This is a genomic window from Alishewanella sp. WH16-1 (assembly GCF_001441695.1).
GTDB lineage: Bacteria > Pseudomonadota > Gammaproteobacteria > Enterobacterales > Alteromonadaceae > Alishewanella > Alishewanella agri.
On the sequence record NZ_LCWL01000135.1, the window covers coordinates 1 to 57,671 of the forward strand.

The following is a 57,671-nucleotide window of genomic DNA, read 5'->3' on the forward strand; positions in this document are numbered from 1 at the left end:
ATTTGTGTATAAGAGACAGGCTTCGGCCGGGTATTTTTTGCTCCACCCTGCAACTTTCCTGCCGCATCTCGCTCAAAATTTATACTGAACCTTTTATCGAAACAAAGCGTAACTGCCAATACCAGGGTTATTTTTTGTACTTCGCTGGGCAAAACTGCCGTTTAGTGTCTACCTTTAACATAACAGCTAAGCAGTTATGCCGGACGACGGGCTGGAGGTGTATATGGGGATCTTTGAGCATTTCAGGACACGTTACGAAACTACCAAAGAGGAGGAAATGAGCCTGCAGGAATTCCTGCAACTATGTAAAAAAGACAAAAGCTGCTACAGCACCGCCGCTGAGCGGCTGTTACAAGCGATTGGCGAGCCCGAGTTAATTGATACTTCGCATGATCCTAAACTAAGCCGACTGTTTTCCAACCGGGTGATCGCCCGCTACCCCGCCTTCCATGAGTTTTACGGCATGGAGGATGCTATCGAACAAATTGTCTCTTACCTGAAGCACTCGGCGCAGGGGCTGGAAGAACGCAAACAAATTCTGTATTTGCTGGGCCCGGTCGGCGGCGGTAAATCCTCATTAGCGGAAAAACTCAAAGCCCTGATGCAACAGGTACCGATTTACTACCTGAAAGGCTCGCCGGTACAGGACCATCCGCTATGTCTGTTCGATGCCGCCGAGGATGGCGCTATTCTGGAGCAGGAATACGGCATTCCGAAACGTTATCTGCGCGCCATTATGTCGCCCTGGGCCAGTAAACGGCTGCACGAATTTAACGGCGATATCAGCCAGTTCCGGGTAGTCAAGCGCACGCCGTCGATTCTGGATCAGCTGGCGATTGCCAAAACTGAGCCGGGTGATGAGAACAATCAGGATATCGCCGCGCTGGTAGGTAAAGTGGATATCCGTAAGTTAGAGCATTATGCGCAAAATGATCCTGATGCCTACAGCTACTCCGGCGCCCTGTGTCGCGCCAATCAGGGGCTGATGGAGTTTGTTGAGATGTTTAAAGCGCCGATTAAAGTGCTGCATCCGCTGCTGACCGCTACACAGGAAGGGAATTACAACGGTACCGAAGGGCTGGCTGCCCTGCCGTTTGACGGCATTATTCTGGCGCACAGTAACGAGTCAGAATGGCAAACTTTCCGCAATAACAAAAACAACGAAGCCTTTTTAGATCGGGTCTACATCGTCAAAGTCCCTTACTGTTTACGTGTCAGTGAGGAAATGAAGATTTATCAAAAACTGTTGGAACATAGTGAACTCAGCCAGGCACCCTGTGCCCCCGGTACCTTGAGCGCACTGGCGCAATTTGCAGTGCTGTCACGGCTAAAAACCCCGGAAAACTCCAGTATCTACTCGAAAATGCGGGTTTATGATGGTGAAAGCCTGAAAGATACCGATCCTAAGGCCAAGTCGTATCAGGAGTATCGTGACTTTGCCGGTGTCGATGAAGGCATGACGGGCCTGTCAACCCGCTTTGCCTTTAAGATCCTGTCACGGGTCTTTAATTTCGACAGCACCGAAGTGGCCGCTAACCCAGTACATTTATTCTATGTGCTGGAGCAACAGATAGAGCGCGAGCAGTTCCCGGCAGACACCGCAGAGCGCTATCTGGAACATCTGAAAGGTTTCCTGATCCCTAAATATGTCGAATTTATCGGCAAAGAGATTCAAACTGCTTATCTGGAGTCCTACTCTGAATATGGACAAAACATCTTTGATCGCTATGTGATCTATGCCGACTTCTGGATCCAGGATCAGGAATACCGCGATCCGGAGACCGGCCAGTTGTTTGACCGCTCAGCCCTGAATTCTGAGCTGGAGAAAATTGAAAAGCCAGCTGGCATCAGTAACCCAAAAGATTTCCGCAATGAAATCGTTAACTTTGTGCTGCGCGCCCGTGCCAAAAATCATGGCAAGAATCCTACCTGGACCAGCTATGAAAAACTCAGAACAGTGATAGAGAAGAAAATGTTCTCCGGCACTGAAGAGCTGCTGCCAGTGATTTCGTTTAATGCCAAAACCAGCACTGAGGATCAGAAAAAGCATGACGACTTCGTCAACCGGATGATGGAGAAAGGTTATACCCGTAAGCAAGTCCGTTTGCTGTCTGAATGGTATTTGCGGGTACGGAAATCGCAGTAACGGCGGAGGTGGTATGGTGCATTTTATTGATCGCCGGCTCAACGGAAAAAACAAAAGCGCGGTTAATCGCCAGCGTTTTATCCGCCGTTATAAGCAACAAATTAAGCAGGCGGTATCCGATGCGATCAGTAAACGCAGTGTGACCGATTTACACAAGGGTGAGAGTGTCAGCATACCGGCGCGGGATATCACTGAGCCGTTTTTCCACCAGGGTCAAGGCGGTATCCGGCAGCGGGTGCATCCGGGCAACGACCAGTTCAGCCCGGGTGACCGCATTCCACGGCCACAAGGTGGTGGTGCTGGCAGCGGCCAGGGCGATGCCAGTGCCGATGGTGAAGGCAACGACGACTTTGTCTTTGCCATCTCCAAGGATGAATATCTGGACCTGTTGTTTGAGGATTTGGCGCTGCCGGATCTGAAACATAATCAGTTGGATAAGCTGGTACAATACAAAACGGTGCGAGCTGGCTATCGTGCCGAAGGCGTACCAGCCAATATTGATATCGTACGCTCGCTACGCGGCTCTCTGGCACGGCGCATTGCGATGTCCGCTGATAAAAAGCAACAGCTAAAGCAAGCTGAGGCCGAGCTTGCAGAGCTGGAGCAGGCCGCAGTACCGGATGAATTGGCACGGCGCGCGCTATTGGAGCACATCGCAGAGCTGAAGCAAAAACTGGCTGCCGTCCCCTTTATCGACAGCTTTGATTTACGCTTTCGTAATTATCAAAAGAAGCCAGAGCCGACCAGTAAGGCGGTGATGTTTTGCCTGATGGATGTCTCAGGCTCGATGGACCAGGCCACCAAAGAGATGGCTAAACGCTTCTATATATTGCTGTATCTGTTCTTAAGCCGCAGCTATAAAAATGTCGAAGTGGTGTATATCCGCCACCATACCCAGGCCAAAGAAGTCGACGAACAGGAGTTTTTCTATTCCCAGGAAACCGGCGGAACTATCGTGTCCTCGGCGCTGAAGCTAATGCAGGAAATTATTGCCAAACGGTTTGACCCACAGGAATGGAATATCTATGCCGCTCAAGCGTCGGACGGCGACAACTGGGCAGAAGATAGCCCACTCTGTGCCGAACTATTGGCCAGACAGATCCTGCCGGCCGTACGTTATTACGCTTATATTGAAATCAGTCCACGCGCGCATCAGTCGCTGTGGGAACAATACCAACAATTACAGGCCAGTCAGCCTAAGCTGGCGTTGCAGCAAATCCGTGAAGTCAGTGATATTTACCCGGTGTTTCGCGAACTCTTTAAAAAACAAGCTGCCTGACGGAGGTCTTCAGTATGTCTAACTCCGCTTTAACCAGCCGCGCCTGCTTACCCGATGGTCCCGACTGGACGTTCGAGCTACTGGCGAGCTACCAACAGGAAATTGCCCGGGTTGCCGCGCACTATCAGCTGGATACCTATCCCAATCAGATTGAGGTGATTACCGCTGAGCAAATGCTGGATGCCTATTCCAGTATTGGTATGCCGATTGGCTATCACCACTGGTCTTATGGCAAAAAATTTATTCAAAGCGAGCAGCACTACAAAAGAGGCTATATGGGGTTGGCCTATGAAATCGTCATCAATTCCGATCCCTGCATTGCCTATCTGATGGAAGAAAATACCCTGCCAATGCAGGCACTGGTGATGGCGCACGCCTGCTATGGCCATAATTCGTTTTTTAAAAATAATTACTTGTTCCGCACCTGGACCGACGCCTCATCAATTATCGATTATCTGGTGTTTGCCAAAAACTATGTCAGCAAGTGTGAGGAGAAATACGGTATCGCCGAAGTCGAAAATTTTCTCGACTCCTGTCATGCCTTGATGAATTATGGCGTTGATCGTTATAAGAGACCCCAGAAGATCTCAATGGCGGAGGAGCAAAAACGCCAGCAACAGCGGGAAGCCTTTTTACAATCGCAGGTTAACGAGCTATGGCGCACCTTGCCGGCTAAAGCCAGCACCAATCCGACTGAAGCACGCTTCCCGGCCGAGCCACAGGAAAACATTCTGTATTTTATTGAAAAAAATGCGCCCTTGCTGCAACCCTGGCAACGTGAGCTAGTCAGGATAGTGCGCAAAATCTCGCAGTATTTCTATCCACAAAAACAAACCCAGGTGATGAACGAGGGCTGGGCAACGTTCTGGCACTATACGCTGCTGCAACATCTGTACGCTGAAGGCAAACTGAGCGACCGTTTTATGCTGGAAGTGTTACATAGCCACACTAATGTGGTGTTGCAACCGCCTTATAACAGCAAGTATTACAGCGGTATTAACCCCTATGCGCTGGGCTTTGCTATTTTTAGTGATATCCGCCGGATTTGTGAAAACCCGACCGCTGAAGATAAAGCCTGGTTTCCGGAGCTCGCCGGTAGCGACTGGCTACAGAGCCTGCATTTTGCGATGCAGAACTTTAAAGATGAGAGCTTTATCAGTCAGTATCTGTCGCCGAAAGTGATGCGGGATTTTCATTTATTCGCCGTTACCGACAATAGTAAGGAAAGCAGCCTTGAAGTCAGTGCTATCCATAATGCCGAGGGCTATCAGCAGATCCGGCAGTTATTGTCAGCTCAGTATAATCTAAGCCAGCTGGAGCCAAATATTCAGGTGCAACAGGTCAATCTGAATACGGATCGGGCGCTGACATTGCGTTACATTCCACACCAGGAGATCCCGCTGGGTGGCGCGATTGAGCAGGTGATGCGCCACTTACACCGCTTGTGGGGTTTTGAGGTCCGGCTGGAGCAACTGCAAAGCGATGGCAGCGTGCAGCTACTGGCACGCTGCCCAGAGCCGGCTTAATCCTGATGCCGGGTTACCCGGTTGCGGCCATCGGCTTTAGAGGTATAAAGCGCTTTATCCGCAGCATCCAGCCACTGCAGATAATCCTGCATCGCCGCACTGCGTTCCGCCAGGCCAAAACTCATGGTTAGCCGGATCGTCTGGCCCTGGTAAGTCAACTCGGTCTGTTCAATTTTACGGCGAATGCGCTCGGCCAGATAATTGGCCTGATCGGCGCTGGTATCCAGCAGTAAGATAGCAAACTCCTCACCACCATAACGACCCGGTAAGTCGGTACTGCGCAAGCTTTTGCGGATTATCTCTGCCACAGTTTTAATGACCAGATCGCCCGCCGCATGGCCATAACCATCGTTGATGCGCTTAAAGTAATCGATATCACACATGATCAGCGTGCTGCTATGCTGCGGATAACGCTGCAGCCGGTTAAACTCCAGCTTCAGATTTTCTTCCCAATTGCCGCGATTGCGCATTTGCGTCAGATAATCGGTTGTCGATAACTGCCGTAACTGCCCATTCATTGACTGTAATTCCAGCTTACTGACCGCTGCATCTGTCACGTCATAAATAATAAAACACAGGTGACTGACCTGACCGCGACTGTCGGTGATCGGGAAAATGGTACTATTCTGATACATATAATCAGCATGACCGGTGATAGAACGGTAGTTTTTAAAACGGAAAATATAGGGCCGCTGCTCCCAAATCGTAAAAGCGCGGTTTTTTAATAGAAAGACGGGATCACATTTACGACGTAGCCAGTCTTCGTCAATTTCCGGGAACAAGTCAAACAGGCTGCGTTCTCTGACCTGGCGCGGCAACAAACCACTGTGGTTTTCCATAAAACCGTTCCATAACTGGATCTGATACTGGGTGTCCACCACCACTAAACCCACATCAACGGTTTGCAGCATATCCATTAGCCAATGCAGCTCTGAAGCACCAAAATCTTTCAGGGTCATTCAGCATCATCCATCAAAAAAGCCAGCTTATAGCGGAAAGTTTTCAGACTATCTTCGGTAAACAACAGCAATAAATCACAGTGTATATTAAAACCTTCGATACCATAACTGAGCTCAATCGTCAGCGTTTTACGCCAACGTTTGGCATTGGCTTTAATCAGCTCACTGACCGGCGCGTGCTGCCCCAGCACCACCGGATGGCCCTGACTAAAACTAATATCCAGCTGTTCAGCAATACCTTTTAATACTGCCCCAATCAGGATATTTGCCACATCCATCAGTAGTTCCAATTCGGCGGCACTGGTCAGCTCGCCCTGATAATTCAGCAAACGCGCAATATCAGCAAAACTGGAGTCAGTTAAGATCAATAAGGCTTCACCGGCAATACCACTGCCAATAAAACCCTGACAGACACCTGAAGTCTGGCTGTCCGGGGCAATGGAGGCCAACGCCATAGTCAGTTCACTGACCTCAATCAAATTGACATTCGGGATCGGTAACTTAACAAACACCTTAAGCAAGCGCGCCAGTAAATCACCGGCCTGGCCCATGGCAACGTTTGCCACTTCCTGAAACACATCGCGTAGCTCAAGATCTAACTCCGTAACCTGAACCAGATGCGCTTGCCCCTGCTGCGTTCTTGGTGCAGTTGCTACCGCCGTTTGTAGCAGCGCAGCCAGCGCCTGCGGCTCGACCGGTTTCTTCAGAAAGGCTTTCGCCCCCAGCGCCATCACTCTTTGGTGTGCTTCCGGTTGAATATCGCCAGAAACGACAACAATCTGTACTGGCAGTTGCAGCTTCTTTAACTCTGCCAATACCTGATAGCCATCCATTACCGGCATGTTCAAATCGAGGAACAGCCAGTCAAAGGGTTGTTTTTTCAGACTGGTCAGGGCATCAGCCCCATGGCCGGCGAACTGCACCGTTTTCTGCCAGTCCTGTGGTAATATTTTGGCCAGTTGTTTTCGGGCCAGATTGGAATCGTCGCAAATTAATACAGCGGGCGTCATAACTTTCTCGCTTGAATGCGGTCTGACCTTATCATAACGTTGATTGACTGTTGGAGCAGCAAATGTTTTTAAAAAAATTTAATAATACTAAGCTACTAGTTGCACTGTTACTGGCAGTTGCCAGTGGCGGCCTGACCGCCGCCGATATTACGGCGAAGCTACCCTCCCGCATCAGCACAGTAACGGCGGGCGGTGAGCCGGTGGTGTTACTGGGCGACGAACTAAAAACCGGTCAAGCGGCACCGGCTTTTAAAGTGGTTGACAATAATTTTAAACCGGTTGCGTTGGCTGATTTCAAAGGGCAGACCGTTTTACTTAGTGTCGTACCCAGTATCGATACCGGCATCTGCTCGCTGCAAACTAAACGTTTTAACGAAGAAGTCAGTAAGTTACCCGACTCTGTAACCCTGCTCACCATCAGCACCGATCTGCCGTTCGCCCAGAAACGTTTTTGCGAACAAGAACAGGTTGCCAACATGGCGGTACTATCAGATGCTGTCTGGCGCGATTTTGGCAGCAGCTACGGCTTATTGATTAAAGATATGGGTTTATTAACCCGGGCAATTATTATTATCGATAAGCAAGGTAAGGTAGTGTACCAACAACTGGTACCTGAACTGGCGCAGGAACCCGATTACAATGCGGCTTTGCAAGCGCTGCAAAAAGTCCTCGGCAGTTAAGCAAAAAACCCGGTGCAAACCGGGTTTTTTAAGTACGGATTAGCGGTTAACCTAACAGGCTGACTAAGTGCTTGCTGACCTGCTCTACCGGCAGCGTACCATCGATATGATGATACTGAGTCTCGCCACGCTCTGCTGCTTTACGGTAGTAGCCTACCAGTAATTCGGTTTGCTCATGATAAATGGCTAACCGCTTACGCACCGTTTCTTCCACATCATCAGCGCGGATCACCAAGTCTTCACCGGTTTCATCGTCTTTACCGGCAACTTTAGGTGGATTATATACCAGGTGGTAGACCCGACCTGACGCCGGATGTACCCGACGGCCGCTCATCCGCTCGACGATAACATCATCCGGTACATCAAATTCAATCACATGATCAACCTTGATGCCGGCTTCCTGCATCGCATCAGCTTGCGGAATGGTGCGTGGAAAACCATCCAGTAAAAAGCCTTTAGCACAGTCTGCTTTCGCCACCCGCTCTTTTACCAGCCCAATAATCAGATCATCAGACACTAACTGACCGGCATCCATAATCTTTTTCGCCGCTAATCCCAGCTCTGAACCTTCTTTAATGGCGGCACGTAACATATCACCGGTCGAAATTTGTGGGATACCGTATTTGTTCATCAAAAACTGTGCCTGAGTTCCCTTACCGGCACCCGGGGCGCCCAACAAAATTATGCGCATAGCCTCTACCCTCTTATCCTGGGATTAATCTGTAAATTTTACCGGGTCTAATCTTTGCATAATGCGCGGGGTGAAACAAGAAATTTGTCAACTGGTGCTACCTGACACTGCGCCAATCCTCGCCTTTAGTCGATAGCCTTGGCGCAGCAGCCAACTCGGGCCTGAAACGGCGGCAAAGGGGAAAAAGCAGCTATTTTCCTCCGGAAACCGCCGTCTTACTGCGACTAAAGTCTGAACCGGCGTACCAGCTCCTGCAGTTGTTCCGCCAGGGTAGACAGTGAATCACTGGCTTGAGCGGATTGACTGACATTATCATTGGTTTGATAAGCCACATCACTGATTCGATGGAAGTTTTGATTAATATCTCTTGATACTACCGTTTGTTGTTCGGTTGCGGTGGCGATCTGGTGAGTGGTACTACTGATGAGCTCCACCGCTTCATAAATGGCTGCCAAAGCCTGATCAGCTGCCGCGGCACGCTCGGCGGTTGATTTTGCCGCTTGTTCGCTATTATCAGTGGCTTTTACTGCATTATCAGTACCGTGCTGCAACTTATCGATCATCTGCTTAATTTCAGTGGTTGAATCTTTAGTGCGACTGGCCAGCGTCCTTACTTCATCTGCTACCACCGCAAAACCACGGCCACTCTCACCGGCACGCGCTGCTTCAATAGCCGCATTGAGCGCCAGCAAGTTGGTTTGCTCAGCGATACCCTCAATCACTTGTAAAATATTGCCAATCTGATCGCTGTCTTTTTTCAGCAGCCGGATAATCGTGGCGGCGGAGCTGACTTCTTTCGACAAATTGGCTAGTTCACGAATTGTTGTGCTGACAATTTGCCGGCCATTTTTGCTTTCCTGCTCGGCCTGGGCAGCTGCTTCTGCGGCCTGCTGGGTATTGCGCGACACTTCCTCCAGAGTGCTGGTCATCTCATTCATCGCTACAGCGGCACTGCTGATTTCGGTATTTTGTTGCTGCATCCCGGCACTGGTTTGCTGGTTAATCTGCGATAACTCAGTCGATGCTGCAGCGACCTGATCAGAATAATTACTGACCTCCCCCAGCATCTGCCGCAAGCGCTGCTGCATCTGAGCAATGGCGGCTAATAAACTACTGCTGTCGTCTGGACGCAGATTAATACTGCCACTCAGATCACCCTCGGCAACGCGTTGTACTACCGCAGCGGCATATTCCGGCTCGCCGCCCAGGGTACGGGTAACCTTTTTCACCAACAGCAAACAGACGACTGTCGCCAGCACTAGCACCACCACCGCTGCGATCAGTAAGGTCCAGAACATTTCCCGTACTTCGGCCAACGCCTCCTGTTGCCGGCTTTCCAGCACCAGGCTCCAGCCTAACATCGGCATAAACTGATAACTGCCAATCACCGGCGTCGCTGCAGCGTTTTGATAGAGCCCAACGCCGCTTTGTTGTTGTTTAGTGGCTTCTGCCGCCTGAGTCGTCAGCTTAGCATCCTTAGCGACAGACGGCGCTGTGGTAATGGCTTTACCTTCGGTGTCCAGCAAATAAATTTCGGTATAGTCATTACGGCTTAATTCATTCACTTTGCGAAAAATCGTCTCCAGCTGCACGGCACCACGCATCACCGCCACTATCTGATTATTTTGCCGGATCGGGATCGCTACTGTACTGACGGTTTGGCCGGTAGCGCGGGAAACCACCGGCTGCGAAAAGGTATCCTGACCAGCGATTGCCTGCTTAAACCAGGCGCGGTCGGCCACATTAAAGGCGTTGGCTTCCGCTTCACTCAGCACTTTGGCCTGGCCACTAACGAAGCTGACACCGGCCATGCCTAAGCCGTCGGGGCCGACGACAAAGATGGTGTCATAAAAACCACTATTCTGCGCCAACTGCTGCATCAATTCGGTCGCCAGCGGTAAATTCAGTTGCTGTACTGAGGGCAAGGTTGCCAGAAGCCGCATTTCATCCTGCCGCACCAGTAACCAATCGGTGAACGCATCGGCATTCAGCTCGGCGGCACTGCGTAACGAACTGACCACGCCATCAGTTTGCGAGTCCTGATAGCGAGCAAAGAGTAGGCTGGTCAGCAGTAGAATCGCTGCCAGAAACAAAGAAATCATACTAAGGGTTAAACGACCGCCAAAACCAAGGCGTTGCCAGAACTGCTGCATAGCTCACCTGTCTGTTATTGTTATCGCCGTCATAACAAGTATAGTGAGAATTTGCAGTAATTGGATGATACAGAATAATTTTTCGAATATAACAGCGACAAAAAAGGGGCTGGTAATACCAGCCCCTCTATCAATAGCCAGTTTATGGTTATTTTGCCAGTGACAGTAACAGGCTATTTAAGCGGGTCACAAAGCTGGCCGGATTTTTCAGGCTGCCACGCTCGGCCAGTAATGCCTGTTCAAACAGCACTTCAGCCCATTGCTGGAAGCGACTTTCGTCCGGCTCGTCGGCGATATGTTTCACCAGTTGATGCTCCGGATTCAGCTCAAAAATCGGTTTCACCTCTGGCACCTTCTGCCCTACCGATTCCATCAGCTTGATCATCTGGGTGCTCATATCAAACTCATCGGTCACCACACAGGCCGGGCTGTCGGTTAGACGATGGCTAACCTTAACATCTTTAACTTGCTCACCCAGCGCCTTTTTAAAGCGCTCCAGCACCGATGCAAAAGCCTCTTCGGTTTTCTTCTGCTCTTCTTTGGTCTGCTCGTCATCCAGTTTCGACAGATCCAGACCGCCTTTGGCGACAGAACGGAATTTCTTACCGTCAAACTCTGGCAGATGCTGCATCAGCCACTCATCGATGCGATCGGATAACAGTAATACTTCCAGACCTTTCTTGCGGAATACTTCTAAATGTGGACTGTGCTTAGCGGCTTCGTAGCTGTCAGCCACCAGGAAGTAAATTTCGTCCTGCCCCTCTTTCATCCGACTAACATAATCGGCCAACGCCACATTTTGCACACTGCTGTCATTATGCGTAGACGCAAAACGCAGCAAGGCGGCAATTTGTTCTTTGTTCGCGAAATCTTCTGCCGGGCCCTCTTTTAACACCTGGCCAAATTCATTCCAGAACAGCTGATACTGTTCCTGATCTTTCGCCAGCTTTTCCAGCATTTTCAGCGCGCGGCTGCTACAGCCTTTGCGCAGGCTCTGGCTGACCTTGGTATCCTGCAAAATTTCGCGCGATACGTTCAGTGGTAAGTCGCTGGAATCCAGTACCCCTTTGATAAAGCGCAGATAGCTTGGCATAAACTGTTCAGCATCATCCATAATAAACACGCGCTGCACATAAAGCTTCAAACCATGTTTGGCTTCACGGTTCCACATATCGAAGGGCGCTTTTTTCGGCACATATAACAAGCTGGTGTAATTGTTATTACCTTCCACTTTGTTATGGCTCCAGCTTAGCGGCTCGCTCCAGTCGTGGGAAATATGCTTGTAGAACTCCTGATATTCTTCATCAGTAATTTCTGACTTGTCGCGTGTCCACAGCGCCGTTGCTTTGTTAACCGCCTGCCAGTGACCTTCAGTCGCCGGGATCTTCTCACCGTCTTCTTCGCGCTCGGGCGTACCCTCCTGCCACATTTCTACCGGAATTGAGATATGGTCAGAGTATTTGGTAACAATGCTTTCAACTTTCCAGCGACTTAAGAACTCGTCTTCACCGTCACGCAGGTGCAGCTCGATCTCGGTACCACGGCTAGCTTTGTTAATCTTGCTAATGGTGTAATCACCTTCACCGGCCGACTCCCACTCTACCGCACTATCAGCTGCCTGACCGGCCTTACGAGTGCGAACGATAACCTTGTCTGCGACGATAAAGGCTGAATAGAAACCGACACCAAACTGACCGATTAATTTGGAGTCTTTGCTTTGATCGCCAGACAATTGTGAAAAGAATTCTTTAGTACCGGACTTGGCAATCGTACCCAGATGCGCAATCACATCGGCTTCGTCCATACCAATGCCGTTATCGCTGATGGTCAGGGTACGCGCCTTTTCATCCAGGCTGATCCGTACTCGCAGTTCACCATCATCACCATATAAACTGCTATCCGACAACGCTAAAAAGCGCAGTTTATCAGCGGCATCTGAGGCATTAGATACCAGTTCCCGCAGGAAAATTTCTTTATTGGAATACAGCGAATGGATCATCAACTGCAAAAGTTGTTTTACTTCTGCCTGAAAGCCATGAGTTTGCTTCTGGCCAGCAGCGTTGGCAGTGGTCTCACTCATCTTGGGGTCCTCTATAGGTATAACGAGACAAAAAGACGGCGCGGCGCGCCGATAACAGCACCAGATATGGGGGTATTCAGGATGATTTCAAGAGTGGATTAACAGCACTAACTAAAAACGTTTACGCCCAGACAGCGCGTGCGCCAGGGTAGTACCGTCGATATATTCCAGTTCACCGCCCACCGGCAGGCCTTGCGCGAGGCGGGTGACAGTGCACTGATATTGCTGACACAGCTCAGCAATATAAAACGCAGTGGCTTCCCCTTCGACCGTCGGATTGGTAGCCAGAATCACTTCACTGATACCGCCACTGGCCAGTTGCTTCGCCAGTAGGTCAAGGCCGAGTTGCTCCGGGCCTATGCCATCGAGCGGCGATAGATAACCCATCAACACAAAGTAACGGCCCTGAAATTGTCCGGTTTGCTCGATCGCCAGTTGGTCAGCTGCTGACCCAACGATGCACAGGGTTTCCGCCTCAGCACGGCGCGGATCGCTGCAAATAGCACACAGCGCCTGTTCACTAAAGGTGCGGCATTGCTGACATTGACCAATGCCGTTCATCGCAGCAGTTAAAGCCGCCCCAAGCCTGGCGCCGCCACTGCGATTACGCTCCAGCAGTTGTAATGCCATGCGCTGGGCCGATTTCGGGCCCACCCCCGGCAACACGCGTAGTGCATCAATCAACTGCTGTAACAGCGGCGGGAGCTTAGCCATAATGCTTAGAAAGGTAACTTCATACCTGGCGGCAATTGTAACCCGCCGGTGATTTTCGCCATTTGTTCTTTATTGTTTTCTTCAACCCGACGCACCGCATCATTTAATGCCGCGGCAATCAGATCTTCCAGCATTTCTTTGTCATCACTCATCAGACTGTCATCAATGCTGACACGGCGCACATTGTGGTTACCGGTCATGGTGACTTTAACCAGGCCCGCGCCGGCTTCACCCGTGACTTCCATATTGGCAATTTCGGCCTGCATCTTCTGCATCTTATCCTGCATGGCCTGTGCTTGTTTGAGCATATTGCCCATACCGCCTTTAAACATAATTCTCTCTCTCTGTTAGGAACTGACAAAGCTGGCGACAAGATAATGACTCGGCGCCAAAATTACAAGGTTAATTCACCTGCAGGGTGTCCAACTGCAGCTCGGCGGCAAAGCGCAGCTGGATCTCTTGCAGCTTAGGATCCTGCTGCAATAACCGGCTGACGTAGTCCTTACGCTCCTGCTCGATCTGCTGTTGGATCGCCAGTGGCGTGTTTAGCACCTGCTCCTGATACTCAATCGCCAGCTCGAAACCCGCCGGAAATACCGGCGCAATCGCCTGGTACAATTTAGTACGAAAAGCCGGGTTATCCAGATGTTGCTGATGCCGTGCGACGGTGAGCAATACCTGCTGCCCTTGCTGGCTGAGCGCACTATTTAACAGATACAGACGTAATAAACCACCGAGCTCTAATTGCTCAATCAATCTAGCCCAGGCATCCACCTGCGCCGCAAACCGAATCGAAAAGCGTTGCTCATCCGGCAACTCGGTATCCGCCGCTGGCAAAGGTTCGAAGCTTTGCTGTTGCCACCAGGCTTCTGACAGCTGCGCTTGCTCACTCAGCTCGTCGTTGCTGAGCTCAGCGAGCTGCTCGTTAAACGCCTCGCTAACATCAACTTCGGCTTGGCTGGCGGTATAACCAGCATATTCCGCTGCGGCGACAGCGTCTGTTGCGATCGCGACGGAAGGCGAAGCAAGCTCTGCCGATTCAGGTTTTACCGCGGCGGCTGTCGGCACCGCAACAGTCGTGGCTTCCAATCTCACCGGCGCAGAGGAGGCTGCAACTGAGGCTGAGAGTGATGGGTCTGTCTGCTGCGGCGCCGGTTGGCGCTCAAACTTTTTTGTTGCCGCTTCCTGCGCTGCATTGGTTGTTGGCAGTGCCAAACCACGTCGGGCCATAATCCGCGCCGTTACGGCATCAATCTGCGTGGCCGGCTCTGCTGTACTGTTGGCCTGAACATTGCCAGTATACCCGGCAGGCGGCGTCTCGGGCTTTATTGCTGTTACTGCTGCAGATGTTGCTGTGGTCCCGGCTGCAGGCTGTGGCAGCGCCCCGGCAGTCTGTGCCAAAGTCGGGCCTTCCTGAGGCATGACAGCTGTTACAGCAACGGCTGGCGCTACTGCTGCCGGACCCGGCGTTGATACTTCCGGTTGATTTGCTGGCAGTACCGCGCCTGACTTGGAAGCTGGCATCTTTTGCGGTGGCGTGGTCTGTGTCGCCGGCACAAAGGCTAAAGCACGAAGCAGCGCCATCTCCAGGCCAATAGCGGGCTCTGGTGCATAGGGTAAATCTCTTTTCCCACTCACCAATAGCTGATAATACAACTGCAGCGCTTCCGGGGTCTGACTGGCCGCAAACTGACGAATGGCGTCGGCATAGTCACTATGTTCAGCAGCGGCAGGTTCAAATTGGGTTAACGCTGTCAGATGCAGCAGCGCCAACAAATCATCCAGCACCTGCAGATAGTCAGCTTGCTGACTCAGTAATTGTTGCAGGCTATGCTGTATCGCAGCCAGATCGGCGGCGAATAAACTCTGTAGTAACTGCAGTGCCCAACTGGTATCCAGTAAACCGAGCATCTCCCGCACCGGCTGTAACTTCACCGCACCATTGCCAAGGGCAATCGCCTGATCGGTCAGGCTGAGGGAGTCCCGCAAACTGCCTTTGGCCGCTTTGGCCAGCAGGGCTAAAGCCGCATCATCGAATGGCAGTTGCTCGGCCTGCAGTACTGTGGCCAGATGCTGCTGAATTTGTGCTACCGTTAAGGCCTTTAAACTAAACTGCAAGCAACGCGACAGTACAGTAACCGGCAGCTTTTGTGGATCGGTGGTGGCGAGTAAGAACTTCACATGCGGTGGCGGCTCTTCCAGCGTCTTTAACAAGGCGTTAAAGCTGTGCCGCGACAGCATATGCACTTCGTCTATCAGGTATACCTTGTAACGGCCCCGGCTTGGTGCATATTGCACATTGTCCAGCAAGTCGCGGGTATCTTCGACCTTAGTCCGCGATGCGGCGTCGATTTCCATTAAATCAACATAGTTACCGCCATCTATCTCTAAGCAGGTGCTACATTGACCACAGGGCGTTGCGGTAATACCGGTCTCACAGTTCAGACTTTTGGCGAAAATGCGGGCGATGGTGGTTTTACCGACACCCCGGGTGCCGGTAAATAAATAGGCATGATGTAAACGGGCGCTATTGAGCGCATTGGCCAGCGCTGTTTTCACATGCTGCTGTCCCACCAGTTCACTAAATTGGCGTGGCCGCCATTTTCTGGCCAGAACCTGATAACTCATGCCGGCATCCTGTCTTGTTGCGAAGTAACGCTAGCCTAACCCTATTCGCCGTGATACTCAACCAGACTACACAGGGTTAAACCGAGCTTTTCTAAGCGTGCAACACCGCCCAGTTCTGGTAAGGCGATTACAAAGGCGGCATCAGCTACAGTGCCACCTAAGCGACGTACCAGTTTTACCGTGGCGTCAATGGTGCCGCCGGTGGCCAGTAAATCGTCAACCAACAGCACTTTATCGCCGGCTACGATAGCGTCAGCGTGTAATTCCAGCGCATCTTCGCCGTATTCCAATGAATAGGCCTGTGAAATACGCTCGCGTGGTAACTTGCCCGGTTTACGTACCGGTACAAAGGCCACTCCCAGCGCATAAGCTAAAGGGGCACCAAAAATAAAGCCGCGCGATTCAGTACCAATAATTTTGGTAATGCCGGCATCCTGATAACGGGCGACAAAGGCATCAATCACTTTTTTAAAGCTGGGGCCATCCTGCATCAGACTGGTCACATCGCGAAAAGTAATGCCCGGTTTCGGATAATTCTCAACCGTTTTAATTACCTGCTGCAATTCGATAGCAAGCTGTTGGTAGTCCATCTCTATACCCTTAAATCAATACAGACAAAAAAGCCGCCCCGGTGGCGGCTCATACCCGATGTAACCTTACTTTCAGGAAAGTAACTGGATCCAGCGGAGGATCGGGGCCAGACACAACAGGCCAGCGAAACAAATAACGAATAATATTAACTGCTTCAGGTCGAAGCTGTCTTTAAAGTTTTCATCAGCCATACTGCTTTACCGCCTACATGTTGATCTAAATCAAAACCGGCGCCTATGGTAATGAATTTCGTCGCCTTTGAAAAGCGCAACCGCGAAAAGAAAAGCCCCGGCTGTGCGTAGCCGGGGCTTTAAGGTACTTAGTAACCTAAGGGAGTTAGATTAGAAGTCGTAAGACACGGTTACGAATAACCGACGACCTAAATAATCCAGTTGTGATGCAAACAGCGGTACGTTACCAACAACGTTCAGCGCAGCTGGGCTGGCAACTGGTGGTTGCTTATCGAACGCATTCGCAATACCGGCAGTCACATTCATGCTATCCCAGAACGTAGTAGAAGCTGAGAACGCATGCAGAATGTAGGTTGGTGTTTCCGCCAGGAAAGTTACATTCTCACCACGGTAAGTAGTGCGGTTACCATTAGCATACAGATGGTAGTTTGAAGTACTACCATAGTAGTTCATGGTCCAGTTAAACTGCCAGTCATCACGACGCAGTGTAGTACGCAGGGTACCCACTTCACGTGGGTTACCAACCCGGGTGATGTACTTCAGCGGCTCAACATCAGCAGCGAACTGCTTGTAGTTACGCTCGATTTGCTGGGTATGCTCTAAGCGCACGCTTAAATCACCGAAAGAGAAAGTATCACGGTAAGTTAAGGTATAGTCGATACCACGTACAGTTTGCTCAGCGGTGTTCAGATAACCACCACGTACTTCAGCCACACCCCAGTCGCCATCCATACCGGTACGACGGGTGATTTGACGACAGAATGGTTCATTAGCAAAACCGCGCTCAGACAGGTAACAGTTGCTTAATACCGCAGCGCCACCGACGTTAGTGATCTGATCGTTAATTACCACATCATAGTAATCTACCGATAAACCAAACTTATTCTCAGGGCTGGTATAAACGATACCTAAACCTTTCGATACTGAGGTTTCCGCTTCCAGTACACCTTTACCACCACCGGTAATTGAGGTCATTGAGGAACCGACACCCGCGATATAGCTCTCTGGTACACCAGCAGCCTGACAGTTAGCGCGCAGGAACTGGTTATCACTTTCAACCCAGTTGATACAAGGGTCGCTAACCTGACCTAAGAAGCCAGTCTGGCTATCCAGGAATAGTTCAAACAGTGCTGGGGCACGGAATGAACTACCACGGTAAGCCCGGATACGCCACTCGTCAGTTAAGGCCCAGTTTAAGCCCACTTTATAAGTTGTACCGGTACCGTAGGTGTTCACATCATTCCAACGGCCTGATACGGTCATATCCAGCGCTTGTACTAAAGGCATTTCACGCAGTAATGGTACGTTAAACTCCGCATAAGCCGCTTTAGTGGTAGAACGACCTTTAGTGATATTAGCACCGCTCAGGCCCCAGGAGTTGCCACGACGGGTTTCAATACCCGGGGTATCCTTGATTAGATCAGTCTGATAGCTGACACCATAAGCAGTACTGACCATACCGGCTGGTAATTCAAATAAATCACCAGTCAGATAGAAGTCAACGGTATCCTGCTTATAGTAGGTCATACCGATATCTTCACCCATCAGGAAGTCACGGGCGCCTTGGCTCATATTACCATTGATAAATTGTGGATCGAACCACTCAACGGCATAGCAAGGACGATTTGACAGTGGCGTTACGTCGTTACAGGCTTCACCGCGCAGTACGCGCTGTGATTTTAGCATCGCATCACGCAGGAAAATATCTTGTTTATATTCACCTTTGTTAAATGAACGCTGATAAGAGAAGTTCCAGTACCAGTCACCAAACTCACCCTCAAAGCCCGCTACAGCACGGGTATAATCGATAGTCGTCTGGTTTTTATAGTGATCAGTAATCGCTACCGCTAACAAAGTGGTGTCACCACCCCAGCCCGGCACTAAATTGGCAGGTATATACCCATAATCCTGGGTAAAGATCTGGCGTACGCTGGCAATATCAGTGGTCCGGCTGCTGTGCAGTAATTCACCGAACATTGATACTTTATCACTGATATCGTAGTTACCCTGCAGGAACACCGAACCCACTTTAGATTCCGGGATCATGGTAGAGTTACGCTGGAACGGATGCTGACCATCTAACCAACCATCGGTTTCTTTGTTGTGACCAGCCCAGAAATAACCATTCGGGTGAGTTAGTGGTACTGGGAAAGTAGAACTTGCCGCTGGGAAGCCATAACCTTGATAGTCATACAGGAAACGACCACCACGGTTACTCCAGATACCATAGCCAGTACCGTTACAATGATACTCACCGGTACGTGGGTCGATAGGGTCAGCCCGCTCGCCAGTGGTGGCATTAAATAGCATCCGCTCGTTACAGTTAAAGTAATCGCGATCGTCACGGATTAAACCGGTATTGACGTTATAGTCAGCCACAATTTGCCATGAACCACGGTCAAAGGTTTCACCGTAAGTACCGTTAATACGGTAAGTTTCACCGCCTGATTCGAATGGCTTGCTACCTGAAACGGTAATATTAGCGGTGTCGTCACGCTTGGTAATAATGTTGATTACACCGGCAACAGCGTCTGAACCGTAAAGTGATGAGGCGCCGTCTTTCAGAATTTCAACCCGATCAATGGCTGATACAGGTAAGGCGTTCATATCAAAAGCAGAAACCTGACCACGGGTACCGGCAGGGCCTGCACGACGGCCGTTTAATAATACCAGCGTACGGTTTGAACCCAGACCACGCATTGAGATAGATTCAGCACCGGCACCACCAGAGGTGACGAAGCCCACAGAGTACGCAGAAATCAGCTGGTCAGAACCGGCTGCCACGGTAGAAGTACGCAGTAATTCACCCAGCGTATTTAAACCTGAATCTTTCGCAATCTCAGCAGTGATGATAGTAACCGGGTTAGCCTGATCCAGGCCGTCGGTGCGGATCCGAGAGCCTACGATCTGAATACGTTCTGGCTTCTCGTCTTTTTTGGCGGTTTCTTCGTTATCAGTTTCTTGGGCTGCAACTGAGCCAGCGAAGGCCAGTGTTGAAGCAGCACCAAAGGCCATAGCCAGGCGAACAGCCTTGCTTAGCTTGTTATTGGTGAACATAGTAAACTCCCTGGATAACTCTTATTAGATGAGTATCTCGTTATTTATTTTTGTCAGACGCATCCCTGAGAAAGGCCTGAAGCGCATCATTCGATTTGCAACCGAACAATATCGGTTAATAATATGCAGCAAAAAAAAATAGGGTCAAGCCTTTAAGCAGGTATTTAGTCGCAAAGCTGCAACTTTTTTTTCTATTTCAGGTCACGCGCTTAACCTAAGCGGGAGCAAGGGCAGCGGCGGGTCGGCAGCAACCGACCAACCGCTGATTTTTCACGATAAACAGCAAAATGTTAATTAGGTTTAGCCTTAGCTGCTGCACCAATATGCTGGTTAAAAAATTGCAGCATCTTATCGTACAACTCGACCCGGTGCGCCACCTGATAAAAACCATGGCCGTCTTCTTTAACCAACCATTGATAATCTTTACCCGCCTGATCTAAGGCCTTACGTAAATTATTGGCATGGATTATTGGCACCCGCACATCTTTGGAGCCGTGTACAATAAATAACGGCACCTGAATTTTATCGACATGATGTACCGGTGAGATCGCTTGCAGGGATTCCTGGTCGGCGCCAACATGAGAGCGGATAAATTGCCCGATATTGCGGCTGCGGCTAGCATCTGAACCATCACCTTTAAAGAATAACGGCATATCATAGACACCGACATAGCCTACAGCGCAGCGATATAATTCCGGATCTTTGATTACGCCCCAAATTGCAGCATAACCGCCATAACTACCGCCGTAGATACAAATGCGGTTTGGATCCGCAATGCCTTGTGCTACTGCCCACTTTACCGCATCGGCAACATCATCTTGCATCGCCCGTCCCCACTGTAAACGGCCAGCACGTTCGAAATCGTCGCCATAGCCACCAGAACCACGGAAGTTAACCTGTAAACTGGCATAACCATGGTGGGCAAAGAATTGCGCTTCAGCATTAAAGCCCCAATTATCATAAACGCCAAAGGGGCCACCATGGACGTTGATAATCAGCGGCAACTGACTGGTTTTACCCGCGGGTAAGGTTAGATAGCCATGTAATGCCAGGCCATCCCGAGCGGCCAGTGTAACCGGCTGCATCGGCACCAACTGCTCAGCTTTTAAATTTGGCTTTACCGAAGCAAGATAACGGGCTTGTTTCTTCACCAAATCGTACAAATAAAATTCGCCGGGATTACGATCAGAGCTGACGCGGAATAAGGCTAGCTGACCTTTTTCGTCAAAAGAGGAAATGGTGACCAATTGCTCCGCAAACGCCTGTTTCAAACCGGCGAGCAATAAGGTATCCGGATGGCTGGTATTAATAAATTCGAACTCAGCCTTACCTGCCATATAGTCAATCGCCAGCAACTCGCCGTCATGGCCTCTGGACCGGCCGTCGATATCTGAATAATCGTGTCTGGCTACCAGATTGAGTGATTTATCCTCGAAGTTGTACGCAAATAAACCGTCCCGATCACCGGTCGCCATATCGAAGTTAGACAGAAAGTAAGCGGTTTTATTATCAGCGGTAAATCCCCAGGGCGTCACTTTAGGATTCGCGCGTTGATTGGGCAACGCTAATTTTTGCCACTGCCCATCCTGCTTAATATGCAAGATGGTTTTGTTGTCATCAAACTCTTTGCCCTCAATAAACTCAATCCCCATCCTTAGCGTGCCGCTATTATCTGCCATCAGACTGGTGACGACGCCCGGAGGCTGGTCATCCAGATACAGCTCTGTGCCCCGATTGATATCCAGTGTAAAAGCGCGCATGCCACTCTTCTCGGCCCAGTGGTACTTACCAATTAAGATCCGATCTGGCTGTTCTGGTAATAGGTGCAGAATGGTGTAGGCGGACATCTCATTTTTAAATAACAGATGGCGTTTAGTGCCATCAGCGTTAGCGGCATATAAATCTACAGCGGTACCGCGCATACTTATCAGATTGCCGGTAACTTCAGCCACTTCCATTAGCACTCTATTGTTGTTCGCCCAATGGAAATTAAGCACATGCTTATTTTCACCGAAGGTAAAACTGCTCTTAACCTTCAGATCTTTTAGCTGCATCACCGCCAGGCGGACTTCAGAACCTTCCTCATAATTAAAGGCGACTTGCTTGCCATCTGGCGATAGCTTCATATTGCGCACCTTGGCGTGTTCGAAAAAGTGCTGGGTGGGAATGGTGGCATAAACCAGGCTGGCTTGAAGTAATAGTAAGCTCAGCAATATTTTTAGATAACGCAATTTGGTTACTCCTTTAACTGAATAAGATTGCAAACGCCGCCATATTATTATCAAAATACTTACAAATAAACGCTTTAGTTAAACTTTTTCGGCCATTAATGCCAGGCCAAATAACTGCCCTTCGATATAGAGCGGTGCTAATTGCCCGCGCCCCCGCAGTTTTTGCAGTTGTTGTTGGATGCCGTCGGCTTTGTCAGGTGTAATACAAGCCGCTTGTTGATCGCTAAGTCGCTGTAGGTAATAGGCTAAACTTTGCTGCAGCCGCTTGGCCTGGTGCGGGCTATCCACTGCCGGTTGAAATAATAAGCTGGCAAAGGGGGCAAATAAATAATGAAACCACTCAGCTGCCGCCGGCGCCAATGACTGCTGATAAACTTTAACCTGTTGCAATAACTGCTGATTAGCCTGCATAAACTGCGGACTTTGTGTGGAACGCAGTGCCAGCGGCAACAACGCCAGGACCCGTTCAATAATGCCATCTGCAGCCAGCAAGTTTTGCATCACAAGGATCCCGACGGCACTATCTTGCGCCAAAGCCGTATCTGCACTATGCATCACCGCAATCAGGCGACCACCGGGTTTTAGCACCCGCCAGGCTTCCTGCAGACTCGCCGACAGCTCGCTGTATTCAAAAGCAAACTGACTGACCAGCAAGTCGATACTGGCATTGGCGCAAGGGAGTTGCTCTATTCGGGTATGACCAAGAAAACGGATCTGTTTAAATGGCTTTGCCAGTGCAGGCTGCTTCGCAATTAAACGTTGCGGTTGAATATCAGCAGCATCAACCGCCAGGATCCGCCAGTTGGTTGCCTGCTGTTGCTGTTGCTTTTGCTCTGCCAACAATAGGGCCAGCGCCCCATTGCCGGTACCAAGATCCATCAGTGTTGCCGAGGCAGCTAACCCCGCTAGCTGTTGTCGCCAGAAGGCTGCCAATTCACCGTGATAACCGCTGGCCGCCTGCCCCTCTGCAAAGCTATTCAGCGTATCTGCTTGCTGCCAATAAGCTGTCCAGTGTTGCATATGTCCTCCAATAAAAAAGGCGGGCTAAGCCCGCCTTTTTATTCAAGTAGTTACAACCTTAGAAAGTTTGGCTGTAACGAACGTAGGTTTGACGACCCCAACCATCATACAGGTCGAAGTTGTAGTCACGACCGTCGTATGGGCGCAGAGAAGGCAGCTTCTCGAACAGGTTCAGAGCACCAACAGTGATCTTACCATCCCATGGCAGGTTGTAGCTGACTTGCAGATCGTGCGTTACGTAGGTACCCCAGTTACCGTTACGTGGTGCATCTTTTAAGTTAACACAACCATCACGGTTAGCCGCGCCACCTTCAGTCTGGCCGATACCACAGCGATAGCTGCTACCTATCAGATTCAGGTTGTAGGCGACATCAACATCACCGATAACATACACGTTTTGTAACGTCATACGCATTTTCGGGAAGCCTGGGTCTTCTACGAAGTTACGACCGCCTTCGTCATAGTTACGAGTGTAAGCAACTTGCAGGTTCTGGTTCAGACGACCCAAAGTACCAAAGTCGAAAGTGGTACGAACGTTAGCATCAAAACCATCAGTGTTAACCACACCTTCGTTACCGTAACCAGCTAGCACCTGGTCAATTGCACCGTTTGCTCTACGAATAATTTCAATACCAGGTGGCAATGAATCGCCAGCAGCCTGACGGCTTAGAATAGTAGATGGACCGAAATAGGTAATCTTGTTAGTAATTTCGGTATTCCAATAATCGATAGAGAAGTTCAACCAATCTGTTGGTTGATAAGCCCATCCGATTGTATATTGATCTGACTGTTCAGATTCTAAGTCAGGGTTTGCACGAATAAAGGTATCTACCTGTACCGGGCAAGAACCAAACACGTCACAAGTACGTTGGTCGTTAACTGAAACTGCAGAGAAAGTGGTTTTCTGCGTCAGGATGTCCAGTGACGGTGCACGGAAGCCCTGGCCCCAAGACGCACGTAATACCATGCCATCCATTGGTTCAAAACGGAAAGACACTTTAGGTGCGAAGTCATTACCGTAGTCTGAGTACTTGTCATAACGACCGGCTACTGACATTTCCAGGTTGTCTAGGATTGGGACCAGCGCTTCGAAGAAAGCAGATTTAACAGTACGGTCACCACCGGCTGAGTTACCCGCAGAACCACCAATCTGACCGGCTTCTGACAGTGAATCGTACTGATCGTTGTAGTCTTCTTTGCGGTATTCAGCACCCAGTACACCTTGTACCATACCAGCACCCAGTTCGAACATGTCGAATGAGCCGCTGACATAGGCTTCGTCCTGGTTAAAGAAAGAGATACGAGAAATCGTCGCTTTCATCGCATTCAGAACTTCTTCCGGGTTCTGGCTAGGACGTTGTAAGTCATAGATACCGCGTTCGATATAATCCCAGGCGGTAGAACGAACGATGTAGTTATAACCGATATCGTAAGTTTTGCTGCGATTACGGCGTACACCGAAGTCCAAATCTACGCCACCCAACATACCCTGAGCACCGGCCAAGAAGTCTGTACCTTCGTTGTTAACATAACCGTCACGGTTACCTAACGCAGCATAGCGATGATAAATATAGATATCTTGAGGAGCTCCGACAGACGGATCGAACGGCACTGCATTTGGATTGGCTGGGTTGTAGAACCAGGCATTCGGGTTAGTTGGGTTGTTGACACTGTTCGCAGAAACTGGGGCCCAGTCCGGTGCGGGTGCGTAACGACCGAATGAGCCAGATTTTGATACTGACGCATTCATATAAACTTGCCAGTCATCTGTAACCTGGTGACGGGCTTTGATAAACAGAGATTCGTTACGGGTAGAAGCTTCGTTCGCGTTAGTTGCGTTGAAGTTATACTGACAGCGAGGGAAACCAACAATAGTGGTCGGAATAAAGTTTTCTTCAGTGCAACCACCAGGTATTGCTCTCAGATCTTCTTCAACATCTTCCCAGTTATTACCGTATAAAGAACTACCTGGCACTACCCATGGGTAATCGCGTTCAAATACGATGTCACGGCTGTTCCACGATACACCACCGATCAGGCTGGTTTTAGCAGTAGAAGAACCGAATACGACTGAACCGCTTTCAGTGTCACCACCTTCTTTTGGAACAGAGGCTTCACCCATGCTGACGTTAAACTCAACACCGTTAAAGTCTTTACGGGTAATGATGTTAACTACACCACCCATAGCGTCTGAACCGTACATCGCAGAAGCACCGTCAGACAGAATTTCAACCCGCTCAACCGCACCGATAGGGATAGAGTTTAAGTCTTGGGTTGCGCCAGTTGATGGTGATTTTGGCAGACGACGACCGTCAACCAATACCAACGTACGGTCAGCACCTAAACCACGCAGGTTGATTGATGCAGTACCTTGCGCTGAGCTACCAGATTGTGGACGGAATGAACCGGTTGAGTTGAAAGTGGTACCACGCAGTAAGTCTGATACAGACAGCTGGCCAGACATATCAATCATTTCACGGTCAATTACCGTAACCGGTAAAGCACCTTCCAGGTCAGTACGTTTGATACGTGAACCTGTTACTTCAATCCGCTCAACTTTAGCGGCTTCTTCTTCCTGCTGTGCTTCTTGAGCGACAGCAGTGCCGGCGAACGCTGAAGCGGCACCGAAAGCGATGGCTAAGCGCACAGCCTTGCTTAATTTATTATTTGAGTACATGTATTTCTCCCTGGACCACGTTTAGTGATTCTGTTTTTCAGTTACTAAGTTTTTTGCCGGGCGCCGCCTTTTTACTGGCAACTACCCCGAGTAACGCGCCCTGATAATAAACGCAATTTTTCAGCAGGGTCAACCGCTTTTACGGAACATTTTTTAGTAAGGCTGGTCTGAGTGCGTCGGATATCAGTGCGGGGTCGAGGCCAGTCATACATTATGCTTACAAAAAACGATCAAGCCATGCTGATAAAGGTTTATAAAACGTAAATTTCGTAAACAAGCACGATCTATAGCGTCTAGTAAAGCAGCAACCACGAATTTCAGTCGATTTTTACTGTAAACAAAAAATTACCGGAAAATACTGCTCTTACCAGTTATCACACAACCGATTTTGAGCATTTATCGCGACCAGCAGCAAAATAATAACGATAAATTACCTTCGCAGCGTCTTTTTCAAGGTAGTTTTGTCGTTCTAAGCCAGACTACGGCGCTTTACCGCCAACCATGCCAACCCCGGGCTAGGCAGCGCCAGAAAAGACAGCTAGAATGCCAAACTGTAAAAATATACAGATATGCAACTTGAATAATCAATAGCCCCCATGCTCTCAGAACCGTTAAAACAACAGATCCGGCAGTGCCATCAGCAACTCAAGCAACAGTTGCCCGGCTACCGCGCGCGACCGGCACAGAACAAACTGATTGCTGAGATCAGTAAAATTGTCGCCGGCGAATATCATCGCCAGCAGCGGTTGGGACTCATTGAGGCCGGCACTGGCACTGGTAAGTCACTGGCCTATCTGTTAGGCACTCTGCCCTACGCGTTGGCACAAAAGAAAAAGCTGGTTATCGCCACCGCCACCGTGGCGTTGCAGGAGCAATTGGTTAATAAAGAGCTGCCGTTCTTCCTCAAGCATAGCGGACTGCACTTTGATTACACCTTAGTAAAGGGGCGCCAGCGCTATGCCTGCATCGGGCGCTTGCAGCAACTGATCGGGCAACCCGTATTATTTACCAGCCCGGAGTTATCTCAGGATCAGGCAACGCAAAGCCTGCTGAAGCGCTTGCTAAGCGCCTGGCAACAGCGACATTGGCTTGGCGACCGCGATACGTTGGCTGAAGGATTACCTGATACCGTCTGGCAACAAATTCAGGCCGATGCGCATATCTGCCATAAACAACATCGTCAGCATCTGGGTTGCCCGTTTCATCTGGCCCGGGCGGAAATTGCCGACTCGCAGGTACTGGTGGTTAACCACAGCTTATTGTTATCCGACTTACTGGCCGGTAATTCGGTATTGCCGGCGCCAGATGAGTGCATCTATGTGATTGACGAAGCGCATCATCTGGCAGACTGCGGCCGGGAGCTGCTCAGCGCCAGCGCGCAGTTAACTGAGCAAAACGTCTGGCTGGAAAAGGCGCGCAAGCAATTACAACTGTTACAGGGCTTGCTGCCGGAGCGTAGCCTGAAAGATTTACTTAAACTTGACGACCTACTCAGCGACTTTGCGGCCACGCTAAAACCGCTGGAACGCAGCTTACGTGATTATTTACCACAATGGTTTCCACAGGCATCGCAAACCGAATACCGCTTTGTGCATGCTGCGTTACCCAAATTATGGCAACAGCAGGCAGAGCCACTGGCAGAGAGCAGTAGCAAAGCCCTGAACTGTTGCGATCGGCTGCTAACTGAGTTGCAGCAACAACTCAACGAACAACCGAAACGGCTGCGTAGCCAGCCGCAGTTAATTGGCGATTTAGCCCTACTGCGCCAACGTCTGGAGCACCAACAACAGCTGTGGCAACTTTACGCGCAACCACAAAAAGACATCGCGAATCAGGCGCGTTGGCTGAGCCGCGAGACGGCGCAAAGCCCGCTTTATCTGCACGCCAGCCCATTAAGTGTTAGCCATAAACTAAGCCAGTTGCTATTTCAACCCGCCTTTGCCGTAGTACTCTGTTCAGCAACACTGCGACTACTGAATAGTTTTGAGCATGCGAAACGTGAACTCGGATTGCTGGATTTTGCTGCGCTACAATGTCTGCAGGTCGACTCCCCCTTTGCTTACGCCGAGCAGGCAGAGATGATTTTACCGACCACCCGCTGCGAGCCGACAGCGGCAGACTTTAGCCAGGAATTAATTAGATTACTGCCCCGCTATCTGGATGCCAAAAAAGGCAGCCTGGTGCTGTTTGCCTCTTACTGGCAAATGCAGGAGGTGGCAGCCGCCCTAAGACAACAGGGTTTTTCATTATTGGTACAGGGCGAAGCGTCACGTCAGGCACTACTGGACCTGCATAAAAGCCGGGTGCAGGGCGGCGGCGCCAGCATTTTATTTGGCACCCAGAGTTTCTCAGAAGGCCTGGACTTACCCGGTGACTTATTAACTAATCTGATTATCACTAAGTTACCCTTTGCGGTGCCTACCTCGCCACTGGAAGCGGCGCAAAGCGAGGCTATCAGTGCCAGAGGGGGCAATGCTTTTGTGCAATTGAGTTTACCTGCTACCGCCAAGAAACTGGTGCAAGCTTGTGGTAGACTGCTGCGACAAGAGCAGGACCGGGGCCGGATCGTGATCCTTGATCGGCGGCTGGTCAGTAAAAGCTATGGTAAAGCCATGCTGGATACCCTGCCGCCATTTCGCCGAATTATTGAATATTGACAGGACCTGCCCTTGATCCCGGATCTGAACCTGACACTTGAGCTGTTACTACTGTTATGCAGCGTGGCTTTTATCGCCGGCTACATTGATGCCATTGCTGGTGGTGGCGGCTTATTAACCGTACCGGCGTTACTGACCGCCGGTTTGCCGCCGCATGTGGTACTGGGTACCAATAAACTGGCGGCGACCTTTGGTTCACTCACGGCCTCGGTTACCTATTACCGGAAGAAGTTATTTAACCCGGTATACTGGCGTAATAGTTTGTTATTTACCGCCATTGGCGCGCTGTTGGGTACGCTGGTAGTGGATCAGCTCAGCACCGAGCTACTGGATAAACTATTACCACTGCTGATTCTCTTCGCGGCCATTTACACCTTGTTTAACCGGATGCAACCGGACGATCGACTGACGTTGCCAACGCCAGGTCGTAAAGTCTACTGGCAACAACGTGTGCAAGGCTTAACGCTGGGCTTTTATGACGGTGTTGCCGGGCCAGGTACCGGCGCTTTCTGGATGGTCTCCACTATGGCGCTCTATAAGATCAATTTATTGCTGACCAGTGGTGTCGCCCGCACCATGAATTTTGTTAGCAATGGTTTTTCACTGGCGGCGTTTATTGTCTTAGGCCATGTCCATTTTACGCTAGGCATCGCCATGGGGCTGTGTTTAATGTTAGGTGCTTATCTGGGCGCACATTCGGCAATCCGTTTTGGCAGTAAATTTATCCGGCCGGTATTTATTTGTGTGGTCATTGCCATTGCCGCCCGCTTAGCCTGGCAAGCCTGGAGCAACGGCGGATGAGTCAACTCTCTGCTGCACAGCTGCAGCGTTTAGAGCAGCAGCTACAACAACTCTGGCACCAAGCCAGTGAGTTAGACCGGCAGTTGCAGCCCGGCAAACCACAACATTGGTTTGATTCGTCACTCTTTAGTGTCCACTCCCCTTATCTGGCTGATTATGTCGCGCAAAGTCAGCGCCATCTGGCACATCTGCGTGCACAGGGATCGCAATTATCTGCCGCAGCTCAACAGCGCTTGACCGAGCGCCTGCAGCAACAAATTGACGCCCTGCTGCGTGCCTTCGTCAATAGTAGCACCCGGCAAAAACACAGTGGCCGACCACAGCAACGTACTAAGGCCGTGGTGCAGCAATTGAGCGCATCCAGTCAGCAGCTTTATCAGCAACTTTCGGAATATCAGCAGTTTGAAAGCCGGCTCAAGGATATGCTGCAGCTGGCCGAGCGCGACCAAACTGCTGAAGGCACCGCCCGGCGTCTGGCTTTGCATGCCCGTCTTGGTCGCTGTCGTCGTGCCATTGATGAAGTGGAGCAGCAAATTCAACGTCTGGAAAGCGGGAGAGCCTGATGGCCCGGTCCTTAACGCCGCTGATTTACCATCCCTGTTACAGTGAACTGGCCTTACCGGCAAATCATCGCTATCCGATTGGTAAATATCGCAGCTTGTATCAGCAGCTGCTCGCTTTGGGCGTACCGGAATCCGGTTTCTTACAACCTGCGCCAGTAACCGCTGCGGCATTGTCCACCCTACACGACCCTGCCTATGTCGAGGCGCTATCTCAGGGCACCTTAGATAGTAAAGCGATGCGACGTATTGGTTTTCCCTGGTCAGAGCAACTTATCAAGCGTTCGTTAACCTCGCTCGGTGGCACCCTGCTCTGTGCAGAGCAAGCCTTGCAACATGGACTGGCACTGCACTTAAGTGGTGGTTATCACCATGCCTTTTATGCAGAGGGCAGCGGTTTTTGCCTATTTAATGATTTGGCCTTCGCCGCGCTCAGTATGCAGCAACGGGGGGTTGGCCCGGTGTTAATCTTTGATTTGGACGTGCATCAGGGGGATGGGACTGCGGCGCTGTTTACAGCTAATAGCGGTATTATTACTGCATCAATCCACTGTGAAAAAAACTTTCCCGCACGCAAGCAACGTTCCGACTGGGATATCGGCCTGGACAAGGATTGTACTGATGCCAGCTATCTGGAAGCCGTGAGCCAGAGCCTGGATAATCTGTTGCGTTGGTATCAGCCAGAACTGGTGATCTATGATGCCGGCGTGGATATCCACCAACAGGATGATTTAGGCTTGCTGCAAATCAGCACCGCAGGGGTATTAGCCAGAGACACACTGGTGCTGCAGCGCTGTCGCGACGCCGGCATTCCGGTCGCCGCGGTGATTGGCGGCGGTTATCAGCGCGATCTCAATGCCCTTACCGCCGTCCATCTGCAGCTGTTTAAAGCTGCTTTCGCCCAACAGGGTTTAGGGCTGTGGCGCGAAATAGAAACCTAATTGCTGTTTCACCGTTGGCGGTAGCTCCGGTAAGGCAGCCTTGGGCAATAAAAATGTCGCCATGGTAAAGAGATCGGTAAAGATACGGTTTTTTTCGGTAGTACGCTTTAAATAGTCATGACCAGAAGAGCCACCGGTACCAATCTTACTGCCCAGCATCCGCTGTACCATCATCGCATGTTTATAACGCCAGATCGTCAACTGCTCATCAATTTCCGTTAAACAGGTTAACAGCTGAAACGGCAGGTTAAATACCGGCTCTTCCTGGTACAAATTAATAAACAGCGCCGACAGCATTGCCTTTTGACTCAACCGAAAACTACCTTGCTGCTGTAAGGTCTGATATTTTTCTTTATCCAGCAAGGCGGCAAATTTATCGCGGGTCCGGCCGATCTCAGCCAGTTGCAAGGCCCGCTCCTGCTCGGCAATTTGCTCAATCTGCTCGACAATGGCCTGATCCTGTTGCAGCATTTGTTCGGTCGCCTGCTGATACATTTGCCAGAAACTAAAGCCGGCAAACTCCAGAAACGGCATGCGCTCCAGCCATTTTTCGATCCGCTCAAATAAGCTGGGCGCCTGTTCCAGTTGCTGCAAAAACTCCCTGTCAGCCTGTTTTAGACGGCTATAGAAGGAGTTTTTATCAAAGTCGATCCGAAATTCGCTTTTCAAACCCAAGCCAATTTCCAACATTTTGAATTGAATACTCTGAAAACCAGAGGCCGGGACCAGATAATCGCGAAACGCCATAAAGTCTTGTGGCGTCATGGTTTCCAGCACTGCAATTTGCTGGTTTAACAGTTGTTGAATACTGATAATCCGTTTCAGCTTATGCACTATGCCCGTTAGCTGCTGATCTTTAACTTCCGCCTCGGCAAACACCGCCATTACCGCTTTCAGTTCGTGCAAAATTTGTTTAAACCACAGCTCATAGACCTGATGCACAATAATAAACAGCGTTTCATCATGCGCCTCTTTGGCATAGCGGGCACTTTCCGGCGCCTGAGCGGTTAAAATTTTGTCCAGTTGCAAATAATCGCCGTAATAGCAGGGTGTAGTATTCTTTTGCATTTTTATGATGACCTGATGACCTTGACCGCGGCATTGTAGCAAGGCGCTGACCTAACACAATCTTTCTGTGGCGTTTTAGCAGTAAGCTGATTATGCTTAAGCTAGGGCGTGTTGACGTTTGCTGCTTAGATTTTGTTCGCACTGGCGGCGCTTTGATCGCGAAACGAGGAGCGCAGTTTAGTTATTCTAAATAAGTGACGAGTGCCAAAGAGCAAAGCGCCGCCAGCGCGAACCCTTCGGGCAGCGTTTGGCTGGCGTTTCTACTGCGTTATCGCTTGTTCATGTAGAATAACTACACATCACAAGCTCTGCCTTGTATAAACACCAGCCAAACGGCTGCAAAAACAAGCAGCAAACGTCAACACGCCCTAGATCCCGGCAGGAGAGAATGAATGAAACTTGATGATGATATTCATAATTATTATGAAAAACTGGTACTGGACCATATTGTTGAGCTGGAGCTGGATAAAAACAACGATGCGGAATACCTGGCCGATCTGTGCTGTATTTCACTGAATTTACTACCGCCACGTTATATCCGGTTTGAAGTTGACATGGCGTTCTACATGCCGCAAAGCGAGCGCTTTGAAATGACGATGCGGGTTAAAGAAGCAGTAAAGCGGGCCAGAGAGTTTCTGGATCATCAGCCGTAAATCAGATTAACTTTCTGTAATCGGGGGAGGCTACCAGATTTGGGTGGCAGCCCCACCAGCCACATCCCGGCACATACATCATAAACTATGGCTGCTTCCTTCCGGACCTGACCAGGTTCGCCTACTAGTATTGCGAGAGGACCAATGGAGCTACCATTGACTGTATTAACAAAGGCTTTGCCAACACAGGCGCGCATTATCCGCAAATGCTCCTGGCAATGCAAGCGCTGTTAACTGTTACCTGAAAGCCTTGCTCAGAAAAGCAGCGACGGCCAGGCCGGATTAATTACCTAACGCCTGCCGATAAGTTGTTAGCAATGCTTTGAAGCGTTGCTGCTGCTCGGCCGATAAACGCAACACCTGCTTCTGGGCTTCAGGTAATTGCTCCAGCTTAGGATCGGCATAGGTATACATCACCGATGGCCGGCTAAGTTCTGCTCCGGCCGGCACCTGCGGTGTGCTGAGTAACACGGCAATCGCCTGGCGCAAGCGTTGATCAAAGGTCAAATCCGGGTATCCCAGCTCAGCAAAGGCTTGATCCAGCAATGGTTGATAGCGCCGTTTTAACGCCAGCACTTGCCGCGGCGGCACACTCTCCAGTAGCTGTAAATAAGGCTCATAGCGACTGCTGTTATCTGCTGCTGTCAGGTAACGTCCTTCAGCCACGGGCTGCACGCGATAACCATCAGCTGGTTTTGCCAGCACCGGATGACCGGCCACTAATTGTCCCTGCGCAATATTATCGACAGTGACCACCAGATTACGAATCATCTCTTCGCGGTTAAACAAAGCGGCCAAACCCGCCTTCCAGTTTAATGCCAGTAGCGCCTCTGCTAATTCAGTGTCTGATTCATCCAAAGCCGGTAACGGCACCACCACTTCCGGTTCAGCCGGCGTAGCAGCGGCCTCTACAGGTTCAGCAACCGGAGCCGGCTCAGTCACTGCTGGCTCAGGCAAGGGCTCCGCTTCTAACGGCTGCTGCGGTGTAGCAGGTTCAACTACCGGTGGTAAGGGCGCAGGCTCAGTAACCTGTTCGGTATCCCGGAATAACAACCAACCGGCGGCAATAATCACCAGTACCACCGCGGCTAAGCCGGCATAATAATAAGATTGTGCACTCGCTTGTTGAGACATAAGGCCTACCTGAGATGATCAATTATGGTTTGAACACTGCTAAGACAATTGCAATCTGTTGCCAAATCAGCGATATATTACCCCTATATTAATCGAAGAGCATCTGACAGGGAAAAAGTTCAGCGGATTATTGCATTTCGGGGTCTTATGCCAAATTTACCCGCTAAACCGGGCAGCAAAATCGCCCTGCTATTAACCGGGGGCGGGGCCCGTGCGGCTTATCAGGTGGGGGTGTTAAAAGCGATAGCCAGTGCCTATCCGCGCAGCAGCCCGTTACCGTTTCAGATTATTTGTGGCACCTCAGCCGGCGCCCTGAACGGCGCGGGTCTGGCTTGCTATGCGTCCTGTTTTCATCTCGGCGTAAAAAAAATTGAGTCGGTCTGGCGTAATTTTCGTACCCAACAGGTCTATCACGCCGATTATCTGCACCTGATACAGCACCAGTTTCGCAATTTTTACAGCGCCTTTCAGGCTGACTATGCCAACAAAAGGCCGGTCAGTCTGCTGGACAACCGGCCGCTAAAACAGTTACTGACCCGCATTCTGGATTTACAACGCATCGACCGCAATATTATGCGTGGCTACCTATCAAGCTTTGCCGTTACCGCCTCTTGTTATAACAACGGTGACTCGGTGACGTTTTTTCAATCCGACAATGCCAGTGAGTGGCGCCGGGCTAAACGCTGTGGTCAGCGTACTTTGCTGGGCATTCATCATCTGATGGCGTCAGCGGCCATCCCGTTGATTTTTCCATCAGTACGGATTCATCAGCAATATTTTGGTGATGGCTCGGTAAATCAGCTGGCCCCGCTGAGCGCCCCTATCCACCTTGGCGCAGATAAAATTCTGATTATTGGCGTTGACGATCCGCGGCCAAATGAGCCAAGCCAACGGCTGTTACATCACCCTGATCTGGCAACCATCGCTGGCCACCTGATGGATACGGTGTTCACTGATACCTTAAATTCCGATATTGAACGGATGCAGCGGATTAATAAAACCGTCGAACTACTACAGCAACATAAAATAAAAACTGAACTCAAGCCGGTGCAAAGTTTACTGCTTAATCCCAGCCAGAATTTTAACCAGTTAGCCAGCGAGTATTTTTTATGTCTGCCGCTGGCGGTGCGGACCTTATTACGCAGTTTTGGCATCCGTCAACACTCGGACTCAAGTATGGTCAGTTACTTGTTATTCGAACAACTCTATACCCGTCGCTTAATTGAATTGGGTTATCAGGATGGTATGCGACAGCAGCAACAGATCATGCAATTTCTTGCCGCCGAGACGGCTGAGCCGGTGTCATAATCTTGGCTCCGGTATTTAATCGCAGTAATATTTGTTATATAACAATAAGATAAATTTCAGGCATAGTATTTGCTTAATAACAACCAGCAGATTTTTTGGAGTGTTATTGGCATGTGGCAAGAAACCGCAAAAAACAACTTTAGCGCCGAGTTAAGCACCGATTCCAGCTGGCAAGAGCTGACTGATGGTCAGGAGATCAGCCTGATCAGTCAGTTACAAACGACGCTAGATTTACAACAGCAGCTGGATATCTTCGCCATGCATGTCAGCCGGGTGCTGCCGATGACTGCAGTGCAACTACAAACCGCTCAGGGTAACTTTCAGGCGGCAGGGTCAAAGCCTGGCCGTCATGACTATCAAAGCGAGTTAGTCTTAGAGCACCAGTTACTGGGACAACTAAAATATCAAAGTAGCTATAATTTTAGTGCCCTGATCCAACGTCAATTATTACTGCTGGAGTCGGAATGGCTCTATGCGCTGCGTAATGCCCTGTTGGTGAACCGCTTACAACAAATGGCGTTAAAGGATCCTTTAACTACGCTGGGAAACCGTCGATTTTTTGACGATAGCTTTGCTAAAGCAATCCAACTGGCCAAGCGTCATCAGCAACCCTTTGCCTTGCTGCTGCTGGATTTAGACAACTTTAAACAGGTTAATGATTTGGCAGGCCATAGCACCGGTGATCAAGTGTTACTGGCGGTGGCCGATTGTATGCGGGAAACGCTCAGAGCAACTGACAGTTTGTTCCGTTTTGGTGGTGATGAATTTGCGGTCTTGCTGCAAGATCAGGACGCTGACCATGCTGAGCTGATTGCGGCGCGCTTACAGCAGCATATTAGTAAACATCCGTTGTTAAAGTTACATCAGGTAGGTTGCAGTATTGGTTTAGCCTGGTTAGGGTCGGAGCAGCAAGCCCGGGATCTGTTCCACCTGGCCGATGAGGCATTGTATCAAGCTAAAACCAGCGGCAAAGGTAAGGTTGGCGGCGGCACTATTAGTTTTGCTGGCATTCCTCGTCCAGCTCGCCCGCTGAAGGCTCCGCTTGCCAGTCTGGCTGCTGCCAATTAAGCCAGCCCGTGGCTGCCGTTGCCGCCACGGCACTGGCATAACCTGCTACCAGCTGTACCTTACCACCAGTCAGCAATAACGGGATCCGTCCGCGTTGCCACGGCGGTACCCGCCATAATTTAAACCATTGCTTCAATGGTTTAGTGCGTTGCCCCAGCGGCTTAAACGGTAAACTCAACTGCCCAAATACCAGCTGCCAGGCTTTGCCAGTTACCGGTAAAGCATCGTTACCGGATTCTTGCTGCCAGACTAACTGACCACAACCAACAGGCAATGCCAGCGGCTGCGCTAACTGCAGCTGCGTCTGCCAGTGTAGTAATTCCGGCGCCGATGTCACTCTGGTTAGGTATAAACGCTGTAAAAAGCGCCGTACCTGCCACTGCCCTAAAATTAACAGCGGCTGCGCGTCATCTTTGGCGGCAATGACCTGCTGTTTCAGCGTAGCCAGCCACTGGCTCGATGGATTAAGGCCAACGCCAGCCAACCATTTGCGTAACACCAAATCTTGCTGTAATTCAGGCAGCAAAGCCAGTTGCTGCAAATCCAGATAATCAGCCTGCAGACAACTGGCCAAAGCGATACCGGTGTAATAATCGGCCAGCTGCAAGGCCTGTTGTAAATGTTCGCAGCTGCGGGCTGCGGTGCGGGGCAGCGCAGGCCAGCGCTCTGTCAACGCCGGCACCACCTGCAACCGCAAAAAATTACGGTCAAAATCTGGGTTACTATTGCTCTCGTCTTCGACCCAGCGTAATTGCAGCGCTGTGGCAACTTCCAATAATTGCTGTCGAGGGAAATTCAGCCAGGGCCGCAGCAGCTGCCCTTGGCCAAAAGGACGACTTGCCGCCATCGCTGCCAAGCCAGATAGGCCAGCACCCCGCTTAAGCGCCAACAGTAAGGTCTCTAGCTGATCATTGGCATGATGAGCGGTTAACAGTACAGTTCCCGGCTGCTGCATATAGGTGGCGAGCACCTGGTAGCGGGCGTCACGGGCTTGTTGCTCCAAATCGGCACGGCCAGCCAGCTTAACCCGATGTAACCGAAACGCGACCCCTAATTGCTGGCATTGCTGCTGACAAAAAGCCGCCCAGTGATCGGCATTCGCACTTAAACCATGGTGGACATGCACAGCGGTCAACGGCATAGCGGCAGCCTGGCAAAGCGGTGCCAGCAAGTGTAATAACAGTTGGGAGTCAAGACCGCCACTGTAAGCCAGTGTTAGCTGTTGAGGTGCCAGGCGCTGCAGCAGTTGTTGCAACGCCTGTTGCAGTTCAGATTGCGCCGCAATCACTGCTGCTGGCAGTGATCCGGCTGTGTCTGAAGCTTCAGACAAGGGACTGGCCTTAGCAATAACCGTACGACATCAACCGCTGGTAACGTTTGTCCAGCAACTCTTGTGTACTGAGCTTTTGCAGCTTTTCCAGATCACGCAACAACGCCGTTTTCAACGTCGCCGCCATTTGCTCCGGCGAGCGGTGGGCGCCACCCAGTGGCTCGGTAATCACTTCATCAATCAGCTTCAGTTCTTTTAAGCGACCGGCGGTAATACCCATCGCATCGGCAGCCAGAGGGGCTTTCTCCGCACTCTTCCACAGGATGGAAGCACAGCCTTCCGGTGAAATCACTGAATAGGTGCTGTACTGCAGCATATTCACTTTATCACCAACGCCGATGGCCAAGGCGCCACCTGAACCACCCTCGCCGACCACAGTACAGATCACCGGCACTTTCAGGCCAGCCATCACTTTCAGGTTACGGGCGATGGCTTCGGATTGACCGCGCTCTTCAGCACCAATGCCCGGATAAGCACCCGGGGTATCGATAAAGGTGATAATCGGCAACTTAAAGCGCTCAGCCATTTCCATTAAGCGTAAGGCTTTACGGTAACCTTCAGGGCGGGGCATGCCGAAATTACGGCGGATCTTCTCTTTGGTATCGCGGCCTTTCTGATGGCCAATGACCATCACTGCCTGCTCGCCTAAGCGGGCAGTACCACCGACAATGGCATTGTCGTTAGCAAAAGCGCGGTCACCGCACAGTTCATCAAAATCATTGAACATATGCTCGATATAATCAAAGGTATAAGGGCGGCGCGGATGGCGTGCCAACTGGGCAATTTGCCAGGCCCCTAACTCAGCGAAGATTTTTTTGGTTAGTGTCAGGCTTTTTTCTTTTAGTTTGTTAATCTCTTCTTCTAACCCAAGATCATAATCGCCATTGCGACTGACATTGCGTAATTCGTCTATTTTTGCTTCCAGTTCGGCAATCGGTTGCTCAAACTCTAAATAATTCAGCATCATCGACTATCACTACCTAAATTAGTTAAATTCCAATTCTATTGTCGCCAGCTGCTTAAGCTGATGCAACAAGGCGTCGGCGGGCGTCACCCACCAGGCTGTCCCTAACTGCAGTCTGACCTGCCCTTCCTCGCGCTGATACCAAAGATAAACCGGTACTGTACCGGCACGATACTCCGCCAGCGCGTCTTGTAACTTTTGCAGATAATTCTGGTCTATCTGCTGCGATTGTACAGTGATATTCAGAGATTTCAGCGATTTTTCGCGCATAGCGGTAATTTCGCTGACATCGCGGCCGGACATTGTAAGGCCACCATTAAAATCATCAAAGCTGACCTGTCCGGTTACAACTAAGATCTGGTCTTTTTGCAGCAAATGCTCAAAGCTTTCCAGCTGTTCCGGGAAAAAGCGCACATCCAGCCGTGCCGACTTATCATCCAGTGTCACAATAGCCCAGCGCCGGCCCTTTTTGTTAATCATCACCCGCACCGACACGACGAGGCCAGCTACCTGAATGCTTTGATCTTTCTTGGTAGGCTGCAATTCAACCAGCCGGCAGTTCACGTAATGCTTTAGCTCGTCGCGATAGCGATTGATCGGATGCCCGGTTAAATATAAGCCCAGCGTCTCGCGCTCACCATCCAGCCAAATTTCATCCGGCCACAGCGGTACCTGCTTATAGCTACTGCTGCTGGTGTCAGTATCTGCTGCCAATAAGCCAAACAGATCGTCCTGTCCCACCGCCTGCGCCTTAGCATGTTGCTCTGCCGCCCGCATCGCCTCTTCCAGATTAGCCATCAAAATAGCGCGCTGCGGACCAGCATGCTGACCTTTGGCCAGTGGCGGGCCGAGGCGGTCCATGGCGCCGGACAGGATCAGCTTTTCCATCACCCTTTTGTTCAGCCGCTTTAAATCGACCTTGGCGCAGAAATCAAACAGGTCGCTAAAGCTGCCGTGCTGATTACGCGCTTCAATAATGGCTTCAATCGGGCCTTCACCGACCCCTTTAATGGCGCCGATACCGTAAACAATATGCCCCTGCTCGTTAACGGTAAATTTGTACTGGCCGGTATTGACATCCGGCGGGATCAGCGTCAGCTGCATCCGCTCACACTCATCAACCAGCGTCACGATCTTGTCGGTATTGTCCATATCAGCCGACATCACCGCTGCCATAAACTCAGCTGGGTAATGCGCTTTCATCCATAGCGTTTGGTAGGATACCAGTGCATAGGCGGCCGAGTGTGACTTGTTAAAGCCATAACCGGCGAACTTCTCTACCAAATCGAAGATTTTCATCGCCAGCTCGGGATCAATACCGTTTTGTACCGCCCCATCGCGGAAGGTATCGCGCTGCTTGGCCATTTCTTCCGGCTTTTTCTTACCCATGGCACGGCGTAATAAATCGGCACCGCCAAGCGAATAGCCGGACAAGACCTGGGCGATCTGCATCACCTGTTCCTGATACAGGATAATACCGTAAGTCGGTTCCAGGATCGGTTTTAACGACTCATGCTGCCAGGTCGCATCCGGATAGGAGATCTCTTCACGGCCGCGTTTACGGTCGATAAAGTTATCTACCATGCCCGATTGCAGTGGCCCGGGCCGGAATAATGCCACCAGTGCGATCATATCTTCGAAGCAGTCCGGTTGCAGACGGCGGATCAGATCTTTCATGCCACGCGATTCCAGCTGGAATACCGCTGTGGTATCGGCCCGCATCAGCATCTGATAGCTTTTGCTATCCTGCAACGGGATGCTGTTGATATCGACCAGCGGCTTGCCTTCCTTGCGCAGCCGGGCATTGGCCATATTCACCGCCCACTGCAAAATGGTCAGGGTGCGCAGGCCGAGGAAGTCGAATTTTACCAGGCCGGCATATTCGACATCGTTTTTATCAAACTGGGTAACCGGGTTCTGGCCATGCTCATCGCAATAAAGCGGCGAGAAATCAGTAATCTTGGTTGGGGCTATCACCACACCACCAGCATGCTTACCGGCATTACGGGTTACGCCTTCCAGCCGGCGCGCCATATCAATCAGATCGCGGACTTCTTCATCCGAGTCATACAGCTCGGGCAGGCGTGGTTCTTCTTTAAAAGCTTGCTCCAACGTCATGCCGGGCGTTGGTGGGATCAGTTTCGAAATGCGATCGACAAAGCCATAAGGATGGCCCAGTACCCGGCCAACATCGCGGATCACCGCCTTGGCGGCCATGGTACCGAAAGTAATAATTTGTGATACCGCTTCGCGGCCATACAGCTCGGCGACGTGATCGATCACCTCATCGCGGCGATCCATACAGAAGTCGACGTCGAAGTCTGGCATCGACACCCGCTCCGGGTTTAAAAAACGTTCGAATAGCAGGTCAAACTCGAGCGGATCCAGATCGGTAATTTTTAGCGCATAAGCCACCAGCGAGCCGGCACCGGAACCCCGCCCCGGGCCTACCGGAATATCATTATCCTTACTCCACTGAATAAACTCCATTACCACCAGGAAGTAGCCGGGAAAGCCCATCTGGTTAATCACATCGAGTTCAATCTGCAGCCGCTCGTCGTATTCGCCGCGCCGCGCCGCCCTGACCTGCTCATCCGGGAACAGCTGTAATAAGCGCTGCTCCAGACCCTCACGTGATTTCAGTACCAGATAATCGGCATCCGACAAGCCGCCGGTCGGAAAGGCGGGCAGGAAGTATTCCCCGAGCCGGATGGTGACATTACAGCGTTTGGCGATTTCGACGCTGTTTTCCAGTGCTTCAGGCAGATCGGCAAACAGCTCGGCCATCTCCTCGCTGCTACGCAGATATTGCTCTGCGGAGTAATTTTTTGGCCGGCGTTTATCATCCAGCGTAAAGCCATCATGGATGGCAACCCGGATCTCGTGGGCGGCAAAGTCTTCCGGCTTTAAAAATACCACTTCATTGGTCGCCACCACCGGCAACTGCTCCGCTTCAGCCAGTAGCACTGCTTTTTGTAAATACCGCTCTTCATCCGGACGATTAGTGCGTACCAGCTCCAGATAGAACCGCTCAGGAAAATGCTGCTGATAAAAATCCACCAGCGCTCTGACGCTGTGCGGATTTTCTTTTAGTAAGGCTTTGCCCAGCGGGCCGTCTTTGCCACCGGATAATACGATAATACCGTTACTATGCTCGGCCAGCCAGTCATGCTCCAGCTGTGGCTTGCCATCAACATGACCACGCAAATAGGCTTTGGATATCAGCTGAGTTAAATTCTGATAACCGGCATTGTCCGCTGCTAATAGCAGCAACCGGCTGCTTTCCCCAGGAAACAGCGGATGCAATACCCAGCAATCGACGCCAATAATCGGCTTGATGCCAGCTTCATGCGCGGTACTGTAAAAACGCACCAGACCGCAGAAGTTCATCTGATCGGTTAGTGCCAGAGCAGGCATCCCCTGCGCTGCCGCCGCTTTGATAATAGGTTTCGTTTTGGCCAGGCCATCGACCATTGAAAAGTCGCTATGCACCCGTAAATGGATAAAACGCGGTTCACTCATCAGCGACTGGCCTCCAGCTGCTCGGCGATCAGCCGCACCGGTTTAAAGCTACGCCGGTGCGCCGGCAAAATGCCGTGTTCGCTAATGGCTTGCAGGTGTGCTGCGGTCGGGTAACCTTTATGGGCGGCAAAACCAAACTGTGGATACAGCTTATCCAAGTCGGCCATTTCCTGATCGCGCGCTACCTTGGCCAGAATCGAGGCGGCACTGATTTCCGCTACCAGGCTATCACCTTTGACCACCGCACTGGCCGGCATCGCAAGCGACGGACAACGGTTACCATCAATCAGCACCCACTGTGGCTGGATCGCCAAAGCGGCCACTGCGCGCTGCATTGCCAACATGGTGGCATGCAGGATATTGAGCTGGTCAATTTCCGCCGGCTCGGCCCGACCCAGCGCCCAGCACAGCGCCTTGGCTTTAATTTCTTCAGCGAGCAGCTGACGCTTTTTCTCGGTCAGTTTTTTTGAGTCAGTTAACCCCAGGATCGGCTTCGCCGGATCCAAAATAACTGCTGCCGTTACCACAGCACCAATCAAAGGGCCGCGCCCGACTTCATCGACACCGGCGATTAACTTAACGTCAGGACGTTGATAACTCATGGTGCCATCACCTCAGCGATGGTTGCGGCGGCAACCTGACTGGCATTCTGCCGCAATATCTGATGTAAAGCCTGGTATTCTGCCTGCAGTGTTGCTGGTGCGCCAGTGACTAACGGTTGCATCGCCTGCAGCAAGGCCGGTACCGTTAAGGCATCCTGTAGCAGTTCAGTCACCAGCCCACGTCCAGCCAGTAAATTTGGCAGGCTGACATGCTGCAGTTTCACCAGTCGCTTGGCGATCTGATAGGTTAGCCAGTTGGTGCGGTAGCCAACGACCATCGCGCATTTCGCTAACATGGCTTCTAAAGTCGCGGTGCCGGAAGCAATAAAGGTGCTGTCTGCGGCCAGTAATACCTGCCGCGCCTGGCCGGTAAATTCGCGAATCTTAAGCTCAGGCGCCACCTGAGTTTTAATACTTTGCCAAAGCGCCGCTTTTTCGGTGGTGACCATATTGGTCACCAGCTGTAGCTGTGGATTTTGTTGCTGCAGTAAAGCCGCGGCCTTGAGAAAATCCGGCGCCAGCAGTTTGATTTCATTAGTCCGGCTGCCCGGCATAATGGCCAGCACTGGCCTTAACGGATCGAGTCCCAATTCGGCTTTGGCCGCGGTTTTATCTACCGTTAGCGGCATGCTGTCAGCAAGGGTATGGCCGACAAAGGTACAAGGCACCTGATAGCGGTCGTAAAAGGCTTTTTCAAAGGGTAACAGCGATAACACCATATTGGTGGCTTTGGCAATTTTAAAAATCCGTTTATGGCGCCAGGCCCAGACCGAGGGGCTGACATAATGCACGGTTTTAATGCCTTGCTGCTTTAATGCCAACTCTACCGGCAGATTAAAGTCCGGTGCATCGATACCAATAAATACTGCGGGTTGCTCAGCCAGAATAGCGGCTGTGATGTCTTTCTTAATTTGCAGTAAGCGTCTGAGCCGGCCCAATACTTCGACCAACCCCATCACTGCCAGCTCTTCCATTTCAAACAAGGCCCGAAAGCCGAGTGCCTGCATCCGCGGGCCGCCAATACCAAAAAACTCCGCATCCGGGTAACGTTGCTTCAGCGCTGTAATCAGATCGGCACCAAGAATATCACCGGAATGTTCACCGGCGATCAGCGCAATTTTTAACGGGGGTGTCTGTTGAACCATCATCCGGCGGTCTTTTCCTGAGTTCTGTGCTAAGCGTCACGTTATTATTCTTAGAAAGGTTTGCTATCTTAACGGCTCGTGACGGCGAGTTAAACCTTCAAATAAAAAACGCGCCATCAAAGCGCGCTTTCTGCATCACAACCAAGCTTAACGCACAATACCACGGCTGGCATTGGCGATAAAATCAGTAAAAACTTTTAGCTCGGGCACCTCTGCCGCCTTGTCGGCCAGGGCCGCTAAAGCTTCAGGTACTGTTTGACCCTTACGATAGACTTCTTTATAAGCCCGGCGCAGTTCTAGCAATACTTCAGCGCTAAAACCACGGCGCTTCAAGCCTTCGGTATTCATACCGGCCGGTACGCAGGGCGAACCATGCACCATCAGATAAGGCGGCACATCTTTTAATACTATAGAGCCACCACCGCAAAAACTGTGGGCGCCAATATGCACAAACTGATGCACGCCAGTCATACCGCCTAAGATCGCCCAATCACCAATATGCACATGGCCGGCCGCCTGCGCGCCACTGGCAAAAATAACATGGCTGCCAATCACACAGTCATGCGCAACATGGGTGGTATTCATAAACAGGTTATGGCTACCGATGATGGTCTGGCCTTTATCCTGAATGGTGCCGCGGTGCACCGAGCAGCCCTCACGGAATACGTTGTAGTCGCCGATCAGTAACTCGGTTGGCTCCCCTTTATATTTCTTATCCTGGCAAGCTTCGCCAATACTGGCAAACTGAAAGAAGTGATTACCCTTGCCAATTTTGCTCGGGCCTTTGATTGCTACGTGCGATTCCAGCACACAGTCATCGCCAAGTTCAACGCCATGCCCGATATAGCAAAAAGGACCAATTTTGACGTTATTGCCAATTTTCGCGCTTGCTTCAATTACCGCTGTAGGATGGATCACGTTACATCTCTCTTCTGGCACACATCAGTTCAGCGCAGCACACCACCTGGCCGTCGACCTTGGCTTCGCCATAGAATTTCCACATGTTCCGCCGTTCCTTCAGGAACTTCACTTCCAGGATCATGGTATCGCCTGGTACCACCGGTTTTTTAAAGCGCGCTTCGTCAATGGCGGCAAATAAATACAACTCGTTTTCGCTACGTTCTGTGACGGTTTTAAAACCCAAAATACCGGTAGCCTGCGCCAGTGCTTCCAGAATCAAAACCCCAGGGAAAATCGGCATCCCCGGGAAATGTCCGGTAAACACCGGCTCATTCATGGTGACATTTTTCACCGCGGTCAAACTTTCACCCGGTGTATAGTCCAGTACTTTATCGATTAATAAAAACGGATAACGATGCGGCAATAATGCCATAATTTCCTGAATATCCAGGCTATTAAGTTGATTAGCCAAAATTAATCCTCTGTGGCTGCCGCGGTACTGTCACCGCCAGCTGCTAATTGTTTTTCTAATTGTTTTACCCGCTGATACAGCTGATCAATCTGCCGCAGCTTCGCTGTATTGCGACGCCACTCGGCATTAGTCGTGGCCGGTAAACCTGAAGTATAGACGCCTTTTTCCGTCACCGGTTTCATTAGCATCGCCATGCCGGAGATCTGAGCACCATCGCAGATCTCAATATGGCCATTGATCACGGCGGCGCCGCCTATTATACAGTAACGGCCGATAGTAGTACTGCCGGCGATAGTGGTACAACCAGCCATAGCCGTATAATCACCAATCTTCACGTTATGCGCAATTTGGCACAGATTATCAATAATCACATTATTGCCAATCACCGTATCTTCAATAGCGCCGCGATCAATACAGGTGTTCGCGCCGATTTCACAATCATCGCCGATGCGAACTGAACCGGTCTGCGGGATCTTTAACCAACGGCCACGTTCATTAGCAAAACCAAAGCCGTCAGCACCGATTACCGCACCGCTTTGAATCACACAACGCTGACCAATACTCACCCGATGGTAAATACTGACATTGGCCCAAATTTTAGTATTGGCACCAACTACCGCATCTTCACCGATAAAGCAACCGGCACCAATTTGCGCGCCAGCCGCAATAACAGCATTAGCTGAGATCACCGCTTTAGCGCCGATGGCTGCATCAGCGGCAATACTGGCGCTGGGATCTATTACTGCGCTAGGGTGAATACCGGGCTGAGCACTGGCCGGTGTGGTATCCAGTAGTTGTGCGGCCTTGGCGAAGGCGACATAGGGGTCGGCTACCACCAGCACATTAACGCCCGGCGCCACAAAGGGCACATCATCGGCTTTAACCAGTACCGCACTCGCCGTGCTTTGTGCCAGATAGGGCCGGTATTTACTATTGGATAAAAAACTTAACTGGCCAGCGCCAGCATTTTCCAGGGACGCAACAGCAGAAACGCCGCAAGCGGCGTCTCCAATAAGCTCTGCGTTAAGCTTTTCAGCTAAGACAGATAACAGAATCACGAGATTAGTTCGCCTTGCTTACCTGCTGAATCACTTTCTCAGACAGGTCGAATTCTGGTTTGGCATAAACCGCAGCATTGGCATTTAATACCACATCAAACTTTTCGCGTTCAGCCACCACATCGATAGCGGCTTTGATCATACCCAGAATACGGTTACGTTCTTCGGCCTGGCGTTGACGGATCTGCTCATCTAACGGACGCGCCAGATTCTCATACTGTTCACGTTGTTTGTTTACTGAAGCCGTTAATTCCTGTTGTTGCTTTTCACTCATGGTTGGGCCATCGCGACGCAGTTTTTCGATGTTAAAGCTAATGTCTTTTTCCAGCTTGCTAACTTCTTCGATTTTCGCAGCAAACTCAGTGCGGATGATTTCCTGCACCTGCTGTGATTGCGGGATGCTGGCGGCGACGGCCTGCACATCTACGAAACCGATTTTAACTTCTCTGGCCTGCAGGCTACCGGCACACAGCATGGTGGCGACGACAAAAACAGCAGACTTAATTAAATTACTTTTAAACATCTTAATTCCTATCATGTTTTAGAAGGTTGTACCAATATTGAAGCTAAAGTTTTCTTGTAAATCGCCTTCGTATTTTTTAATGATTTTCGCCAGGCTGAAGGTGAGAGGGCCCATTGGCGAAATCCATTGCACCGACACACCAGCTGAGGCGCGGATCAATCCAGGATCAGAGTAATCGACCAGCAGCGGCTCACGGTTGTCTTGCCGCAACTGTACCAAATTGGCATAGCGATTAATATCAAATTCTGTGTCCCAAACGTTACCGGCGTCAATAAATAAACTGGTACGTACTGAGTTGCGGTTTTCATCTTTCAGGAACGGTGTTGGTGTTATCAACTCCAGCGTTAGCATCGCCAGCGCATTACCACCAATTGACCGTGTAGACACATTATAGTTGTCATTTACAGGGTCACTTGGGAAAGAACTGTTACCACCGATAGGATCCGGCACCCCTGGTACCACATTAGCGCCGCGGAAAATGGCGTGCGGGCCGATAATCCGGTTTTCAAAGCCACGTAAGTTCTGGCCACCACCGTAGAAATTCTCGGTGAACGGTAAGGTATAGTCATAGCCATCTTTGTCACCATAACCATTACCATAGCCCAGTTCCAGCTTGCTGCGGAATGACCATTGATGATCGCGACTTAGCGGAATATATTGCTGCGCTTCAAACTGCGTTTTGAAGTATTGCAAGTCGGAGTTAGGGGTGGTCGCACGCAACGTCAGACTAAACATCCGACCTGCAGTCGGGAATAAACCACGGTTTAACGTACTGTGCATCCAACCGGCACTTAACTCATAGTTAGTAAAGTTGTAGCCACCATCCGGATTGCGGGCATCTAACAGCACTGCGCGGAAATGCCGCAATTGATCATATTCATTAATCGAATTGATCTTGTTCACCGAGACGTTACCACCAAAATTCAGACGGTTATATTCGTTAATCGGATAACCAATGCTGCCACCCACGCCATAACGTTTCTGGTTGTAGGCTTCCAGGTTAGACGAGGCACGGCTGTAATCGAGATCAGAATAGAACAGCTGACCGCCGAGGCTAACACCATCCAGCGTAAAATACGGATCGGTGTAAGTCAGACTAACACCTTTCTGGTACTTGTTAGTATTTAAACTAATGCCTGCGGCGTTACCTGAACCCAGGAAGTTATTTTGTTCAACACCAATCTGGAACGACAAGCCCTGGAAACTGCCATAAGAGACGCCGGCATTAAAACTACCCGATGGCTGCTCTTTAATAGTAAAACCAACATCAACCAAGTCATCAACACCAGGCACCGGCGCAGTATCAAACTCGACTTTTTCGATATACATCAGACGTTGGATCCGCTCTTTCGACAACTCCAACGCATCATTGGATAACCAGGCCCCTTCCATCTGCCGTAATTCGCGGCGAATGACTTCATCCCGGGTATTGGCATTCCCTTTCACATCAATCCGGCGCACGTATACGCGTTTACCCGGATCAACGCTGATGGTCAGTGCCACTTCTTTAGTGTCATCGTTAATGTTAGGAATGGTGCGGACTTTCGAGTTGGCATAACCAAAACGCGCCAGTAAGCGGGCAATATTTTCTTCAGTAAAGGTGACTAAAGCGCCATTATATAACTGGCCTTTTTCCAACGGCAGAATAGAACGAATGATTTCTTCCTGACCAATTAAATCACCAACGAAGTTAATATCACTGATTTTGTATTGTTCGCCTTCGGTCACATTTAAGGTGACGTAAACCGAGGTTTTATCCGGGCTCACCGCTACCTGTGAAGAATCGACATTAAAACGTAAATAACCACGATCCAGGTAGTAACTATTAATCTTTTCGATGTCACCCTGCAAGGTTTGCTTCTGATAACGATCCGAGGTCCAGAACCGCCACCACGGCATATCCTGCTTCGACTCCACCACACTGAGTAATTCATCATTACTAAATAAGGTGTTGCCAACAATGTTAATCTGGCGCACCGAAGCCGGATCACCCTCTTCAAATTCAAACTTCAGATTGACGCGGTTACGTGGCAGGTACGTGACCTTAACCTCAACCTTGGCCTGATATTTACCCACGCCGTGGTAAAATTCTGTCAGACCATTTTCAATATTTTTCAGAATCGTCTTGTCCAGCGGCTCACCCACGACAATGCGGTTACCGGCCAGACTTTCCGACAGTTGCTCTTCTTTAATATCCTTGTTGCCATCAAACTCGATATTATTGATGGTTGGCCGCTCACGCAGCCGGTAAATAACGGTATTGCCATCACGGAACACCCGGATATCATCAAAATGGCCAGCGCCATATAGCGTACGGATACTGCGCGACAAGGTGTAGTCGGTCACCGTGTCGCCAACATTAAACGGCAGATTATTCAGGGCCGCGCCTAACGCCACCCGTTGCAGACCTTCTACCTGAATGTCCTGTACGATAAAAGATTCTTCAGCAAACACTGAGTGACTGCCTGTAGCAAGCAAGATCGCAGCTACTAATCGCTTAATTGTCATTATTTGAACTACTTATGATTAGTTTATTACAAACGAGAAATATCGTTGAGCAGCGCAATTCCCATTAACATCAGCAGGACTAAAGCACCGAAGCGAAAACCTATTTCCTGCGCTCTCTCAGAGACAGGTTTACCGCGTATTAGTTCCACCACAAGATACATTAAATGGCCGCCATCCAAAATAGGCAGCGGCAATAAATTGATCACCGCCAGATTGACACTGATCAGTGCCATAAAGGACAGAAAGGCGATTAACCCCATACTGGCCGTGCTACCAGCCCCCTGAGCGATTGAAATTGGCCCGCTTAAATGTTTCACCGAGACATCACCGGTTAACAGCTTGCCCACCATCGCAAAGCTCAAACGTGTTAACTGCCAGGTTTGGGCAAAGCCCTCACCAATGGCCGCGAACACGCCATAGCGCTGGGTATAAATCAGATCATCTGGCCAGGGTGTAATTTGTGGCACTATGCCAAGCATCCCCTGGCTAAAACCATCGGCGCCAGTGGTTAAGGCTGGCGTTGCCACTAGCTGTAATGTCTGGCCATCCCGGCTAATCTCTAACTGCAGCGGCTGCTCTGGATGATTTCTGATCCACTGTTCGATCTGCTGCCACTCAGTTACCGGCTGGCTATTAATCGTCAGAAGGGTATCACCCACTTGCAAACCTGCCGCTTCCGCCGCTGAGCCTGGCGTTATTTGGGCCAGCGTCGTGGTTGCTTTCGGGCCAAGCAGTTGTAATCCCAAACTGGAGAATACCGACTGCTGATCGGGATTAAATTGCCAATCCCGGGTATCCAGTACCCGTTGCCGTTCGGCTAAACTGTCGCGGTCTTGCACCGTCAACGTAATTTGTGGCCGGCCGAGCTGTTCCACCAACAATAAGTTTGCACTACGGATATCTCTTACCGTGCGGCCATTAATCGCTATTAACTGCTCGTTCTCGCGCACGCCGGCCGCAGCGGCTATCGAAGCGGGCTGCGCACCGCTAAATACCGGCTTAACTTCCGGCACACCGACCAGGTACATCAGCCAGAGTAATAAAATCGCAAAAATAAAATTGGCGCCGGGTCCAGCGGCAATAATCGCCATCCGTTGCCAAACGCTTTTATGATTAAACGCCAGATCACGAAACTGTGGCAGCACCGGGTCAATTCGCTCATCCAGCATCCGCACATAACCACCCAACGGGATAGCGGCCACCACAAACTCGGTACCCTGGCGATCGCGCCAACTAAATAACGCCTTACCAAAACCGATAGAAAAACGCTTTACCAGCACACCATTTTTACGTGCTACCCAGAAATGACCAAACTCGTGCACGGTCACTAAAATACCCAGTGCAACGACAAAACTCAGTACATTCCATAACAAGGCTAACATCAGATTTTTCCTAGCTGTGCCTGGGCATAAACCCGACTTTGATGATCCAGCGCCAATATAGCATCCAGACTCCGGGCATCATAGCCAGCAAATTTTGCCAAGGCTCGCTGATTTAGTTCACTAATACCGGGAAACGACAATTCACCACGCAAAAACGCCGCCACTGCCACTTCGTTAGCCGCATTTAGGGCGGTAGTCGCGCCCTGGCCGGCGGCACAGGCCTCTATCGCCAAATAGAGATTGGGATAACGGGCCGGCTCTGGTTTACTAAAGGTGAAGGCTGACAACTGAAAGAAATCTAATGGTGGCACCGGACTACTGATCCGCTCTGGGAACGCCAGTGCATGGGCAATAGGGGTGCGCATATCCGGTTGACCAAGCTGAGCCAATACCGAACCATCACTATATTGCACCATAGAATGAATAATACTTTGTGGGTGAATCACCACCTGAATATCGTCCGGCGAACAATTAAACAGCCAGCGCGCTTCGATAAATTCCAGCCCCTTATTCATCATGGTAGCGCTATCAACCGAGATTTTCTGGCCCATACTCCAGTTTGGATGTGCGACAGCTTCGGCCGGTGTCACCTCAGCAAAACTGGCCAAGGGTCGATGCAGAAAAGGCCCACCGCTGCCGGTGAGCAGCAAACGGCTAATGCCATGTTCGGCAAGCCGACCACGACCGGCAGCCTGTTGTAACGCCAGCGGTAAACATTGAAAAATGGCGTTATGTTCACTATCAATCGGCAATAAGGTGGCACCATGGGCTGCGACTTTCTGCATAAACAGCTCGCCGCTCATCACCAGTGCTTCTTTGTTAGCCAAAAGCACGCGTTTACCGGCTTCTACTGCCGCCAGCGTAGGCAGTAAACCTGCGGCGCCGACAATCGCCGCCATCACCATATCGGCATCCGGATGGGCAGCCAGTTCAATCAGACCTTGCTCACCGGCTAACACCTCGGTTAGCAGACCAGCCTGCCGTAGCCGAAACTTCAGCTCAGCGGCTGCAGCAGGATCTTGCATCGCCGCATAACGGGGCCTGACCTGCACACATTGCGCAAAAAGTTTATCGACGGCAGTAGCGGCGGTTAACGCCAGTACCTGGTATTTATCCGGATGCTGTGCGACAACCGACAAGGTGCTGCAACCAATAGAGCCAGTCGCCCCCAGAATCACCAACTGCTTCATAGAAACTGTTTACCCAAAAAGGCCAGCAGCAATGCATACAAAGGTGCGGTAGCCGTCAGACTGTCAATCCGATCTAAAATGCCACCATGGCCGGGTAAAAAAGCGCCACTGTCTTTTTTACCGGCAACACGCTTAAACATACTCTCACTTAAATCGCCAAATACCGATAACAAAGTCAGGGCTATCGCCGCCAGGTACCAGTGCCAGCTGACGCCAGGCCAGCTCTGCCAGCTAAGTAACGCCGTCAACACTAATAACACCAGACCTAAGCCACCGAGCAAACCTTCCAGCGTTTTACCGGGGCTGACTTTAGGCAGCAATTTGGTTTTTCCAAACGGCTTACCGACCAGATAGCCACCAATATCTGCCGCCCAAACTAAACCCAGTAAGGCAAAAATCAGCCAGCCACCATAGAACGACGATTGTTCGTAGCCGATGTTGCGGATAAAGATCAACGCCGCCCAGGCTGGCAATAAAGTACACCAACCCATTAACGCCCGGCGCCAATCGCTAGTGGCCCACAGATGTTGGCTGGCCGGAAAACTCAGCACCAGCACAATAGCGAGCAACCACCAGGCAGCGCCCAGTAACAAAATACTGAGTAAAGGGGTGTTATTCAGCAGGGCGCCGGCAGTATCAAAGGTTGTCAGGGCATAAAATAGCGCCATTAATATCGCGGTCAGTGCTACATAGCTGGCCCGGCTACGACGATTGGCCAAACCACAAAAACCACTCCACTCCCACGAGCCGAGCAAAAACGCTGCAGACAGCACGGCAGCAAAGCCCGATAAGGGCAAATAAAATACTGCTGCCAGCGCCAGCGGCGCCAGAATTAAAGCAGTGATCACGCGTTGCTTAAACAATATTGTTATCCTTTATTATTTGCTGCAGCAAGCTCTCGAATCTGCGCCCCGGTGCAACCGAAACGCCGTTCACGATTAATATAAGCGGCAATCGCCTCTGAAAACACCTGTTGGTCAAAATCAGGCCACAGCGTTTCAGTAAACCAGAACTCGGCATAAGCGGCCTGCCACAACAGAAAATTACTGATCCTTAGATCACCGCCGGTACGGATCAGTAAATCCAGTTCTGGCTGCTCTGCCATTTGCACCTGAGCACCTAATGCCTGTTCGGTAATGTCTGCTGGCTGCAATTCACCACCTTGTACCTGTTCTGCCAGTTTTCGGCAGGCCGCTACGATGTCCCAACGCCCGCCATAATTAGCCGCAATATTTAACGTCATGGCCGTGTTTTCGGCCGTCAGTTGCTCAGCCTTACGAATGCTTTGCACCAGCTTATCGCTAAATGCCGATAAATCGCCAACAATTTTCAAGCGGATATTATTTTTGTGCAGCGCCTTAACTTCTTTCTGCAATACCATTAAAAATAGCTGCATTAAGGTGCTGACTTCCTCTTTCGGCCGCCGCCAGTTTTCACTACTAAAGGCAAATAAGGTCAGCGATTGAATACCCAACTCGCGACAAAAACTGACGCTGCGCCGGACCGCTTCAACCCCTTTTTTATGACCCCAGACTCTTGGTTTACCCTGCCGCTCGGCCCAGCGTCCATTGCCATCCATGATAATCGCCACATGTTGTGGCAAGCTTTGCTGTTTTAGCTGAGGTACTGCAGTCATCCGTAGAACCTGTGTTGTTATTATTGCCAAAAGACGGTTAGGCTATAGCACTGCGACGGAGTTCAGCCTGGCATTAACAAAAAGCGCCGCGGAGTATTACTGACACGGCGCTTTTATGACGCTATAACCAGAAAATCGACGTTGCAAGTCCGGTTTAGACTTCCATCAGTTCCTTTTCTTTCTCGGCCAGCACATCATCCACTTTTTTCACGAACAGATCAGTGATCTTTTGGATCTCATCTGCGGCCTTACGCTCATCATCTTCACTAATTTCTTTATCTTTTAGTAAGGCTTTAAAATCGGCATTGGCATCACGACGGATATTGCGAATGGCGACCCGGCCGCCCTCAGCTTCACCGCGTACTAATTTAACTAAATCTTTGCGACGCTCTTCGGTCAGTGGTGGCAGCGGCACCCGAATCACAGTACCAGCAGACATTGGGTTTAAACCCAGGTTAGAGGCCATAATGGCTTTTTCTACCGCCTGCGTCAGACTTTTATCGAAAACGGTAATCGCCAGAGTACGGGAGTCTTCAATAGAAACGTTAGCAACCTGACGCAGTGGCGTATCTGCGCCATAATAAGAAACCTGAATACCATCTAACAGGCTTGGGTGAGCACGGCCGGTACGAACTTTGGTTAGTTGGCTTTTCAGCGCGTCTACGCTTTTTTCCATCCGGACTTTTGCGTCAGCAATAATGTCGTTAATCACGATCGTTATCCTTTTATTTATCCAGCTGTGGCGCCAACGGCGCCATTAGGCCGGCTAGTTTACTGTAAATTTTCCTGATGGTCGATGGTTGTGCCTTCGGCCTCACCCATAATCACCCGCTTTAAGGCGCCGGGTTTGTTCATATTAAACACCCGGATTTGCAGATTATGGTCGCGCGCCAGCGTAAAAGCGGCTAAATCCATCACTTTAAGTTCTTTATCCAGCACTTCGGTATAGGTGAGTTGGCTGTATAGCGTAGCATTAGGATCTTTAACCGGATCAGCAGAATAGACGCCATCCACCTTAGTGGCTTTTAACACCGCATCGGCTTCAATTTCGATGCCGCGTAAGCAGGCAGCAGAGTCAGTGGTAAAGAATGGGTTACCGGTACCGGCAGAGAAAATCACCACCCGGCCCGATTTTAATAAACTGATCGCTTCAGCCCAGCTATAGGCATCACAGACGCCATTTAATGGGATGGCACTCATCATGCGGGCGTTCACATAAGCCCGGTGCAGCGCATCGCGCATCGCCAGGCCGTTCATTACGGTGGCTAGCATCCCCATATGGTCGCCGACGACGCGGTTCATCCCGGCTTTAGCCAGGCCTTCACCGCGGAAAATGTTACCGCCGCCTATCACGATACCAACCTGCACCCCCAGTTCAACCAGTTCTTTAATTTCCTGGGCCATGCGGTCAAGCACTTTCGGATCGATACCAAAGCCTTCATCGCCCATCAGGGCCTCACCACTGAGTTTTAACAGAATGCGCCGATACATAGGTTTTGGATTGATACTCATGGTTACCCCTAGTGCTGTTGGTGTTGTTATGCAGTTATACCCGTCATCCTTGCAGACACGGCGGTGTTAGCTACCCGTATCTGTAATGTTTTTGGGTGTATGCGAGCCGGGCAAAAAAAAACCGCGACTTAGGTCGCGGTTATTTTAGCGTTTTTACGCCATTTGCTAAAGCGCAAATTACTTCTTGGCAGCAGCGATTTGAGCCGCAACTTCAGCCGCGAAGTCTTCTTCTTTCTTCTCAATACCTTCGCCCACTTCCAGACGAATGAAAGAAATGGCTTTGGCGCCGTTCTGCTTCAGGAATTCGCCAGTCGTGATTGACGGATCTTTCACGAACGGTTGACCTGTTAAGCTCACTTCGCCAGTGAACTTAGTCATCCGGCCAGCAACCATTTTCTCAGCGATTTCTTGTGGCTTGCCAGAGTTAACCGCGATTTCAACCTGGATTTGACGCTCACGCTCAACCACTTCAGCAGACACATCTTCCGGGTTAACATAACCTGGATTGTTTGCTGCAACGTGCATTGCGACGTCTTTGGCGATATCTTCGTTACCACCTTCCAGCACGGCTAATACACCGATACGGCCAGAGTGGATATACTGACCGATCACTGCGCCAGTTACTTTAGCGATACGACGTACGTTGATGTTTTCACCGATTTTGGCAACCAGAGTAGCACGGGTATCTTCAACCGAAGTACCATTCAGATCAGCCGCTAACAGCGCTTCAACGGTGTCGATGTTCTGAGCTTGCGCCAGATCAGCAACGCTGTTGGCGAAGGCCAGGAAGCTGGCGTCACGGGCTACGAAGTCAGTTTCGCAGTTAAATTCAATCGCCAGACCTACACCGTTAGCAACGCGGGTTAATACCACGCCTTCAGCAGCGATACGGCCGGCTTTCTTGGCAGCCTTGGCTAAGCCGCTTTTACGCATGGCGTCGATTGCCGCTTCGATGTCACCACCGGTCTCTTCTAATGCTTTTTTACAATCCATCATGCCAGCGCCAGTGCGCTCGCGTAATTCTTTAACTAATGCGGCAGTTACAGCCATGGGAGCTTCCTCGTAATTTAGTTCAGACAAACAGGGGCGAGACGCCCCTGTTGCAAAGTGATCCTGCAGTTCAGCCGAGCTTAAACCCGGCTGATGACAGAATAATTATTCTGCTTCAACGAAGGCTTCAGCTTCAGCCTGGACTTCGATGTTTTTGTCACGACCTTCCTGGATGGCTTGACCAACAGCGCCCAGATATAACTGGATAGCGCGGATGGCGTCGTCGTTGCCAGGGATTACGTAGTCAACACCTTTAGGATCTGAGTTAGTATCTACAATAGCTACTACCGGGATACCCAGGTTGTTGGCTTCTTTGATCGCGATATGCTCGTGGTCAGCGTCGATAACGAATAATACGTCCGGTAAGCCGCCCATCTCTTTGATACCGCCTAAGCTCTTTTCCAGCTTGTCCATCTCACGGGTACGGTCTAAAGCTTCTTTCTTGGTCAGCTTGTCGAAAGTACCGTCCTGGCTTTGTGCTTCCAGGTCTTTTAAACGCTTGATTGACTGACGAACAGTTTTCCAGTTAGTCAGCATACCACCTAACCAACGGTGGTTTACGTAGAACTGGTCGGCTTTCACTGCGGCTTCTTTGATTGCTTCTGAAGCTGCACGCTTAGTGCCTACGAACAGGATTTTGCCTTTTTTGGCAGCGACTTGCTGAATGAACGCCAGCGCATCATTCATCATTGGAACAGTTTGTTCCAGGTTGATGATGTGAACGCGGTTACGGGCGCCGAAAATGAACGGCTTCATTTTTGGGTTCCAGTAACGGGTTTGGTGACCGAAGTGTACGCCCGCCTGGAGCATGTCGCGCATTGAAACTTTTGCCATGATAATTTTCCTGTAAAGGGGTTAGGCCTCCATGCATCCCATATGCCGACCCGACTCTCGCCAGGCACCCCGGAATATGTGTCGATGCATGTGTGTTATTTAATTTAGGGTTTGTGCAGCGTCGCTGCCGACAAAAACCTTTAACTTATAACCAGAAATTCTGTAAAGCTACAGCAAACTGATGCCAAGTTAGGGTACAATGCCGTTTGCGAAATTGCGGCGCGCTTTATACCATAACGCCGTTCAGAATACAATCGAATCAGTTAATTTGCAGCCGTTTGCCCCACAGCGAAACAGAGAGAATCACCGATGACAGCACCGATTAAAACCCCGGCCGAAATTGAAAAAATGCGCATTGCAGGTCGTCTGGCCGCTGAAGTGCTGGAAATGATTGAACCCTATGTCAAAGCCGGTGTCACCACCGACGAGCTGAATACGATCTGTCACGACTATATTGTCAATGTCCAACAAGCAGTACCGGCACCACTGAATTACCACGGCTTTCCCAAATCGATCTGTACCTCAGTGAACCATGTGATCTGTCACGGTATCCCTGGCGACAAGGTGCTAAAAGACGGCGACATTATTAATATCGATATCACCGTGATTAAAGATGGCTACCACGGTGATACCTCGAGGATGTTTGTGGTTGGCAAACCGAGCATTCTGGCTGAGCGCTTAATTCGTATCACTCAGGAAGCCATGTACCTGGGGATCAAAAAAGTCAAAGACGGCGCCCGTCTGGGTGATATCGGCTATGTGATCCAGCAACATGCCGAAAAACATAGTTACTCGGTGGTACGTGAATATTGTGGCCATGGTATCGGCGCCGTGTTCCATGAAGAACCGCAGGTATTGCACTATGGCAAGCCCGGCACCGGTGAGGTATTAAAAAGCGGCATGTGTTTAACCATCGAGCCAATGATTAATGCCGGTGCCCGCCACAGCAAGCTATTAAAAGATGGCTGGACAGTCGTCACCAAAGACCGCAGTTTATCTGCCCAGTTTGAGCATACCATCCTGGTTACCGATACCGGCTGTGAGATTTTAACGCTGCGCAGCGATGACACCATTGAGCGGATTGTTACTGCTGAGTAAAACTCAGCGAATAAGAAGGAGTGTGCCCGTGAGTCAGGTCTTAAGTTTTAACCGCCCCCTGCCCGAGCGGTACTCTCTGGATGCCTATAAAAAGCATTTCGCTGAGTTTCAGGAATTTCAGG

The 57,671-nt window shown here is 50.4% G+C and carries 46 protein-coding genes and 1 other RNA gene (1 of these 47 running past the window's edge); 13 read left to right on the forward strand and 34 right to left on the reverse strand.

Going from position 1 to position 57,671, the window contains the following annotated elements; translation table 11 throughout:
• Positions 1 to 223: 223 nt before the first annotated feature.
• The 3 genes from AAY72_RS14270 to AAY72_RS14280 are packed head-to-tail and all read left to right on the forward strand — an operon-like array spanning position 224 to position 4,951.
• Positions 224 to 2,146: a PrkA family serine protein kinase gene (locus AAY72_RS14270; RefSeq protein WP_057788508.1), complete on the forward strand. Its 1,923-nt coding sequence runs from the start codon at positions 224 to 226 to the stop codon at positions 2,144 to 2,146.
• A 13-nt stretch (positions 2,147 to 2,159) separates the two neighbouring features.
• Positions 2,160 to 3,425, forward strand: coding sequence for a YeaH/YhbH family protein (locus AAY72_RS14275; RefSeq protein ID WP_008984224.1), 1,266 nt, complete (start codon positions 2,160 to 2,162; stop codon positions 3,423 to 3,425).
• A gap of 14 nt (positions 3,426 to 3,439) precedes the next feature.
• A complete protein-coding gene (locus tag AAY72_RS14280) occupies positions 3,440 to 4,951 on the forward strand; it encodes a SpoVR family protein (RefSeq protein ID WP_057788410.1) in 1,512 nt (503 codons plus the stop codon).
• Here AAY72_RS14280 and AAY72_RS14285 read toward each other — a convergent pair.
• Entirely contained in the window at positions 4,948 to 5,910 is a 963-nt protein-coding gene (locus AAY72_RS14285) for a diguanylate cyclase (protein WP_057788412.1), read from the reverse strand. The two genes, AAY72_RS14280 and AAY72_RS14285, sit on opposite strands and share 4 nt — an antisense overlap.
• Entirely contained in the window at positions 5,907 to 6,920 is a 1,014-nt protein-coding gene (locus tag AAY72_RS14290) for a response regulator (RefSeq protein ID WP_057788414.1), read from the reverse strand. Before AAY72_RS14290 ends, AAY72_RS14285 begins: the two co-directional genes overlap by 4 nt.
• 62 nt (positions 6,921 to 6,982) lie before the next feature.
• Here AAY72_RS14290 and tpx point away from each other — a divergent pair, with 62 nt between their 5' ends.
• Entirely contained in the window at positions 6,983 to 7,600 is a 618-nt protein-coding gene (gene tpx / locus AAY72_RS14295; protein ID WP_057788416.1) for a thiol peroxidase, read from the forward strand.
• A gap of 46 nt (positions 7,601 to 7,646) precedes the next feature.
• Here tpx and adk read toward each other — a convergent pair whose 3' ends face one another.
• The 11 genes from adk to AAY72_RS14350 all read right to left on the reverse strand — a co-directional run bounded on the left by adk (position 7,647) and on the right by AAY72_RS14350 (position 25,633).
• Complete coding sequence (gene adk, locus AAY72_RS14300) at positions 7,647 to 8,291, reverse strand: adenylate kinase (protein ID WP_057788418.1); 645 nt, start codon at positions 8,289 to 8,291, stop codon at positions 7,647 to 7,649.
• 224 nt (positions 8,292 to 8,515) lie between these two features.
• Complete coding sequence (locus AAY72_RS14305; RefSeq protein WP_057788420.1) at positions 8,516 to 10,444, reverse strand: methyl-accepting chemotaxis protein; 1,929 nt, start codon at positions 10,442 to 10,444, stop codon at positions 8,516 to 8,518.
• A 148-nt stretch (positions 10,445 to 10,592) separates the two neighbouring features.
• Positions 10,593 to 12,524, reverse strand: coding sequence for a molecular chaperone HtpG (htpG, locus tag AAY72_RS14310; protein WP_057788422.1), 1,932 nt, complete (start codon positions 12,522 to 12,524; stop codon positions 10,593 to 10,595).
• A 111-nt stretch (positions 12,525 to 12,635) separates the two neighbouring features.
• Positions 12,636 to 13,238, reverse strand: coding sequence for a recombination mediator RecR (gene recR, locus AAY72_RS14315; RefSeq protein WP_057788424.1), 603 nt, complete (start codon positions 13,236 to 13,238; stop codon positions 12,636 to 12,638).
• Positions 13,239 to 13,243: 5 nt separating this feature from the next.
• Positions 13,244 to 13,570 carry a YbaB/EbfC family nucleoid-associated protein gene (locus AAY72_RS14320; protein WP_057788426.1) on the reverse strand — a complete coding sequence of 109 codons (327 nt, stop codon included), beginning with the start codon at positions 13,568 to 13,570 and terminating at the stop codon, positions 13,244 to 13,246.
• Positions 13,571 to 13,640: 70 nt separating this feature from the next.
• Positions 13,641 to 15,866, reverse strand: coding sequence for a DNA polymerase III subunit gamma/tau (gene dnaX, locus AAY72_RS14325; protein ID WP_057788428.1), 2,226 nt, complete (start codon positions 15,864 to 15,866; stop codon positions 13,641 to 13,643).
• A 41-nt stretch (positions 15,867 to 15,907) separates the two neighbouring features.
• The gene (apt, locus tag AAY72_RS14330) at positions 15,908 to 16,456 is read right to left on the reverse strand and encodes an adenine phosphoribosyltransferase (RefSeq protein ID WP_008607434.1); all 549 of its coding nucleotides are present in this window, start codon (positions 16,454 to 16,456) and stop codon (positions 15,908 to 15,910) included.
• 342 nt (positions 16,457 to 16,798) lie between these two features.
• The gene (locus AAY72_RS14335) at positions 16,799 to 19,705 is read right to left on the reverse strand and encodes a TonB-dependent receptor domain-containing protein (protein WP_057788430.1); all 2,907 of its coding nucleotides are present in this window, start codon (positions 19,703 to 19,705) and stop codon (positions 16,799 to 16,801) included.
• Between the two features lie 290 nt (positions 19,706 to 19,995).
• Complete coding sequence (locus tag AAY72_RS14340) at positions 19,996 to 21,936, reverse strand: S9 family peptidase (RefSeq protein WP_057788432.1); 1,941 nt, start codon at positions 21,934 to 21,936, stop codon at positions 19,996 to 19,998.
• Positions 21,937 to 22,014: 78 nt separating this feature from the next.
• On the reverse strand, positions 22,015 to 22,956 hold the full coding sequence (locus AAY72_RS14345) for a class I SAM-dependent methyltransferase (RefSeq protein WP_057788434.1): 942 nt from the start codon (positions 22,954 to 22,956) through the stop codon (positions 22,015 to 22,017).
• 58 nt (positions 22,957 to 23,014) lie between these two features.
• Positions 23,015 to 25,633 carry a TonB-dependent siderophore receptor gene (locus AAY72_RS14350; RefSeq protein WP_057788436.1) on the reverse strand — a complete coding sequence of 873 codons (2,619 nt, stop codon included), beginning with the start codon at positions 25,631 to 25,633 and terminating at the stop codon, positions 23,015 to 23,017.
• 596 nt (positions 25,634 to 26,229) lie between these two features.
• On the opposite strand from AAY72_RS14350, the gene dinG reads away from it, so the two are divergent.
• The 4 genes from dinG to AAY72_RS14370 are packed head-to-tail and all read left to right on the forward strand — an operon-like array spanning position 26,230 to position 30,592.
• Complete coding sequence (dinG, locus tag AAY72_RS14355; protein ID WP_057788438.1) at positions 26,230 to 28,290, forward strand: ATP-dependent DNA helicase DinG; 2,061 nt, start codon at positions 26,230 to 26,232, stop codon at positions 28,288 to 28,290.
• A gap of 12 nt (positions 28,291 to 28,302) precedes the next feature.
• On the forward strand, positions 28,303 to 29,091 hold the full coding sequence (locus AAY72_RS14360; protein ID WP_008984241.1) for a TSUP family transporter: 789 nt from the start codon (positions 28,303 to 28,305) through the stop codon (positions 29,089 to 29,091).
• Complete coding sequence (gene priC / locus AAY72_RS14365; RefSeq protein WP_008984242.1) at positions 29,088 to 29,654, forward strand: primosomal replication protein PriC; 567 nt, start codon at positions 29,088 to 29,090, stop codon at positions 29,652 to 29,654. Before AAY72_RS14360 ends, priC begins: the two co-directional genes overlap by 4 nt.
• Positions 29,654 to 30,592 (forward strand): histone deacetylase, encoded by a 939-nt coding sequence (locus AAY72_RS14370; protein ID WP_057788440.1) that lies wholly within the window; start codon positions 29,654 to 29,656, stop codon positions 30,590 to 30,592. Before priC ends, AAY72_RS14370 begins: the two co-directional genes overlap by 1 nt.
• On the opposite strand, the gene AAY72_RS14375 is transcribed toward AAY72_RS14370, so the two are convergent.
• Positions 30,563 to 31,660 carry a tryptophan 2,3-dioxygenase family protein gene (locus AAY72_RS14375; protein WP_008984244.1) on the reverse strand — a complete coding sequence of 366 codons (1,098 nt, stop codon included), beginning with the start codon at positions 31,658 to 31,660 and terminating at the stop codon, positions 30,563 to 30,565. The two genes, AAY72_RS14370 and AAY72_RS14375, sit on opposite strands and share 30 nt — an antisense overlap.
• Before the next feature lie 392 nt (positions 31,661 to 32,052).
• Between AAY72_RS14375 and AAY72_RS14380 the strand changes: the two genes are divergently transcribed.
• Positions 32,053 to 32,313, forward strand: a complete 261-nt coding sequence (locus AAY72_RS14380; protein WP_008984245.1) for a late competence development ComFB family protein — start codon at positions 32,053 to 32,055, stop codon at positions 32,311 to 32,313.
• Positions 32,314 to 32,363: 50 nt separating this feature from the next.
• Here the strand turns inward: AAY72_RS14380 and ffs are convergent.
• Together ffs and AAY72_RS14390 are read right to left on the reverse strand one after the other, a co-directional pair.
• Positions 32,364 to 32,460: signal recognition particle sRNA small type (gene ffs, locus AAY72_RS16605), an RNA gene on the reverse strand.
• 135 nt (positions 32,461 to 32,595) lie between these two features.
• Positions 32,596 to 33,447 (reverse strand): DUF3014 domain-containing protein, encoded by an 852-nt coding sequence (locus AAY72_RS14390; protein ID WP_057788444.1) that lies wholly within the window; start codon positions 33,445 to 33,447, stop codon positions 32,596 to 32,598.
• A 147-nt stretch (positions 33,448 to 33,594) separates the two neighbouring features.
• Here AAY72_RS14390 and AAY72_RS14395 point away from each other — a divergent pair, with 147 nt between their 5' ends.
• A complete protein-coding gene (locus tag AAY72_RS14395) occupies positions 33,595 to 34,755 on the forward strand; it encodes a patatin-like phospholipase family protein (RefSeq protein ID WP_057788446.1) in 1,161 nt (386 codons plus the stop codon).
• Positions 34,756 to 34,866: 111 nt separating this feature from the next.
• Positions 34,867 to 35,823 carry a GGDEF domain-containing protein gene (locus tag AAY72_RS14400; RefSeq protein WP_057788510.1) on the forward strand — a complete coding sequence of 319 codons (957 nt, stop codon included), beginning with the start codon at positions 34,867 to 34,869 and terminating at the stop codon, positions 35,821 to 35,823.
• Here the strand turns inward: AAY72_RS14400 and tilS are convergent.
• From tilS to rpsB, 18 genes are all read right to left on the reverse strand, one after another.
• The gene (gene tilS / locus AAY72_RS14405) at positions 35,750 to 37,153 is read right to left on the reverse strand and encodes a tRNA lysidine(34) synthetase TilS (RefSeq protein ID WP_231728977.1); all 1,404 of its coding nucleotides are present in this window, start codon (positions 37,151 to 37,153) and stop codon (positions 35,750 to 35,752) included. The genes AAY72_RS14400 and tilS overlap by 74 nt on opposite strands.
• Before the next feature lie 10 nt (positions 37,154 to 37,163).
• Complete coding sequence (gene accA, locus AAY72_RS14410) at positions 37,164 to 38,120, reverse strand: acetyl-CoA carboxylase carboxyl transferase subunit alpha (RefSeq protein ID WP_008984250.1); 957 nt, start codon at positions 38,118 to 38,120, stop codon at positions 37,164 to 37,166.
• Positions 38,121 to 38,138: 18 nt separating this feature from the next.
• Positions 38,139 to 41,639 (reverse strand): DNA polymerase III subunit alpha, encoded by a 3,501-nt coding sequence (gene dnaE, locus AAY72_RS14415; protein WP_057788448.1) that lies wholly within the window; start codon positions 41,637 to 41,639, stop codon positions 38,139 to 38,141.
• Complete coding sequence (rnhB, locus tag AAY72_RS14420) at positions 41,639 to 42,241, reverse strand: ribonuclease HII (RefSeq protein WP_057788450.1); 603 nt, start codon at positions 42,239 to 42,241, stop codon at positions 41,639 to 41,641. The genes dnaE and rnhB overlap by 1 nt, the downstream gene beginning before the upstream one ends.
• A complete protein-coding gene (gene lpxB, locus AAY72_RS14425; protein ID WP_057788452.1) occupies positions 42,238 to 43,389 on the reverse strand; it encodes a lipid-A-disaccharide synthase in 1,152 nt (383 codons plus the stop codon). The genes rnhB and lpxB overlap by 4 nt, the downstream gene beginning before the upstream one ends.
• 144 nt (positions 43,390 to 43,533) lie before the next feature.
• On the reverse strand, positions 43,534 to 44,304 hold the full coding sequence (gene lpxA, locus AAY72_RS14430) for an acyl-ACP--UDP-N-acetylglucosamine O-acyltransferase (protein WP_057788454.1): 771 nt from the start codon (positions 44,302 to 44,304) through the stop codon (positions 43,534 to 43,536).
• 1 nt (position 44,305) lies between these two features.
• Entirely contained in the window at positions 44,306 to 44,758 is a 453-nt protein-coding gene (fabZ, locus tag AAY72_RS14435; RefSeq protein ID WP_008951400.1) for a 3-hydroxyacyl-ACP dehydratase FabZ, read from the reverse strand.
• A gap of 2 nt (positions 44,759 to 44,760) precedes the next feature.
• A complete protein-coding gene (gene lpxD, locus AAY72_RS14440; RefSeq protein WP_057788456.1) occupies positions 44,761 to 45,816 on the reverse strand; it encodes a UDP-3-O-(3-hydroxymyristoyl)glucosamine N-acyltransferase in 1,056 nt (351 codons plus the stop codon).
• 4 nt (positions 45,817 to 45,820) lie between these two features.
• Complete coding sequence (locus AAY72_RS14445) at positions 45,821 to 46,339, reverse strand: OmpH family outer membrane protein (RefSeq protein ID WP_008984256.1); 519 nt, start codon at positions 46,337 to 46,339, stop codon at positions 45,821 to 45,823.
• Positions 46,340 to 46,357: 18 nt separating this feature from the next.
• A complete protein-coding gene (gene bamA, locus AAY72_RS14450) occupies positions 46,358 to 48,847 on the reverse strand; it encodes an outer membrane protein assembly factor BamA (protein ID WP_057788458.1) in 2,490 nt (829 codons plus the stop codon).
• Positions 48,848 to 48,873: 26 nt separating this feature from the next.
• Positions 48,874 to 50,229 carry a sigma E protease regulator RseP gene (rseP, locus tag AAY72_RS14455; protein ID WP_057788460.1) on the reverse strand — a complete coding sequence of 452 codons (1,356 nt, stop codon included), beginning with the start codon at positions 50,227 to 50,229 and terminating at the stop codon, positions 48,874 to 48,876.
• Positions 50,229 to 51,419: a 1-deoxy-D-xylulose-5-phosphate reductoisomerase gene (gene ispC / locus AAY72_RS14460; RefSeq protein WP_057788462.1), complete on the reverse strand. Its 1,191-nt coding sequence runs from the start codon at positions 51,417 to 51,419 to the stop codon at positions 50,229 to 50,231. Before ispC ends, rseP begins: the two co-directional genes overlap by 1 nt.
• The gene (locus AAY72_RS14465; protein WP_057788464.1) at positions 51,416 to 52,282 is read right to left on the reverse strand and encodes a phosphatidate cytidylyltransferase; all 867 of its coding nucleotides are present in this window, start codon (positions 52,280 to 52,282) and stop codon (positions 51,416 to 51,418) included. Before AAY72_RS14465 ends, ispC begins: the two co-directional genes overlap by 4 nt.
• A 5-nt stretch (positions 52,283 to 52,287) precedes the next feature.
• Positions 52,288 to 53,055, reverse strand: a complete 768-nt coding sequence (gene uppS, locus AAY72_RS14470; protein ID WP_057788465.1) for a polyprenyl diphosphate synthase — start codon at positions 53,053 to 53,055, stop codon at positions 52,288 to 52,290.
• 154 nt (positions 53,056 to 53,209) lie between these two features.
• Positions 53,210 to 53,767: a ribosome recycling factor gene (gene frr, locus AAY72_RS14475; protein WP_008984262.1), complete on the reverse strand. Its 558-nt coding sequence runs from the start codon at positions 53,765 to 53,767 to the stop codon at positions 53,210 to 53,212.
• Between the two features lie 59 nt (positions 53,768 to 53,826).
• Positions 53,827 to 54,567, reverse strand: a complete 741-nt coding sequence (pyrH, locus tag AAY72_RS14480) for a UMP kinase (RefSeq protein WP_008984263.1) — start codon at positions 54,565 to 54,567, stop codon at positions 53,827 to 53,829.
• Between the two features lie 177 nt (positions 54,568 to 54,744).
• Positions 54,745 to 55,617, reverse strand: a complete 873-nt coding sequence (tsf, locus tag AAY72_RS14485) for a translation elongation factor Ts (protein ID WP_057788467.1) — start codon at positions 55,615 to 55,617, stop codon at positions 54,745 to 54,747.
• Between the two features lie 105 nt (positions 55,618 to 55,722).
• A complete protein-coding gene (rpsB, locus tag AAY72_RS14490) occupies positions 55,723 to 56,451 on the reverse strand; it encodes a 30S ribosomal protein S2 (protein ID WP_008984265.1) in 729 nt (242 codons plus the stop codon).
• Positions 56,452 to 56,760: 309 nt separating this feature from the next.
• On the opposite strand from rpsB, the gene map reads away from it, so the two are divergent.
• Positions 56,761 to 57,549, forward strand: coding sequence for a type I methionyl aminopeptidase (gene map, locus AAY72_RS14495; protein ID WP_057788469.1), 789 nt, complete (start codon positions 56,761 to 56,763; stop codon positions 57,547 to 57,549).
• 28 nt (positions 57,550 to 57,577) lie between these two features.
• Positions 57,578 to 57,671: the start of a [protein-PII] uridylyltransferase gene (gene glnD / locus AAY72_RS14500; RefSeq protein ID WP_057788472.1), read on the forward strand. 2,531 nt of this gene lie beyond the right edge of the window; the window shows 94 of its 2,625 coding nt (coding positions 1-94); it begins with the start codon at positions 57,578 to 57,580; its stop codon lies beyond the right edge, outside the window.

What these genes read in the sequence shown, in the direction of transcription:
- AAY72_RS14445 (WP_008984256.1), bottom strand. Translation starts at nt 46,339, where the DNA reads ATGTTTAAAAGTAATTTAATTAAGTCTGCTGTTTTTGTCGTCGCCACC.
- AAY72_RS14345 (WP_057788434.1), bottom strand. Translation starts at nt 22,956, where the DNA reads ATGCAACACTGGACAGCTTATTGGCAGCAAGCAGATACGCTGAATAGC.
- AAY72_RS14275 (WP_008984224.1), top strand. Translation starts at nt 2,160, where the DNA reads ATGGTGCATTTTATTGATCGCCGGCTCAACGGAAAAAACAAAAGCGCG.
- pyrH (WP_008984263.1), bottom strand. Translation starts at nt 54,567, where the DNA reads ATGAGTATCAATCCAAAACCTATGTATCGGCGCATTCTGTTAAAACTC.
- rpsB (WP_008984265.1), bottom strand. Translation starts at nt 56,451, where the DNA reads ATGGCAAAAGTTTCAATGCGCGACATGCTCCAGGCGGGCGTACACTTC.
- map (WP_057788469.1), top strand. Translation starts at nt 56,761, where the DNA reads ATGACAGCACCGATTAAAACCCCGGCCGAAATTGAAAAAATGCGCATT.
- AAY72_RS14280 (WP_057788410.1), top strand. Translation starts at nt 3,440, where the DNA reads ATGTCTAACTCCGCTTTAACCAGCCGCGCCTGCTTACCCGATGGTCCC.
- dinG (WP_057788438.1), top strand. Translation starts at nt 26,230, where the DNA reads ATGCTCTCAGAACCGTTAAAACAACAGATCCGGCAGTGCCATCAGCAA.
- AAY72_RS14350 (WP_057788436.1), bottom strand. Translation starts at nt 25,633, where the DNA reads ATGTACTCAAATAATAAATTAAGCAAGGCTGTGCGCTTAGCCATCGCT.
- AAY72_RS14370 (WP_057788440.1), top strand. Translation starts at nt 29,654, where the DNA reads ATGGCCCGGTCCTTAACGCCGCTGATTTACCATCCCTGTTACAGTGAA.
- AAY72_RS14335 (WP_057788430.1), bottom strand. Translation starts at nt 19,705, where the DNA reads ATGTTCACCAATAACAAGCTAAGCAAGGCTGTTCGCCTGGCTATGGCC.
- AAY72_RS14375 (WP_008984244.1), bottom strand. Translation starts at nt 31,660, where the DNA reads ATGCAAAAGAATACTACACCCTGCTATTACGGCGATTATTTGCAACTG.
- recR (WP_057788424.1), bottom strand. Translation starts at nt 13,238, where the DNA reads ATGGCTAAGCTCCCGCCGCTGTTACAGCAGTTGATTGATGCACTACGC.
- rseP (WP_057788460.1), bottom strand. Translation starts at nt 50,229, where the DNA reads ATGTTAGCCTTGTTATGGAATGTACTGAGTTTTGTCGTTGCACTGGGT.
- AAY72_RS14400 (WP_057788510.1), top strand. Translation starts at nt 34,867, where the DNA reads ATGTGGCAAGAAACCGCAAAAAACAACTTTAGCGCCGAGTTAAGCACC.
- AAY72_RS14270 (WP_057788508.1), top strand. Translation starts at nt 224, where the DNA reads ATGGGGATCTTTGAGCATTTCAGGACACGTTACGAAACTACCAAAGAG.
- AAY72_RS14380 (WP_008984245.1), top strand. Translation starts at nt 32,053, where the DNA reads ATGAAACTTGATGATGATATTCATAATTATTATGAAAAACTGGTACTG.
- accA (WP_008984250.1), bottom strand. Translation starts at nt 38,120, where the DNA reads ATGATGCTGAATTATTTAGAGTTTGAGCAACCGATTGCCGAACTGGAA.
- priC (WP_008984242.1), top strand. Translation starts at nt 29,088, where the DNA reads ATGAGTCAACTCTCTGCTGCACAGCTGCAGCGTTTAGAGCAGCAGCTA.
- dnaE (WP_057788448.1), bottom strand. Translation starts at nt 41,639, where the DNA reads ATGAGTGAACCGCGTTTTATCCATTTACGGGTGCATAGCGACTTTTCA.
- adk (WP_057788418.1), bottom strand. Translation starts at nt 8,291, where the DNA reads ATGCGCATAATTTTGTTGGGCGCCCCGGGTGCCGGTAAGGGAACTCAG.
- apt (WP_008607434.1), bottom strand. Translation starts at nt 16,456, where the DNA reads ATGGACTACCAACAGCTTGCTATCGAATTGCAGCAGGTAATTAAAACG.
- ispC (WP_057788462.1), bottom strand. Translation starts at nt 51,419, where the DNA reads ATGAAGCAGTTGGTGATTCTGGGGGCGACTGGCTCTATTGGTTGCAGC.
- AAY72_RS14305 (WP_057788420.1), bottom strand. Translation starts at nt 10,444, where the DNA reads ATGCAGCAGTTCTGGCAACGCCTTGGTTTTGGCGGTCGTTTAACCCTT.
- dnaX (WP_057788428.1), bottom strand. Translation starts at nt 15,866, where the DNA reads ATGAGTTATCAGGTTCTGGCCAGAAAATGGCGGCCACGCCAATTTAGT.
- lpxB (WP_057788452.1), bottom strand. Translation starts at nt 43,389, where the DNA reads ATGATGGTTCAACAGACACCCCCGTTAAAAATTGCGCTGATCGCCGGT.
- AAY72_RS14395 (WP_057788446.1), top strand. Translation starts at nt 33,595, where the DNA reads ATGCCAAATTTACCCGCTAAACCGGGCAGCAAAATCGCCCTGCTATTA.
- htpG (WP_057788422.1), bottom strand. Translation starts at nt 12,524, where the DNA reads ATGAGTGAGACCACTGCCAACGCTGCTGGCCAGAAGCAAACTCATGGC.
- AAY72_RS14390 (WP_057788444.1), bottom strand. Translation starts at nt 33,447, where the DNA reads ATGTCTCAACAAGCGAGTGCACAATCTTATTATTATGCCGGCTTAGCC.
- tpx (WP_057788416.1), top strand. Translation starts at nt 6,983, where the DNA reads ATGTTTTTAAAAAAATTTAATAATACTAAGCTACTAGTTGCACTGTTA.
- tsf (WP_057788467.1), bottom strand. Translation starts at nt 55,617, where the DNA reads ATGGCTGTAACTGCCGCATTAGTTAAAGAATTACGCGAGCGCACTGGC.
- AAY72_RS14285 (WP_057788412.1), bottom strand. Translation starts at nt 5,910, where the DNA reads ATGACCCTGAAAGATTTTGGTGCTTCAGAGCTGCATTGGCTAATGGAT.
- AAY72_RS14320 (WP_057788426.1), bottom strand. Translation starts at nt 13,570, where the DNA reads ATGTTTAAAGGCGGTATGGGCAATATGCTCAAACAAGCACAGGCCATG.
- uppS (WP_057788465.1), bottom strand. Translation starts at nt 53,055, where the DNA reads ATGACTGCAGTACCTCAGCTAAAACAGCAAAGCTTGCCACAACATGTG.
- bamA (WP_057788458.1), bottom strand. Translation starts at nt 48,847, where the DNA reads ATGACAATTAAGCGATTAGTAGCTGCGATCTTGCTTGCTACAGGCAGT.
- AAY72_RS14290 (WP_057788414.1), bottom strand. Translation starts at nt 6,920, where the DNA reads ATGACGCCCGCTGTATTAATTTGCGACGATTCCAATCTGGCCCGAAAA.
- rnhB (WP_057788450.1), bottom strand. Translation starts at nt 42,241, where the DNA reads ATGAGTTATCAACGTCCTGACGTTAAGTTAATCGCCGGTGTCGATGAA.